The organism is Micromonospora sp. NPDC005203, assembly GCF_042872705.1.
Classification (GTDB): domain Bacteria; phylum Actinomycetota; class Actinomycetes; order Mycobacteriales; family Micromonosporaceae; genus Micromonospora.
In genome coordinates, this window is the sequence record NZ_JBIAKV010000008.1 from 30,243 (window position 1) to 85,432 (window position 55,190).

Annotated in this window: 57 protein-coding genes and 1 pseudogene (1 of these 58 only partly in view); 27 read left to right on the top strand and 31 right to left on the bottom strand. The window is 72.8% G+C overall.

Features of this window, described 5'->3' with window-relative positions:
• Positions 1-219: 219 nt before the first annotated feature.
• The 4 genes from ACFYPM_RS18760 to ACFYPM_RS18775 are packed head-to-tail and all read left to right on the top strand — an operon-like array spanning position 220 to position 2,819.
• Positions 220-633: a DUF6069 family protein gene (locus tag ACFYPM_RS18760; protein WP_387198152.1), complete on the top strand. Its 414-nt coding sequence runs from the start codon at positions 220-222 to the stop codon at positions 631-633.
• Between the two features lie 37 nt (positions 634-670).
• Positions 671-1,024: a YciI family protein gene (locus ACFYPM_RS18765; RefSeq protein WP_387198155.1), complete on the top strand. Its 354-nt coding sequence runs from the start codon at positions 671-673 to the stop codon at positions 1,022-1,024.
• Positions 1,025-1,044: 20 nt separating this feature from the next.
• On the top strand, positions 1,045-2,244 hold the full coding sequence (locus ACFYPM_RS18770) for an RNA polymerase sigma factor (RefSeq protein ID WP_387198158.1): 1,200 nt from the start codon (positions 1,045-1,047) through the stop codon (positions 2,242-2,244).
• Entirely contained in the window at positions 2,241-2,819 is a 579-nt protein-coding gene (locus tag ACFYPM_RS18775) for a dihydrofolate reductase family protein (protein WP_387198161.1), read from the top strand. The genes ACFYPM_RS18770 and ACFYPM_RS18775 overlap by 4 nt, the downstream gene beginning before the upstream one ends.
• A gap of 45 nt (positions 2,820-2,864) precedes the next feature.
• Here ACFYPM_RS18775 and ACFYPM_RS18780 read toward each other — a convergent pair whose 3' ends face one another.
• Complete coding sequence (locus ACFYPM_RS18780; protein ID WP_387198164.1) at positions 2,865-4,127, bottom strand: MFS transporter; 1,263 nt, start codon at positions 4,125-4,127, stop codon at positions 2,865-2,867.
• Positions 4,128-4,200: 73 nt separating this feature from the next.
• Here ACFYPM_RS18780 and ACFYPM_RS18785 point away from each other — a divergent pair, with 73 nt between their 5' ends.
• Together ACFYPM_RS18785 and ACFYPM_RS18790 are read left to right on the top strand one after the other, a co-directional pair.
• Positions 4,201-5,184 (top strand): ArsR/SmtB family transcription factor, encoded by a 984-nt coding sequence (locus ACFYPM_RS18785; protein ID WP_387198167.1) that lies wholly within the window; start codon positions 4,201-4,203, stop codon positions 5,182-5,184.
• 149 nt (positions 5,185-5,333) lie between these two features.
• Positions 5,334-5,903, top strand: a pseudogene (locus tag ACFYPM_RS18790) (snapalysin family zinc-dependent metalloprotease); the annotation flags it as partial.
• An 86-nt stretch (positions 5,904-5,989) separates the two neighbouring features.
• On the opposite strand, the gene ACFYPM_RS18795 reads toward ACFYPM_RS18790, so the two are convergent.
• Positions 5,990-6,844 carry a DUF3152 domain-containing protein gene (locus tag ACFYPM_RS18795; RefSeq protein ID WP_387198170.1) on the bottom strand — a complete coding sequence of 285 codons (855 nt, stop codon included), beginning with the start codon at positions 6,842-6,844 and terminating at the stop codon, positions 5,990-5,992.
• Between the two features lie 134 nt (positions 6,845-6,978).
• Here ACFYPM_RS18795 and ACFYPM_RS18800 point away from each other — a divergent pair, with 134 nt between their 5' ends.
• Positions 6,979-7,479, top strand: a complete 501-nt coding sequence (locus ACFYPM_RS18800) for a SigE family RNA polymerase sigma factor (protein ID WP_357239389.1) — start codon at positions 6,979-6,981, stop codon at positions 7,477-7,479.
• Complete coding sequence (locus tag ACFYPM_RS18805; protein ID WP_387198173.1) at positions 7,476-8,234, top strand: hypothetical protein; 759 nt, start codon at positions 7,476-7,478, stop codon at positions 8,232-8,234. Before ACFYPM_RS18800 ends, ACFYPM_RS18805 begins: the two co-directional genes overlap by 4 nt.
• A gap of 34 nt (positions 8,235-8,268) precedes the next feature.
• On the opposite strand, the gene ACFYPM_RS18810 is transcribed toward ACFYPM_RS18805, so the two are convergent.
• Entirely contained in the window at positions 8,269-11,040 is a 2,772-nt protein-coding gene (locus ACFYPM_RS18810; protein ID WP_387198176.1) for an ATP-binding protein, read from the bottom strand.
• 203 nt (positions 11,041-11,243) lie between these two features.
• On the opposite strand from ACFYPM_RS18810, the gene ACFYPM_RS18815 reads away from it, so the two are divergent.
• Complete coding sequence (locus ACFYPM_RS18815; protein WP_387198179.1) at positions 11,244-12,692, top strand: M28 family peptidase; 1,449 nt, start codon at positions 11,244-11,246, stop codon at positions 12,690-12,692.
• Between the two features lie 61 nt (positions 12,693-12,753).
• Here the strand turns inward: ACFYPM_RS18815 and ACFYPM_RS18820 are convergent, their stop codons facing one another.
• Positions 12,754-13,452, bottom strand: a complete 699-nt coding sequence (locus ACFYPM_RS18820; protein ID WP_387198182.1) for an SDR family oxidoreductase — start codon at positions 13,450-13,452, stop codon at positions 12,754-12,756.
• Positions 13,453-13,614: 162 nt separating this feature from the next.
• Here ACFYPM_RS18820 and htpG point away from each other — a divergent pair, with 162 nt between their 5' ends.
• Positions 13,615-15,531 (top strand): molecular chaperone HtpG, encoded by a 1,917-nt coding sequence (gene htpG, locus ACFYPM_RS18825; RefSeq protein ID WP_387198185.1) that lies wholly within the window; start codon positions 13,615-13,617, stop codon positions 15,529-15,531.
• A gap of 58 nt (positions 15,532-15,589) precedes the next feature.
• On the opposite strand, the gene ACFYPM_RS18830 is transcribed toward htpG, so the two are convergent.
• Both ACFYPM_RS18830 and ACFYPM_RS18835 read right to left on the bottom strand, forming a co-directional pair.
• The gene (locus ACFYPM_RS18830) at positions 15,590-16,243 is read right to left on the bottom strand and encodes a response regulator (protein ID WP_387198188.1); all 654 of its coding nucleotides are present in this window, start codon (positions 16,241-16,243) and stop codon (positions 15,590-15,592) included.
• A 46-nt stretch (positions 16,244-16,289) separates the two neighbouring features.
• Positions 16,290-17,450 carry a sensor histidine kinase gene (locus tag ACFYPM_RS18835; protein WP_387198191.1) on the bottom strand — a complete coding sequence of 387 codons (1,161 nt, stop codon included), beginning with the start codon at positions 17,448-17,450 and terminating at the stop codon, positions 16,290-16,292.
• Positions 17,451-17,559: 109 nt separating this feature from the next.
• Here ACFYPM_RS18835 and ACFYPM_RS18840 point away from each other — a divergent pair, with 109 nt between their 5' ends.
• On the top strand, positions 17,560-19,218 hold the full coding sequence (locus ACFYPM_RS18840; protein ID WP_387198194.1) for a nitrilase-related carbon-nitrogen hydrolase: 1,659 nt from the start codon (positions 17,560-17,562) through the stop codon (positions 19,216-19,218).
• 106 nt (positions 19,219-19,324) lie between these two features.
• On the opposite strand, the gene ACFYPM_RS18845 is transcribed toward ACFYPM_RS18840, so the two are convergent.
• From ACFYPM_RS18845 to ACFYPM_RS18855, 3 genes are all read right to left on the bottom strand, one after another.
• Entirely contained in the window at positions 19,325-19,687 is a 363-nt protein-coding gene (locus ACFYPM_RS18845; protein ID WP_387198197.1) for a hypothetical protein, read from the bottom strand.
• A gap of 123 nt (positions 19,688-19,810) precedes the next feature.
• The gene (dinB, locus tag ACFYPM_RS18850; protein WP_387198200.1) at positions 19,811-20,998 is read right to left on the bottom strand and encodes a DNA polymerase IV; all 1,188 of its coding nucleotides are present in this window, start codon (positions 20,996-20,998) and stop codon (positions 19,811-19,813) included.
• Between the two features lie 58 nt (positions 20,999-21,056).
• On the bottom strand, positions 21,057-21,494 hold the full coding sequence (locus ACFYPM_RS18855) for a VOC family protein (protein ID WP_387198202.1): 438 nt from the start codon (positions 21,492-21,494) through the stop codon (positions 21,057-21,059).
• 95 nt (positions 21,495-21,589) lie between these two features.
• On the opposite strand from ACFYPM_RS18855, the gene ACFYPM_RS18860 reads away from it, so the two are divergent.
• Positions 21,590-22,564 (top strand): helix-turn-helix transcriptional regulator, encoded by a 975-nt coding sequence (locus ACFYPM_RS18860; RefSeq protein WP_387198205.1) that lies wholly within the window; start codon positions 21,590-21,592, stop codon positions 22,562-22,564.
• Here ACFYPM_RS18860 and ACFYPM_RS18865 read toward each other — a convergent pair.
• From ACFYPM_RS18865 to ACFYPM_RS18880, 4 genes are all read right to left on the bottom strand, one after another.
• A complete protein-coding gene (locus ACFYPM_RS18865; RefSeq protein ID WP_387198208.1) occupies positions 22,459-23,103 on the bottom strand; it encodes a GNAT family N-acetyltransferase in 645 nt (214 codons plus the stop codon). The genes ACFYPM_RS18860 and ACFYPM_RS18865 overlap by 106 nt on opposite strands.
• Complete coding sequence (locus ACFYPM_RS18870; RefSeq protein WP_387198212.1) at positions 23,100-23,711, bottom strand: GNAT family N-acetyltransferase; 612 nt, start codon at positions 23,709-23,711, stop codon at positions 23,100-23,102. The genes ACFYPM_RS18865 and ACFYPM_RS18870 overlap by 4 nt, the downstream gene beginning before the upstream one ends.
• 241 nt (positions 23,712-23,952) lie before the next feature.
• Positions 23,953-25,527, bottom strand: coding sequence for an FMN-binding glutamate synthase family protein (locus ACFYPM_RS18875; protein WP_387198214.1), 1,575 nt, complete (start codon positions 25,525-25,527; stop codon positions 23,953-23,955).
• 107 nt (positions 25,528-25,634) lie between these two features.
• Positions 25,635-26,765, bottom strand: a complete 1,131-nt coding sequence (locus tag ACFYPM_RS18880; protein ID WP_387198217.1) for a peptidoglycan-binding protein — start codon at positions 26,763-26,765, stop codon at positions 25,635-25,637.
• A gap of 211 nt (positions 26,766-26,976) precedes the next feature.
• Here ACFYPM_RS18880 and ACFYPM_RS18885 point away from each other — a divergent pair, with 211 nt between their 5' ends.
• Positions 26,977-28,185 carry a hypothetical protein gene (locus ACFYPM_RS18885; RefSeq protein ID WP_387198220.1) on the top strand — a complete coding sequence of 403 codons (1,209 nt, stop codon included), beginning with the start codon at positions 26,977-26,979 and terminating at the stop codon, positions 28,183-28,185.
• Between the two features lie 211 nt (positions 28,186-28,396).
• Positions 28,397-29,665: an MFS transporter gene (locus ACFYPM_RS18890; protein WP_387198223.1), complete on the top strand. Its 1,269-nt coding sequence runs from the start codon at positions 28,397-28,399 to the stop codon at positions 29,663-29,665.
• Between the two features lie 17 nt (positions 29,666-29,682).
• Here the strand turns inward: ACFYPM_RS18890 and ACFYPM_RS18895 are convergent, their stop codons facing one another.
• From ACFYPM_RS18895 to ACFYPM_RS18920, 6 genes are all read right to left on the bottom strand, one after another.
• Positions 29,683-30,069 (bottom strand): VOC family protein, encoded by a 387-nt coding sequence (locus tag ACFYPM_RS18895; RefSeq protein WP_387198226.1) that lies wholly within the window; start codon positions 30,067-30,069, stop codon positions 29,683-29,685.
• A complete protein-coding gene (locus ACFYPM_RS18900; RefSeq protein ID WP_387198230.1) occupies positions 30,066-30,317 on the bottom strand; it encodes a hypothetical protein in 252 nt (83 codons plus the stop codon). The genes ACFYPM_RS18895 and ACFYPM_RS18900 overlap by 4 nt, the downstream gene beginning before the upstream one ends.
• 188 nt (positions 30,318-30,505) lie before the next feature.
• On the bottom strand, positions 30,506-30,925 hold the full coding sequence (locus ACFYPM_RS18905) for a YchJ family protein (protein WP_387198233.1): 420 nt from the start codon (positions 30,923-30,925) through the stop codon (positions 30,506-30,508).
• A gap of 157 nt (positions 30,926-31,082) precedes the next feature.
• Entirely contained in the window at positions 31,083-32,183 is a 1,101-nt protein-coding gene (locus tag ACFYPM_RS18910; protein WP_387198236.1) for a magnesium and cobalt transport protein CorA, read from the bottom strand.
• Positions 32,184-32,292: 109 nt separating this feature from the next.
• Positions 32,293-32,904, bottom strand: coding sequence for a class F sortase (locus tag ACFYPM_RS18915; protein WP_387198239.1), 612 nt, complete (start codon positions 32,902-32,904; stop codon positions 32,293-32,295).
• Between the two features lie 89 nt (positions 32,905-32,993).
• Positions 32,994-33,479 carry a hypothetical protein gene (locus ACFYPM_RS18920; RefSeq protein WP_387198242.1) on the bottom strand — a complete coding sequence of 162 codons (486 nt, stop codon included), beginning with the start codon at positions 33,477-33,479 and terminating at the stop codon, positions 32,994-32,996.
• 236 nt (positions 33,480-33,715) lie between these two features.
• On the opposite strand from ACFYPM_RS18920, the gene ACFYPM_RS18925 reads away from it, so the two are divergent.
• Both ACFYPM_RS18925 and rnhA read left to right on the top strand, forming a co-directional pair.
• Entirely contained in the window at positions 33,716-34,996 is a 1,281-nt protein-coding gene (locus tag ACFYPM_RS18925; protein WP_387198245.1) for a lycopene cyclase family protein, read from the top strand.
• A 10-nt stretch (positions 34,997-35,006) separates the two neighbouring features.
• Positions 35,007-35,480 (top strand): ribonuclease HI, encoded by a 474-nt coding sequence (gene rnhA / locus ACFYPM_RS18930; RefSeq protein ID WP_030491933.1) that lies wholly within the window; start codon positions 35,007-35,009, stop codon positions 35,478-35,480.
• A 7-nt stretch (positions 35,481-35,487) separates the two neighbouring features.
• Here rnhA and ACFYPM_RS18935 read toward each other — a convergent pair whose 3' ends face one another.
• From ACFYPM_RS18935 to ACFYPM_RS18945, 3 genes are all read right to left on the bottom strand, one after another.
• Positions 35,488-35,724: a preprotein translocase YidC gene (locus ACFYPM_RS18935; protein WP_238648548.1), complete on the bottom strand. Its 237-nt coding sequence runs from the start codon at positions 35,722-35,724 to the stop codon at positions 35,488-35,490.
• A gap of 72 nt (positions 35,725-35,796) precedes the next feature.
• A complete protein-coding gene (locus tag ACFYPM_RS18940; RefSeq protein ID WP_387198249.1) occupies positions 35,797-36,684 on the bottom strand; it encodes a pentapeptide repeat-containing protein in 888 nt (295 codons plus the stop codon).
• Between the two features lie 73 nt (positions 36,685-36,757).
• Positions 36,758-37,855 (bottom strand): DUF5919 domain-containing protein, encoded by a 1,098-nt coding sequence (locus ACFYPM_RS18945; protein ID WP_387198252.1) that lies wholly within the window; start codon positions 37,853-37,855, stop codon positions 36,758-36,760.
• 180 nt (positions 37,856-38,035) lie between these two features.
• On the opposite strand from ACFYPM_RS18945, the gene ACFYPM_RS18950 reads away from it, so the two are divergent.
• Positions 38,036-38,644, top strand: a complete 609-nt coding sequence (locus tag ACFYPM_RS18950) for a hypothetical protein (protein ID WP_387198255.1) — start codon at positions 38,036-38,038, stop codon at positions 38,642-38,644.
• A 125-nt stretch (positions 38,645-38,769) separates the two neighbouring features.
• Positions 38,770-39,372, top strand: coding sequence for an MBL fold metallo-hydrolase (locus ACFYPM_RS18955; RefSeq protein WP_387198258.1), 603 nt, complete (start codon positions 38,770-38,772; stop codon positions 39,370-39,372).
• Here ACFYPM_RS18955 and ACFYPM_RS18960 read toward each other — a convergent pair.
• The gene (locus ACFYPM_RS18960) at positions 39,345-40,091 is read right to left on the bottom strand and encodes a B3/4 domain-containing protein (protein ID WP_387198261.1); all 747 of its coding nucleotides are present in this window, start codon (positions 40,089-40,091) and stop codon (positions 39,345-39,347) included. The two genes, ACFYPM_RS18955 and ACFYPM_RS18960, sit on opposite strands and share 28 nt — an antisense overlap.
• A 7-nt stretch (positions 40,092-40,098) precedes the next feature.
• The gene (locus ACFYPM_RS18965) at positions 40,099-40,710 is read right to left on the bottom strand and encodes a LysE family translocator (RefSeq protein WP_387198264.1); all 612 of its coding nucleotides are present in this window, start codon (positions 40,708-40,710) and stop codon (positions 40,099-40,101) included.
• Positions 40,711-40,773: 63 nt separating this feature from the next.
• Here ACFYPM_RS18965 and ACFYPM_RS18970 point away from each other — a divergent pair, with 63 nt between their 5' ends.
• A complete protein-coding gene (locus tag ACFYPM_RS18970) occupies positions 40,774-42,258 on the top strand; it encodes a PLP-dependent aminotransferase family protein (RefSeq protein WP_387198267.1) in 1,485 nt (494 codons plus the stop codon).
• Positions 42,259-42,282: 24 nt separating this feature from the next.
• Here the strand turns inward: ACFYPM_RS18970 and ACFYPM_RS18975 are convergent, their stop codons facing one another.
• From ACFYPM_RS18975 to ACFYPM_RS18985, 3 genes are read right to left on the bottom strand one after another with little or no spacing between them, the layout of a single operon-like run.
• Positions 42,283-43,704 carry a DUF6297 family protein gene (locus tag ACFYPM_RS18975; RefSeq protein WP_387198270.1) on the bottom strand — a complete coding sequence of 474 codons (1,422 nt, stop codon included), beginning with the start codon at positions 43,702-43,704 and terminating at the stop codon, positions 42,283-42,285.
• The gene (locus ACFYPM_RS18980; RefSeq protein ID WP_387198273.1) at positions 43,701-44,318 is read right to left on the bottom strand and encodes an ATP-binding cassette domain-containing protein; all 618 of its coding nucleotides are present in this window, start codon (positions 44,316-44,318) and stop codon (positions 43,701-43,703) included. The genes ACFYPM_RS18975 and ACFYPM_RS18980 overlap by 4 nt, the downstream gene beginning before the upstream one ends.
• A gap of 46 nt (positions 44,319-44,364) precedes the next feature.
• Positions 44,365-45,372 carry a helix-turn-helix transcriptional regulator gene (locus tag ACFYPM_RS18985; protein WP_387198275.1) on the bottom strand — a complete coding sequence of 336 codons (1,008 nt, stop codon included), beginning with the start codon at positions 45,370-45,372 and terminating at the stop codon, positions 44,365-44,367.
• A 44-nt stretch (positions 45,373-45,416) separates the two neighbouring features.
• Between ACFYPM_RS18985 and ACFYPM_RS18990 the strand changes: the two genes are divergently transcribed.
• From ACFYPM_RS18990 to ACFYPM_RS19005, 4 genes are all read left to right on the top strand, one after another.
• A complete protein-coding gene (locus ACFYPM_RS18990) occupies positions 45,417-45,896 on the top strand; it encodes a hypothetical protein (RefSeq protein ID WP_387198278.1) in 480 nt (159 codons plus the stop codon).
• Positions 45,896-46,354 (top strand): hypothetical protein, encoded by a 459-nt coding sequence (locus ACFYPM_RS18995; protein WP_387198281.1) that lies wholly within the window; start codon positions 45,896-45,898, stop codon positions 46,352-46,354. The genes ACFYPM_RS18990 and ACFYPM_RS18995 overlap by 1 nt, the downstream gene beginning before the upstream one ends.
• Positions 46,355-46,427: 73 nt before the next feature.
• Positions 46,428-47,930, top strand: a complete 1,503-nt coding sequence (locus tag ACFYPM_RS19000) for a flavin-containing monooxygenase (protein ID WP_387198284.1) — start codon at positions 46,428-46,430, stop codon at positions 47,928-47,930.
• A 23-nt stretch (positions 47,931-47,953) separates the two neighbouring features.
• Positions 47,954-48,859, top strand: a complete 906-nt coding sequence (locus ACFYPM_RS19005) for an SDR family NAD(P)-dependent oxidoreductase (RefSeq protein ID WP_387198287.1) — start codon at positions 47,954-47,956, stop codon at positions 48,857-48,859.
• Between the two features lie 12 nt (positions 48,860-48,871).
• Here ACFYPM_RS19005 and ACFYPM_RS19010 read toward each other — a convergent pair whose 3' ends face one another.
• From ACFYPM_RS19010 to ACFYPM_RS19020, 3 genes are all read right to left on the bottom strand, one after another.
• Entirely contained in the window at positions 48,872-50,314 is a 1,443-nt protein-coding gene (locus ACFYPM_RS19010; RefSeq protein ID WP_387198290.1) for a cryptochrome/photolyase family protein, read from the bottom strand.
• 78 nt (positions 50,315-50,392) lie between these two features.
• Positions 50,393-51,571 carry a low temperature requirement protein A gene (locus tag ACFYPM_RS19015; RefSeq protein ID WP_387198293.1) on the bottom strand — a complete coding sequence of 393 codons (1,179 nt, stop codon included), beginning with the start codon at positions 51,569-51,571 and terminating at the stop codon, positions 50,393-50,395.
• A gap of 19 nt (positions 51,572-51,590) precedes the next feature.
• Positions 51,591-52,010 carry a hypothetical protein gene (locus tag ACFYPM_RS19020; protein ID WP_387198295.1) on the bottom strand — a complete coding sequence of 140 codons (420 nt, stop codon included), beginning with the start codon at positions 52,008-52,010 and terminating at the stop codon, positions 51,591-51,593.
• Between the two features lie 185 nt (positions 52,011-52,195).
• Between ACFYPM_RS19020 and ACFYPM_RS19025 the strand changes: the two genes are divergently transcribed.
• Both ACFYPM_RS19025 and ACFYPM_RS19030 read left to right on the top strand, forming a co-directional pair.
• Complete coding sequence (locus ACFYPM_RS19025; RefSeq protein WP_387198298.1) at positions 52,196-53,281, top strand: S-(hydroxymethyl)mycothiol dehydrogenase; 1,086 nt, start codon at positions 52,196-52,198, stop codon at positions 53,279-53,281.
• Positions 53,281-53,910 carry an MBL fold metallo-hydrolase gene (locus ACFYPM_RS19030; protein WP_387198300.1) on the top strand — a complete coding sequence of 210 codons (630 nt, stop codon included), beginning with the start codon at positions 53,281-53,283 and terminating at the stop codon, positions 53,908-53,910. Before ACFYPM_RS19025 ends, ACFYPM_RS19030 begins: the two co-directional genes overlap by 1 nt.
• 27 nt (positions 53,911-53,937) lie before the next feature.
• Here ACFYPM_RS19030 and tsaA read toward each other — a convergent pair whose 3' ends face one another.
• A complete protein-coding gene (gene tsaA, locus ACFYPM_RS19035) occupies positions 53,938-54,366 on the bottom strand; it encodes a tRNA (N6-threonylcarbamoyladenosine(37)-N6)-methyltransferase TrmO (protein WP_387198303.1) in 429 nt (142 codons plus the stop codon).
• A 58-nt stretch (positions 54,367-54,424) separates the two neighbouring features.
• On the opposite strand from tsaA, the gene ACFYPM_RS19040 reads away from it, so the two are divergent.
• Both ACFYPM_RS19040 and ACFYPM_RS19045 read left to right on the top strand, forming a co-directional pair.
• Positions 54,425-54,880 (top strand): VOC family protein, encoded by a 456-nt coding sequence (locus ACFYPM_RS19040; RefSeq protein ID WP_387198306.1) that lies wholly within the window; start codon positions 54,425-54,427, stop codon positions 54,878-54,880.
• A protein-coding gene (locus ACFYPM_RS19045; RefSeq protein ID WP_387198309.1) for a DUF3626 domain-containing protein crosses the window boundary here: on the top strand, positions 54,864-55,190 show its 5' portion. It continues 786 nt past the right edge of the window; only the first 327 of its 1,113 coding nucleotides appear in the window; its start codon is at positions 54,864-54,866; the stop codon falls past the right edge of the window. Before ACFYPM_RS19040 ends, ACFYPM_RS19045 begins: the two co-directional genes overlap by 17 nt.

The following is a 55,190-nucleotide window of genomic DNA, read 5'->3' on the forward strand; positions in this document are numbered from 1 at the left end:
GTACCCCGCCCCCCCCCCCCCCCCCCCCCCCCCCCCCCCCCCCCCCCCCCCCCCCCCCCCGCCGGGGGCGGCCCCCCCCCCCCCCCCCCGAGTGTTCTTACCACCGAGGCAAAAATCTTCGACAAACTGTCGACGTGCTTGTCGATCGGGACCGGTTCAATTCGTAGCCCTGCTGAGAGCCCGCCACCGCGGCGGGCCGCACACCAGCTGGAGGGCGCGATGACCGCCACTGCGAACATGACCCACGCCACCACCTCGACCGTCGGTGCGGTGATCCGGACCGGTCTCGCCGTCACGCTCGCCGCGAGCGCCGCCACCATGGCCCTCGCCGCCGCCGGCCGCGCGGCGGGGATCAGCCTCGACGTGGCCGACGCGCCGATTCCGGTGACCGGCTTCGGTGTGCTGACCGCCGTATTCTCGCTGATCGGGGTGGTCCTCGCCGCGGTGCTGTCCCGTTTCGCCAGGCGCCCCCGGCGCGCGTTCATCCGTACCACGGTGGTGTTGACGGTCCTGTCGCTGGTGCCGGGTGTGATCGTCGACGCGGGGGCGGCCACCAAGGCGCTGCTGATGCTCACTCACCTGGTCGCCGCCGCGATCGTCGTCCCTGCTGTCGCACGCCGCCTGGCCGCCTGACCTGTCCAGCTCACCATCGAACGGTTGGAGGATCGTCATGAAGCACTACCTGCTGTCCGTGCATTTCGTCGAGGGGGAGCCGGACCCGTCCGACGAGGAGATGCAGACCATGTTCCGGGAGACCGATCGGATCAACGACGAGATGCAGGCCGCGGGCGCCTGGGTCTTCGCCGGAGGGCTCCGGTCGCCGGACAGCGCCACCGTCGTGCGGATCGAGAACGGCGCCACCACCATGAGCGACGGGCCGTTCGCCGAGACGAAGGAGCACATCGCCGGCTTCTGGGTCATCAAGTGCGCGGACCTGGACCAGGCGCTGGCCTGGGCCGAGAAGTGCGCGGCGGCCTGCGGCCCGGTCGAGGTGCGCCCCTTCGACGACCTGTCCCAGGCCTGACCGGGAGCCGGCCGGCTGACATGGACCTCGGCAGCATCTACCGCGCGGAGTACGGCCGCTGCGTCGCCACCCTGGCCCGCATCCTCGGCGACATCAACCTCGCCGAGGATGCGGTTCAGGACGCCTTCACCACGGCGCTGCGGAAGTGGCAGACCCCGCCGCCCAACCCGGGCGCCTGGATCGTGACCACCGCCCGCAACCGGGCCGTGGACCGGCTCCGCCGGGAGTCGACCCGCGAGGCGCGGCACGCCCAGGCCCTGCTGCTGCACCACCAGGACGAGCCCCGAGAGGTGGGACCGGTGAAAGACGACCAGCTGCGCCTCATCTTCACCTGCTGCCACCCGGCGCTCGCTCCGGACGCGCGGACCGCCCTCACGCTCCGCCTGCTCGGCGGTCTCGACGTACCCGAGATCGCCCGGGCCTACCTGATCCAGGAGTCGACAGTCGCGCAGCGCATCGTCCGCGCGAAGAAGAAGATCCGGGACGCCGGCATCCCCTACCGAGTGCCCGCCGAACACGAGCTGCCGGACCGACTGCCGTACGTGCTCACCGTGCTCTACCTGATGTTCAACGAGGGCTACGCGTCCACCGCCGGACCGTTGATCAGAACGGACCTGTGCGCCGAGGCGATCCGGCTCACTCGCGAGCTTGCCGCCCTGATGCCCGACGAGCCCGAGGCGCTTGGCCTGCTCGCCCTGCTGCTGCTGACCGAGGCGCGCCGCCCGGCCCGGCTCGACCCGTCCGGCGAGCTGGTGCTGCTGGCCGACCAGGACCGGTCACTGTGGAACCGGGCGCTCATCACCGAGGGGCACGACCTGGTCCGGCGCTGCCTGCGGCGCAACCAGCCCGGCCCGTACCAGATCCAGGCCGCGATCGGCGCGGTCCACACCGACGGCGCGGCCACCGACTGGCCGCAGGTCCTGGCACTGTACGACCAGCTCCTCGCGCTCAGGGCGAGCCCGATCGTCGCGCTCAACCGCGCGGTCGCCGTCGCCGAGGTGCACGGACCGGCGCAGGCCCTCGCCGGGTTGGCAGAGCTCGACCTCCCGGGCTACCACCGGCTGCCGGCCACCCGCGCCGAGCTGCTGGTCCGGCTCGGCCGCGACGGGGAGGCCCGAGCCGCCTACGACCAGGCCATGGCACTGGCCATCAACGAGACCGAGCGGGCCCACCTGCGGGCCCGTCGTACCGCACTCACCCGTGAACGGAGCACCTCATGACCACCACCTACACCGTCGACGTCTTCTCCAGCCTGGACGGCTTCGGCAGCACCAGCGGCAACTGGGGCGGCTACTGGGGCAAACAGGGCCCCGAGCTGCTCGCGCACCGCCTGGCCGTCTACGACGAGGAGCAGCGGATGGTCTTCGGGGCCCACACGTACCAGATGTTCGCGCAGATGCTGGCCGCGAGCACCGAGAAATCCGAGGTACGCGACGCCTGGGTCACCCGGATGAGAAGCCTTCCCGCGACCGTGGTGTCGAACACGCTGGAAGGCCCACTCGACTGGCCGGACGCCACAGTCGTACCCGGTGATGCCGTGGACGTCGTCGCCCGACTCAGGGAGGAGTCCGACGTGCCCCTGCGATCGCACGGGTGTCTGTCGATGAACCGGGCGCTGATGGCCGCTGGTCTGGTCGATTTCGTCCAGGTGACGGTCTTCCCGGTCATCACCGGTCAGACCGGAAGGGATCCGCTCTTCGCGGGAGCCGCCGACTTCGACCTGGAGCTGGTGGAGAGCCGGACACTCGACGGTCGCTCCCAGGAACTCGTCTACCGCCCCACCTTGCACGTCTGAGTCGTCCGGGCATCCTCCCGGTCGCCGGGTGACGGTGGCGGGGAGTCAGTCGATCGTGGCCGGCCGGTCGAGCGTGCGCAGCGGGGAGCAGAAGACCGGAAGCCAGGTCACGGCGTTCGCGACCGCGCCGACCACCAGCGCGGTGTGGACGCTGACGAGCTGTCCGAGCACGCCGGCGAGTAGCGCGCCGATGGTGAGCGCCCCGGTGAGCAGAAACCGGAAGGTGGCGTTCATCCGTCCGAGCAACGCGTCCGGGGTGGCGGCCTGGCGCAGGCTGACCCCGATCACGTTGCCCACTCCCGTCCGCCAGGCCAGCGCCAGCCAACCGACTGCCGCCACCCAGAGCATCGGCCCGCAGTCGACAAGCGTGACCAGGCCGCCGAACGGCGCGGCGAGCAGGCCGGGCAGCCACAGCGCGCGACCGTGACCGATCCGCTCGGCGAGCGGGCGGGCCGTCACCGCGCCGAGCAGGGCACCGATCCCGCCCACGCCGAGGAACAGGCCGAGGGTGGCGGCACCCAGTCCCAGCTCGCGCAGGAACACCACCGGCAGCAGGGTGGTGGACAGTTGCATGGTCAGGTTGATGCTCGCGGTCGAGAGGGCGAGTGGGCGGAGCAGGGAGTTGCCTGTCACGTGCCGGACGCCCGCGCCGAGCTGCTGGGCGAAGCCGCCCGGCATCCGCGGTGCACGTCGGCGTGGTGCTTCGGCACGCGTGGCGGCCAGGATCATCCCGGACACCACGAAGGTCACCGCGTCCAACACGATCGCGACAGGTGCCGTGAGCGCCTGTACGAGCAGCCCACCCAGCCCTCGACCGGCGATCTGCATGGTCGCACTGGTGCTCATCATCAGTGCGTTCGCCGCCACCAACCGGCTCCGGCCGACCAGTTCCGGCAGATAGCTCTGCGCGGCGACGTCGGCGAAGACGGTGCCGACTCCGGTCAGCAGTACCACCAGGTACAGCTGCGGCACGGTCAGCCACCCGGCCCACCATGCCAACGGCACGGATGCCACAAGCGCCGCCCGGGCGAGGTCGGCGGTGACCAGGACCGCGCGGTGTGGCAGCCGGTCGACCCAGACTCCGGCCGGCAGACCGATCAGCAGGAACGCGGCGGTGCTCGACGCACCGAGCAGCCCCACCTGGACCGGGCTTGCCGACAGCAGGGACACCGCCAGGACCGGCACGGCCAACTGGCCGACGTAAAAGCCGATGCCATCGATGAGGGCGGCGGCGTAGAGCAGCCGGAAGGAGCGCGGCCAAGGGCTGGCCTGGCCCTTCGATCCGGTCGTCGTGGAGGCGGTGGTCATGCCGCCCACCGTGTCGGCGGCAGCGTGGCGAACCGATAGATTTGACTCTCGCCGAATCCGCCGGGGGCAGTCCATGATGCTTGTCGGTCTGAACGCGCACGACCTGGCGACGACCCGATTCGCGATCTCACCGCTCTGGGAAGCTGTGGCGAGCGTGCGGATCATCAAGCGGCCGCGCCAGTTTCCGGAGCACCTGGCCTGGTACGAGCGGATCCACCCCCGCCTGGCCGGCGTGCGATGGCAGCTCCTTGCCGACCTGGTGCGGATGCCGACGCCACTCATCCCGACCTTCGTCTGCCCGCCGCCGACCACCTCGCAGCCCACAATCGACCTCGAGTTGGCGTCCCTCGTCGCCACCCCAGCCGAAACGGTTCGGGCCAGCCTCGATGCGTTGCCGGGGCCGCGGTCGTCGCTCCTCGAGGCGCTCTACGCCGACCCGCCGCCGCACCTGACCCGCCTGGCCGAAGCCATCCGGGCGTACACCGACGCGGTCATCGCACCCTACTGGCCCCGGATGCGCACCCTGCTGGAACGGGAAGTGCTGCTCGGCGCGAGGCGCACGGCCACCGACGGCATTCACGGCCTGCTCAATCACCTCGATCCCTCCGTCCGGCTGAAGGACGACACGCTGTCGGTGCAGCACCTCACCTCCCATGGCGCGGTGCGACTCGACGGGCGGGGTCTGCTGCTCGTACCGTCGGTGTTCATCGGCCGCCGGGTGTGGTCGAATTTTGGCTCTCCGGGCCAACCGGTGCTGCGCTTCCCGGCGCGGGCGGTGGCCACACTCTGGGAACGGGAGCGGACACCGCACGGGCGCGCGCTCGCCGGGGTGCTGGGTCGGACCCGGGCGGCGCTGCTGTACGAGCTGGCCGTGCCGACCTCGACGCTGGAACTCGCCGAGCGGTGCCGGCTCACCTCGGGCACCGTGTCCCAGCACCTGGGCGCGCTGCGCGACGCCGGCCTGGTCGGCACCCACCGGGTCGGGCGTTTCGTCCTCTATGCCCGCACCACCGCTGCCGAGGCGCTGATCGCCGCCAACGGTACGACTGTCACCTGAGACCGGTCGCCGAGGCCCGCCAGGGCGCTGGCGCGACTCGGCGGTATGACGCTTCCGCTATGTCGGACATCGACCTTCGCCGTTCTAGCATTCACGAATATCGATGACCGGTGGCCGATGGTCGCCGGACGACCGCAGGGGAGTGCGTGATGTTCCGACGACAAGTGCGACATACGGCGATGGCCATGCTGGTGGCCGTACTGGCGGCAACCGGGGTGCAGCTCGCCACCGGCGCTCCGGCCGCCGCCGTGCGGACCGTCTACTACGACGCGAGCCGGACCGGCGAGTTCCGGACGAACTTCGACCAGGCGGCACAGATGTGGAACAGCCGGGTCAGCAATGTCCGGCTCCTGGCCGGGACCCCGGCCAGCATCACCATCTACGTCGACGACGGCTGGCCGCGGGCGCAGCCGACCGGGCTCGGCTCGGGACGGGTCTGGATGGGCCGCACAGCCGTCAACCAGGGCTACGACCGCAACCGGATCGCCACCCACGAGCTCGGCCACATCCTGGGCCTGCCGGACCGGCGTACCGGGCTCTGCTCCGATCTGATGTCCGGCAGCAGCGCCCCGGTCTCCTGCCGCAACGCGAACCCCAGCTCGGCCGAGGTGAGCCGGGTGAACTCGCTCTTCGCCGGCAGCCTGGTCGCACCGGCCAGCACGACGTACACCTGGAACGGCGTCTCGGACCCGGGGCCGACAGTGGTCGGCAGCCGACCCGTCTGACCAGCGAGGGCACCGAAGCGGGGGCGCGCGCGGGACGCGTCCCCGCTTCTCGCCTGGTGGCGTGAGGCCTGGCCGCGGCCTCACGGCGCCGGGTACGCGCCCTCGCGCCTCGGGATGTCGTCGTCGTACGCCCCGACCGGCCCGCGGTAGCGGTCCGTGCCGGTCGGGTACGGCCAGGCGTTCGCGGTGCAGCCGTGCAGGCCCAACGTCTGCTGCTGCATCACCGGCGCCGCCCGGCCCCGCCGGGGGCACCGCTCGTGACCGAACCCGAGTTTGTGCCCCACCTCGTGATTGACCATGTACTCGCGGTAGGTGGTCAGACTCGCACCGTAGCCGGGCACCCCCTTGACCCAGCGCGCCACGTTGAGCACCACCCGGGCGCCGTTGCGGCAGGAGGTGTAGGCGTCGGGCACGTCCTGGCAGAGCGTGTCGCGGGTGCCGGGGGTCGCCAGGTAGATGGTGAGGTCGGCCGGTTCGCCGGCACCCACCCGGCGCAGCCGCCACGTCCCGCCGGCCGTCCACCCGCGGGGGTCGTTCAGCGTCGCGGAGATGGCCGTCGCGACGTCGCCCACCGGCAGGCCCCGGATATCGCGTTCCACGGCGATCCGGTAGCGCAGCAACCGACCGTCGGTCGCTCCCGTTAGCGTCGCCTCGGCTGGTGCCGTCGTCCAGCGGTTGCCGCCGGTGGCGGGGTAGGTGATGTCGGCGGCCGGCGTGGAACCGGTTGGGACACCGGCGACTCCGGTCGGCCGACCGGCGGCGGTGACCGTGGCCGGCCCGCTGGGCTGCGGCTCAGCGGCGACGGGAGGCTCAGCGGTGACGGGACCGGTGCCCGGTTGCCCTCCGGCCGGCAGCCCGCACCCGGTGAGCAGCGCCACCACCAGCAGTAACGCCGCTGAGGCGGTACGCCACCGGCGGGTAACCTTCGTCGACATGTCTCTCCCTCGCGCGCCGATCGGCGGCGCGGAGGAGAAGACGGGCGACCACTGGGAAAAGTTGCTGTGACGTGGACTCAACCTTTTCCCGGCCTCGCCCGTCCCTAGCGGTGTCGCACGGGGGAGGTTTCGGGGTGGCGCGGGGTGACGCGGAGTTCGTCGAGTTCGCGAAGGCGGCGTCCGCGCGACTGGTGCATGCGGCGTTCCTCATGACCGGCGACCACCACCAGGCCGAGGACGCCGCGCAGACCGCCCTGGTCCGCACCTATGCGTCCTGGTCCCGGGTCCACGACGACGACGCCTACGGCTACGCCCGCCGCACCCTGGTCAACCACCTGGTCGACGGGTGGCGACGACCGATGCGGGAGTATCCGACCGACGAGGTGCCGGAGCAGCGGCGTGACGACGTGGCCGACGACGTGGCCACCCGACGCTGGTTGATCACCATCCTCGGCGCGCTCAGTCCTCGTGAGCGGGCCATCGTCGTGCTGCGCTACTACTTCGACCTTCCAGAGGCGCAGGTCGCTCGGGAACTCGCCGTATCCGTGGGCACGGTCAAGAGCACCAGCTCGCGAGCCCTGGAGAAGCTGCGTACCGCCGCGCCCCACACAGCCGACGAGAGGGCGCGCCGATGAGCGAGCTGGAACGGCTCCGCCAGGCCATGCGGGCGACCGAGCGTCCCGACGCCGTGCTCGATCTGGACAGCGTGCTGCGCCAGGGACGTCGGTTGCGTACCCGTCGGCGCGTCGCGGGAGCCGGGGCGGCGACGCTCGCGACCGGCCTGGCCGCCGTGGTCGTGGTGGCGGTCGGCGCGTCCGGGCCGGGCGATCCGGCGCCGACCGAACACCCGCCGCCGGTCGCCGTCGCTCCACCGTCGGTCGGTGCCTCGCCGTTGGCGCGGAAGTCGCCGGACTCCACGCCACCGCCGACGTCGGGCCGCGACGAGCCGCCACCGAAGCCCCTCGGCCAGTTCGTGGACAGCGGGGTACGGCACGGCGCCGACCGGCGGATCTACTACTTCGTCCCGGTGACCCTGCCCGGTGCGCCCAAGGTGACCATCGGGCTGGCCGCCGGTCGCCAGTCTCCGGACGGCGCACTGACCACGGACATCCTGGTCAACGACGTCGAGGGGTCCGATCGCAGGCCCGGGTTCCACCAGATCGGATATGACGAGAGCTCGTCGACCGCGCCGGCGCCGACCTTCGGTTACTTCGTCGGCCCCGCCCAACGGATCATCGGCACGGTGGACGGCCGGCAGGTCGACGCCCGACTGGCCCGCTGGAGTCTCGACAAACAGGTGATGATCTTCTGGTTCGAGCCGGACCGGTTGACGCCGGGGGAACGGCTCGACGGCATCATCGCCCGCGACGCCACCGGCCGCCGACTCTGACGCGCCGGCCGGTCGGCCGGGTCAACGAGACTGCTCAGGCCGGGTCGGCCAGTCGGCGCTCGATCGTCACCGTCGTCCCCTCGGCGGTGGAGACCAGCCGCACGTCGCCGTAGGCGTTCATCAGCAACGCGCCGCGTCCCCGGTCCATCGCCGGCCGACGGTCCCGCCAGGTGCCGAAGTCCCGCACCGAGATCCGGATCAGCCCGCCGCCGACCTGGAGCCGGACCCGCACCTCCGGACGGCTGGGCCGCTGCGCGTGCTCGACCGCGTTGTTCATCGCCTCGGACGCGGCGAGCAGGAGATCCTCCAACACGTCCGGGTCGACGTCGAGGTCGTCGAGCGTCAGCCGGACGTCGCGACGCATGGCCGCGGCCGAGGTGGGCGCGGACGGGTAGGTCCAGCCGGCATCCAGGGTGTCGCCCAGCCCGCTCGGGTCGGTCGGGCCCTGCGCCAGCCCTGGCGCGTCGAGCCCGGCTGCGACAGTCCGGGGTGGCGCGACGACGGTGACCAGGTCGGGCCGCGTCGGCGCCGCCTCGACAGTCGGTGCGGTGGCGTCGCCGGTCGGGTGGCTGCGGGCCCGCCGGATCCCGGCCCGGACCCGGGCGATCAGCTCAGCCGCGGCGAACGGCTTCACCAGGTAGTCGTCGGCGCCCAGGTTGAGGCCCTCCACGCTGGCCCGCCCGCCGGCCCGGGCGGAGAGCACCAGCACCGGCAGGGACCGGGTCGCCGGGTCCGCGCGGAGCCGCCGGACCAGGTCGAAGCCGTCGAGCACCGGCATCATCACGTCGGTGAGGACCAGGTCGGGCGGTTCGCGGTGGACCTCGTCGAGGGCCTGCCGGCCGTCGGTGACGGCCCGCACCCGCCAGCCCTGCCCGGTGAGCAGCCGGCTGAGGTACGCCCGCATGTCGGCGTTGTCGTCGGCGATGAGGATCCGTGCGCCGGCCAGCTCGTCCACGGCCGGACCGGACACGTTGCCGGGCTCCGTCGGATCGCCGCCCGACTCGGTGAGCCAACCCATCGCCTCCTCGACGGTGGCCCGGGCCGCGTCGCCCCGTCGAGGAGGCGACGGCCCCGTCCCCGGCGTGCGACCCGCCGTCGACCAGGGCAGCGCCACGGTGAACGTGCTGCCGACACCGACGCTGCTCGTCACCCGGATCGCGCCGCCTTCCAGCCGGGCCAGCTCGTACGCCAGGGCCAGGCCGATGCCCGTGCCCTCGTGGCTGCGGGCGCGGGCGCCCCGGACCCGGTGGAAGCGTTCGAAGAGTTTCGGCAGGTCCGCTTCGGCGATCCCGATGCCGGTGTCCGCGACGGTGAGGCGGACCTCCTCGTCGTCGGCTTCCAGGGTTACCCGGATCCGGCCGATGAACGTGTACTTCAAGGCGTTGGACAGCAGGTTCGTGACGATGCGTTCCCAGTTGACCGGGTCGACGGTGACCGGCCGGGGCAGCGGCGGGCAGACCACCTCGAGCGTGAGCCCGGCCCGCTCGACGGCGGCCCGGAACACGCCGGCCAGCTCGGCGGTCAGCGCCGACAGGTCGACCACGCGGGCGTCGCTGCGGGCCCGCCCGGCCTCCAGGCTGGAGAAGGTGAGCAGACTGTTGACGAGCGTCAACAGTCGGGTGGCGTTACGCCAGGAGGTTTCCACCCGCTCCCGTTGCACCACGGGCAACGGCGCGGCGGCGTCGGTGAGGGCGTCGGCGAGCGGGCCGAGGATCAGGGTCAGGGGAGTGCGGAACTCGTGGCTGACGTTGGCGAAGAAGTCGGTCTTCACCCGGTCCAGTTCGGCGAGCGCCTCGACCCGGCGTCGCTCCTGCTCGTACTCCTGGGCGTTGCGCAGCGCCACGGCGATCTGCTGGGCCAGGAGTTGGTAGAAGGACCGGTACGCCTCGTCCAGCCCTCGGCTGGGGCTGACCCCGGCCAGCAGGACGCCGAGCGGCTGATCCTCGCCGCCCGAGGGCAGCGGCAGTGCCAGCGCGGTCCGGACCGGGTCGCCCCACGGGCCGCCGGGCAGGGGCAGCCGGTCGGCGACGTCGGGCACCACGGTCGGTCGGCCCTGCGCGGCGTCCGCCAGCCCCCAGGCGTTCGCGGCCGGGTCGGGTTCGGCCAGCTCGACGGTGTCCGGTAGTGCTCGCGCGTACCCCTGGTCGCCGCCGGTGCAGGCGACGCGCCGCAGGATCGTGCCGTCGCGCAGGTAGATGGCGGTGAACGGCACGTCCAGCGGGTGGCCCTGGATCGCGTCGGTCAGCCGGGCGCTGGTGGCGTGCGCGTCGACGGTGCGTCCGTCGCCGAGAACGGACAGGTCGCGCAGCAGCCGCAGCCGGCGTTCGCCGACCACCTGCTCGGTGACCTCGCTGCACACGGTGAGGACGCCGACGGTGCGGCCGTCGTCGTCGCGGACCGGGGCGTGCGAGACGCTGAAGTACGCCTCCTCGCGGTAGCCGGCCCGCTCCAGCAGCAGCCGCAGGGCGGGGACCCAACTGGCGACTCCGGTGGCCGTGGCCCGGTCGATGAGCGGGGCGAGGACGTCCCAGCCCTCGGCGAGGGTCACCCGGACGTCGTCGCCGAGCGCGGCCGGGTGTTTGTCGCCGATCAGCCTGGAGTACGCGTCGTTGTAGAGCTGGGAGAAGTCCTCTCCCCAGAGCAGCAGCATGGGGTACCGGGACGAGAGCACCGTCCGGACCGCGGCGCGCAGGCTCTGCGGCCATCCGGTCACCGGGCCGAGTGGGGTGCGGGTCCAGTTCAGCTCCGCCATCAACCGGCCGGTGTCACCACCGCCGCTGAACAGGTCGGTGTCGGGTCCTGTCACGCTTGATCCGGCCCCATCGCAAGCCCCCGTTCCGGGCCCGACGACCCCTGCTGGCGTTACCTACCCATCCTGGCACCTCTACTCACCTGTGCCGACGCCGGTACCTACCGTCGAAGCGGTGGCGGTTCGACACGAACGACCGATGCTTGCGACATCGACATCTGTAAGTGTCTTGGGTATCTCTCCAACCCCGAGGAGCCCCCATGAGAGGCAGAACGCTGAGCGCGGGTGTCGCGCTCGCCGTGTTCGCCGGGATGACGGTGACGCTGGCCACCCAGCCGGCGACCGCGTCACCTTCGACCGCGACAGTGACCCGGCCGATCGCCGCGGCCGCCGCCGCGTTGGCCGCACCGGACATCTCCGTCAGCAACGTCCAGGCGCACCTGACCCAGTTCAACGCCATCGCCACCAGCAACGGCGGCAACCGACGGGCCGGCTCGGCCGGTTACACCGCCTCGCTCAGCTACGTCAAGACCAGGCTCCAGTCGGCCGGCTACACCGTCAGCGAGCAGTACTGCTCCAGCTGCCGGTACCCCTCGAACAACCTGATCGCGGAGTGGCCCGGCGGCCCGGCCGACCAGGTGGTCATGTTCGGCGCGCACCTGGACGGCGTCTCGGCCGGCCCGGGCATCAACGACAACGCCACCGGCTCGGCGACCCTGCTGGAGAACGCGCTGGTTCTGGCCGCGCAGAACCCGACCATGACCAAGCGGGTCCGGTTCGCCTGGTGGACCGACGAGGAGCAGGGACTCAACGGCTCCCGGTTCTACGTCAACTCGCTCAGCGCCACCCAGCGCGGCTACCTCAAGGGCTACTACAACTTCGACATGGTCGGCTCGGTCAACGGCGGCTACTTCATCAACCGGGTCAGCTCGACCACAGCGGCGCCGCTGAAGGCGTACTGGGACTCGTTGGGCCTTCAGCCGGAGGAGAACGTCGAGGGTCAGGGCCGCTCCGACGACTACTACTTCCAGCAGGCCGGCATCCCCACCTCGGGTTACGCCGCCGGCGCCAGCGCCCGCAAGACCAGCGCCCAGGCGGCCAAGTGGGGCGGCACCGCCAACTCCGCGTACGACCCCTGCTACCACCGGTCCTGCGACACCACCGCGAACGTCAGCGCCACCGTGCTGAACCGGGCGGCCGACGGTGTCGCGTACGCGCTGTGGCAGCTCGCCGTGAGCGGCGGCACCCCGACCTGCACCGGCGGTCAGGTGGTCGGCAATGGTGGCTTCGAGAACGGCAGCTCGCCGTGGACCGCGTCGTCCGGCGTGATCACCAACGCCAGCGGCCAGCCGGCCCGGACCGGGTCGTACAAGGCGTGGCTCAACGGGTACGGCAGCACCCGCACGGAGAGCCTGTACCAGTCGGTGACCCTGCCGGCCGGCTGCGCCACGTACACGCTGTCGTTCTGGCTGCACATCGACACCGCCGAGACCACCGGCTCCACGGCGTACGACCGGCTCGCCGTGCAGGTGGGTTCGACAACGCTGGCGACGTACTCGAATCTCAACGCCGCGACCGGTTACGTGCAGCGAAGCCTCAACGTGGCCGGGTTCGCCGGGCAGACGGTGACGCTGCGGTTCACCGGCACCGAGGACTCGTCGTTGCAGACCACGTTCGTGATCGACGACGTGACGTTGCAGGCGGGCTGACCGCGTACCCGAGAGAAGGCCGCCACCGGTCGTTTCCGGTGGCGGCCCGTCGCGTCGTGGGTCAGGGGAGCTGCGGGTAGAGCGCGGCGACGCCGCCGGCCAGCCCGGCCTGCACCTGGCGGCTGAGGTCGTCGGCGAGGATCTCGTACGAGTCGGCCTCGATGCCGTCCACGCCGATCCGGGCGACTGCCGCCGGATCGGACTTCGGGCCGGTGATGTCCGCGGCCATGTCGGTGTCCAGGTAGCCGACGTGCAGGCCGGCGACCCGGACGCCCCGCTCGGCCAGTTGGACGCGCAGCACGTTTGTCATCGCCCACTCGGCGGACTTTGCGGCGCTGTAGGCCGCGTGGGTCGGGGAGCCGAACCAGGACAGCACGGAGAGCACGTTCAGGACCGTTCCGCCGCCGTTGCCGGCGATGACCGGCGCGAACGCCCGGATCGTCGACAGGGTGCCGAGGTAGTGGGTCTCCAACTCCAGCCGGACGAGGTTCAGGTCGCCGTCGAGGAGGTCGGTCCGGGTGTCGATGCCGGCGTTGTTGATCAGCAGGTTCACGCCGCCGGCCAGCTCGGCGGCGGCGGCCACCGAGGCGGGATCGGTGATGTCGAGGCGCACCGGCGTCACGCCGGGCAGGTCGACGCTGTCGGGGTTGCGGGCGCCGGCGTAGACGGTGGCGCCCCGGGCGAGGAGTTCGGCGGCCAGGTGTCGGCCGAGGCCACGGTTGGCGCCGGTGACGAGGGCGGTGCTTCCTGCGATCTTCATGGTGGTGACGCTATCCCACCTGACTTCTGTGTGCCAAAGTCAGCGATGTCACGACGATGGTTCGTCCCGATCGGGAATACGACCGGGATGCGGTCAGCACGCGCCCGGTGATGGCTCGTATCCTTTCCGCGAACCTGCGCACGAGCCGAGAAGGGAGACGGTGTGAGCAATCAGGCCGAGACGTTGGAGTTCCAAGCCGAGGCGCGTCAGCTGCTTCAGTTGGTGGTCCACTCGATCTACTCGAACAAGGACGTCTTCCTGCGGGAACTCATCTCGAACGCGTCCGACGCGCTGGACAAGCTGAGGCTGGCCACGCTCGTCGACAAGGACCTCGTCGCCGACACCGACGACCTGCACGTCGCCCTGGAGATCGACCGGGACGCCCGTACCCTCACCGTGCGGGACAACGGCATCGGGATGACCCGCGACGAGGTGGTCGCGCTGATCGGCACCATCGCCAAGTCCGGCACCGCCGAGCTGCTGCGCCAGCTGCGCGAGTCCGCCGACGCCCACGCCAAGCAGGACCTCATCGGCCAGTTCGGCGTCGGCTTCTATGCCGCGTTCATGGTCGCCGACCGGGTCACCCTGCTGACCCGCAAGGCCGGCGAGACCGGCGGCACCCGCTGGGAGTCCACCGGCGAGGGCACCTACTCGATCGAGGGAGTCGACGAGGCGCCGCAGGGCACCACGGTGACCCTGCACCTCAAGCCGGTCGACACCGAGGACAACCTGCACGACTACACCGCCGAGTGGACGATCCGGGAGATCGTCAAGCGCTACTCCGACTTCATCGCCTGGCCGATCCGGATGCGCGTCGAGCGCCCCGGCGGCGACGGTGAGGCCGCCACCAGCGAGGAGCAGACGCTCAACTCGATGAAGGCGCTCTGGGCGCGGCCCCGCGACGAGGTCGACGCCGCCGAGTACAACGAGTTCTACAAGCACGTCAGCCACGACTGGGCCGACCCGCTCGAGGTCGTGCACATGAAGGGCGAGGGCACCTTCGAGTACGAGGCGCTGCTGTTCCTGCCCAGCCACGCACCGCTCGACCTGTTCTCCCCGCAGGGCCGCCGGGGCGTCCAGCTCTACGTCAAGCGCGTGTTCATCATGGACGACTGCGAGGCGTTGATCCCCACCTACCTGCGCTTCGTCAAGGGTGTGGTCGACGCGCACGACCTGTCGCTGAACATCTCCCGGGAGATCCTGCAGCAGGACCGGCAGATCCAGATCGTCCGTCGCCGCCTGGTCAAGAAGATCCTCTCCACGGTCAAGGACCTGAAGGCCAACCACGCCGAGCGCTACCGCACCTTCTGGACCGAGTTCGGCGCGGTGGTCAAGGAAGGGCTGATCGACGACACCGACAACCGGGACACGCTGCTGGACATCCTGTCGGTGGCCTCCACCCACGACCCGGCCGAGCCCACCGACCTGGCCGGCTACGTGTCGCGGATGAGAGACGGCCAGAGCGACATCTGGTACGCCACCGGCGAGTCGCGGGCCGCCATCGAGAACTCCCCGCACCTGGAGGCGTTCCGGGCCAAGGGCCACGAGGTGCTGCTGCTCACCGACCAGGTCGACGAGGTGTGGGTCGAGCGGGTCGGCACGTACGACGGCCGGACGCTGCGCTCGATCGCCAAGGGCGAGATCGACCTGGACACCGACGAGGAGAAGCAGCAGGCCGAGGCCGAGCGCGAGCAGCAGCGACAGGAGTTCGCCGCACTGCTCGACTGGCTGGGCACCACCCTGACCGACAGTGTCCGGGAGGTCCGCCTGTCGTCCCGGCTGACTACCTCACCGGCCTGCGTCGTCGGCGACGCCCACGACCTCACCCCGACCCTGGAGAAGATGTACCGGGCGATGGGGCACGAGATCCCGGCGACCAAGCGGATCCTGGAGATCAACCCTGGCCATCCGCTCGTCTCCGGGCTGCGCAAGGCACACGAGCAGGGCACCGATTCCGCCGCCCTGACCGAGACCGCCGAGCTGCTCTACGGCCTGGCGGTGCTCGCCGAGGGCGGCGAGCTGACCGACCCGGCCCGCTTCACCCGGACGCTCGCCGACCGGCTGGCGCGCACCCTGTAAGCCTTCCACCCCTCCGGCCGGCGGGCCTCCCGCACAGCGGACCCGCCGGCCGGTCACGTCAGTGGCCGGGAATGACCAGGCCGGACTCGTAGGCGACCATCACCGCCTGGGCGCGGTCACGCAGGTTCAGTTTGGCGAACAGGTTGCCGACGTGCGTCTTCACCGTGTGCTCGCTCAGGTGGTGGTGAGCGGCGATCTCGGCGTTGGACAGGCCGGCCGCGATCAGGCGCAGGACGTCCGTCTCGCGTGCTGTCAGGGCGGTCACCGCCGCCGCCCGAGCCGGATCCGGGTGACCGCGCCGGTGCAGTTCGCCGATCACCCGAGCGGTGACGCCGGGGGCGAGCAACGCCTCGCCGGCGGCGACCACGCGGACCGCGTTCACCAGCTCGGCTCGGGGAGCGTCCTTCAGCAGGAAGCCGCTGGCGCCGGCCCGCAGCGCCGCGTACAGGTAGTCGTCGGTGTCGAACATGGTCAGGGCGAGGACCCGGCTCGGCGTACGGGCGCAGACCTGGCGGGTCGCGGCGACGCCGTCGAGAACGGGCATCCGCATGTCCATCAGGACGACGTCGGGTCGGTGGTCGAGGGCGGCACGCACGGCGCCCGCACCGTCGGCGGCCTCGGCGACCACCTCGATGTCCGGCTCGGCCCCGAGGATCGTCGCGAACCCGCCGCGGAACAGGTCCTGGTCGTCGGCGAGCACGACACGCAGCATCAGCACCACCCCGGCGTCGGGTGTCGGGCGGCGACGGCTGTCCCCATCAGGCCACCGCCGGTGCGGGCAGGGGCAGGGTGGCGGTGACGGTGAAGCCGTGGCCGTCCGCGGCGGGACCGGCACGCAGGGTTCCGCCGCAGGCCTGGGCGCGCTCGCGCATGCCGAGGATCCCGTAGCCCGGCCGGTCCGCGCCGGAGGCCCGGTCGCCGTGGCCGTCATCGATGATCGACACGGTCAACTCCTGCGCGGTCCAGGCCAGCACGACGCGGACCGATGCTGCGCCGGCATGGCGCACCACATTGGTCAGGGACTCCTGCACGATCCGGTAGGCGGCGACCCCGACGTCCGCGGGCGGTTCGACGAGCACCTCATCGGCCTGCCCGGCCGGCGGCGCGGGCCGCGCTCCAGCGACGGACGCCGCCGGTCCGGTCGCGACGGTGAGGACGGCGTCCAGCCCGGTGGCGCGCACGCGTGCGACGAGGGCGGTGAGGTGCGCCAGGCCCGGCTGGTCGAGTGGGTGGTCGGCGGGTTCGCGCAGGCCGCCGACCGCACGGCGGAGTTGGACGACCGCGTCCCGGCCGGTGGCGGCGATCGTGGCGAACGTGGCGTCGGCGCGGTCCGGGTGCGGGCGGACCAGCAGCGGCCCCGCCTCCGCCTGGACGATCATGACACCGACCGCGTGGGTGAGAATGTCGTGCAGGTCGTGGGCGATACGGGCGCGTTCGCGCAGCACGGCAGCCGTCCGCTCACCAGCGACACGACGGTCGCGTTCGGCGAGGGCGGTGGCCTGGGTCCGGCGGGCGCGGGTGCTGGTGCCCAGGGCGTACGAGAAGACGTAGGCGACCGACAGGTACCGCAGCACCTCCACGTCCGGGTGTGGATGGAGCAGCGACACCACCAGCCCGGCCGCGGTGAGCACGAGGCCGAGCAGGCGGATCGGCAGCGAGGACCGCGCCGCGAACGTGTAGAGGCAGACGAGCGGGCCGACCGGCAGCAGCGGGGGTGCGCCGAGCGCGGCCGAGACGGTCGTGGCGACGCCCACGACGACGGCGACAGCAACCAGCGCGCGGTCGCGCCACAGCACCGGGACGGACGACAGGACCGCGAGCGGCAGCACCCACCAGGCGCGTGGTCCGCCGGCCAGCGCGGGCAGCACGGTCGCGGCGACGGCGGCCACGGTGACGGTGAGATTGACGTACCGCTTCACGTCGGCAGTATCGTCCGGCCCGGCGCTCCCGCGCCTCCCTCCACGGGACCAGATCGCACCCGGTCCGTACGGCGATCCGCCCCCGCCGCTCCGGCCGCACGATCGACGCATGATGACGATCGTCGCCGCGCTGCTCAGCGGCCTGCTCTGGCTCGGTGGTACCGGGCTGCACCCCGTCGCCGCGCTGACCTGGCTCGCCCCGATTCCGCTGCTCCTCGCCTCGCTGCGGGTGGGCCCGAGGACCGCGCTCGGCGCGACGATCCTCGCCTGGTCGATCGGCCAGCTCGCCATGGTGGGGTACTACCTCGACACCCTGCGCCTACCGGTTGCCGGGGTGGCCGGTGTGCTCGGCCTCGGTCTCGGCCTGGCGGGCGGCACGGTCCTGCTCGCCCGGGAGGTGCTGCTGCGCGGGCGGACCGTGACCGCCGTCCTCTCCGTGCCGTCCCTCTGGGTGCTGGGCGAGTACGCCGCGTCCCACCTGTTCCCGCACGGCGCGTGGTGGAGCCTCGCCTACACCCAGGCCGACGTCCGTCCGGTCATCCAGGTGACCGCCCTCACCGGCGTCTGGGGCGTCACCTACCTGCTGCTCGCCGTCCCGATCGCCCTCGCCGCACTGCTCGGCGGCGCACGACCGACCCGCGGCGGCCGGCTCGACAGTCCAGGCCCCGCCCTCGCCTGCCGGCTCGACAGTCCACGCCCCGCCCCCGCCTGCCGGCTCGACAGTCCACGCCCCGCCCTCGCCTGCCTGCTCGCCCTTCTGGTCGGCGTCGGCACATGGTCGGCCTGGTCGCTGAACCGGTCACCGGAGCTGGCCGCGCCGCTGACCGTCGGCCTGGTCGCCCTGCGGCAGCCCGAGGACGGGCTCCCGATCGACGAGCCGGTCGGCCGGGACCTGCTCGCCCGCTACGGTGCGCGGGTCGCGGGTCTAGTCGATCGGGGGGCACGCGTCGTCGTGCTGCCGGAGAAGGTGTTCGCCGTGACGGACACGACGTTGCCCCTGCTCGTGGACGCGCTGCGGCAGAGCGGGGCTCAGGTCGTCGTCGGCGCGGTGCTGCGGCGGGCCGGCACGGCGAGCAACGTCGCGCTGGTGCTGGACCCGTCCGGAGCGATCACCACGTACGACAAACAGCACCTGATCCCCGGCCTGGAGGAGTGGCTGACGCCTGGTGACGACGAGGTGATCGTGCAGGGCCGGTTCGGCGTCGCGATCTGCAAGGACCTCGACTACCCCGACCTGGTCCGGCGGTATCGGGCGGCCGGCGCGTCGGTGCTGCTCGTTCCCGCCCTGGACTTCACCTCCGACGGCTGGCTGCACAGCCGCATCGCCCTGGTCCGGGGTGTGGAGAACGGGCTCACCGTGGTCCGCGCCGCCGTGTCCGGCCGGCTGACGGTCTCCGACGCCGGTGGCAGGCTGTGGGGCGAGGACCGGGCCGGTGACGCGGAGTTGCTGGTCGCCAGCGCTCCGACCAGGGGATTGGGCACGGTCTATTCGCGTACCGGAGACTGGTTCCCGTTGCTGTCCGTGGCCCTGTTGGTCGTCGCTGTCGGTGGCGTCCGGCGGCGTTCCGCTACCAGCGGTTCCAGTGGGCGAACCCGTCCGCGTCGGCCCGCGGACCAGGGCGCCACCCACCCACTGGTCTGGGCGCGCACGGTCGGGCGCAGCCGGATCGTCTACGACGCCCTCGGTCACGACGCCCGGTCGTACGAGTCGCCCGGGCACGTGGAGCTGCTGCGCCGCATCACGGCGTGGCTGCGCCACGAGAGTTGAACGCCGTGGCTGCGCTGTCACTGCCGAACGCTCGGCCGGGTCACCGGCCGAGCGTTCGTGCGTATGGTGTGCCCAGCCCGAGCGTCGTACCCCTTGGGTGCTGCGGTCACGCAGCGGAGGCGGACGCCTTCGGCCCGCGGTGCGACGCGGCCAGGCCGGCACTCCAACCCCATCGGAGGGCCGGTGCGGCGCTCTCCCCGGACCAGCCCGTGCCGCCCTCGTCGCCGTCGATGGTCATCTCGACCGCGTTCGGGGTGCTGCGGGCCAGTCGCAGCGACTGCTCGGCGCCGTTGCGGGCCGCGCACGGCCAGGACTGCCCGGCGCACTGGAGGTTGCGGCAGTGACCCTCGTCGTCCGGCTCGTGGGCGCTCAGCACGTCGATCGCCAGCTGCCACAGCAGAGGATCGGTCACGTCGTGCGGGCGCTCGGCGCGGCGACTCGGTCGGTTGCTGGTGTCGTTGTCGGACATTGTGGGTCCCCCCTTGTCAGGCTGTACCCCACAAGGGTCACCCGTCAGCCGTGGGTTAAACCGCCGACCTGCTGTGATGTGTCTCCGGTCGCAGCGGCCGCCGGGACGCGGCACGCAGATCGGTCAATCCGGCAGCAGTGGCATCTCCACTCCCGGGTCCCGGCCGAGCAGCACCGCGCGGGTGAGCGCCGCCGATCCGAACCGGTCGCGGACCGCGTCCACCGCGGCATCCAGCTCGGCGCCCGGGTCGCGGTGGAACGGCAGCTCCGGCTGCACCGGACTGTCGTCCAGATTGCCCACCGAGACACCGATCAATGTCACACCGCGGCGATCGATCTCGGTCAGTGCGGCCCGTAGCAGTGCCCGCGCGGCCGCGAGCAGCGGCGTCGTGTCGGCGGTCGCCTTACGCACGGTGTGCGAGCGGGTCGCCCGGGTGTAGTCGCCGAAACGTAGCCGCAGCATCACCGTGCGTCCGGCCCGCCCCGCCGCCCGCATCCGCTGGGAGACCCGATCGACCAGGCCGGCGAGGATGGCATCCAACTCCGCCGGGGCGTGCGGGGTACGGCTCAGCGCGTGCTGCGCGCCCATCGAACCGCGTCGGCGCCCGACCTGCACCGAGCGGGGGTCGCGGTTGTGCGCCAACGCGTGCAGGTGCCGCCCCGCGCCCGACCCGAGCAGGGACACCAACGCGGCCTCGCCCAGCCGGGCCACCTCGCCGACGGTACGGATCCGGTGCTCCCGCAACTTCGCCGAGGTGACCGGGCCGACGCCCCACAGTCGCTCGACCGGCAGCGGGTGCAGAAACGCCAACTCGGCGTCCGGTGCGACCACCAGCAGCCCGTCCGGTTTCGCCACCCCGCTGGCCACCTTCGCCAGGAACTTCGTGCGGGCCACCCCCACGCTGATCGGCAGGCGGACTCGTGCCCGGACCTCCTGGCGCAGCCGCTCGGCGATCTCGGCCGGTGGCCCGACCAGCCGCCACAGGCCACCCACGTCCAGGAACGCCTCGTCGATGGAGAGCCCCTCGACCAGTGGGGTGGTCTGTCGGAAGATCTCGAAGACCGTGCGGCTTGCCTCCGTGTAGGCCGACATCCGGGGCGGCACCACGATCGCGTCGGGACACAGCCGGCGCGCCTGCTGGCCGCCCATCGCGCTGCGTACGCCCCGCGCCTTCGCCTCGTAGCTGGCCGCGAGGACCACGCCTGCGCCGACGATGACCGGCCGCCCGCGCAGGCGCGGGTCGTCACGCTGCTCGACCGACGCGTAGAACGCGTCCAGGTCGGCATGCAGGATGTGGGCGCCGGACGACACGTACACATGTTCGCACGGTGTCCGGCGGCGACGGCGGTGAGCTGGGTGAACGCCCGGGTCAGTCCAGGCAGAACTCGTTGCCCTCGGGGTCGGCCATGATGAGGTGACCGGCGCCCAGCGGGGGAGCGGGCTCGTGCCGATCGAGCCGGGTGGCGCCGTGCCCGACGAGCCGATCCGCCTCCGCCTCCAGGGCCGCCATCCGCTCGTCGCCCGCCAGGCCGGGCGCGGCCCGCACATCGATGTGTACGCGGTTCTTGACCTGCTTGGGCTCCGGCACCTTCTGGAAGAACAGCCGAGGCCCCGAGCCGCCGGGGTCGACCACCGCGGACGCGTCGTTGCGGTGCTCCGGCGGCACTCCCATCGCGTCCAGCGCCTGGTCCCACGTCTCGAAGTCTCCGGGTGGCGCCTGCACCTGGTAGCGGAGCGCCTCGGCCCAGAACGTCGCCAGCGTCGCCGGATCGGCACAGTCAAAGGTGATCTGTATGTCGCGGGCCATGTCAGCTCCTTGAGTCCTGGTCTGCTCGGTCATGATCTGCAGCCTCTCGCGGATAGCGGACAGGATCGTTCCGCTATCCGTGCAACGATCGGCGCATGCGTGTCGAGGCGACCACCGAGCGGGTCCTTCGGCTGTTGGCGCTGCTGCCACGGCGGCCATCCTGGACGGCCGCCGAACTCGCCGCCGAGCTGGGGGTCACCAGCCGTTGTGTGCGCCGTGACGTGCAGCGTCTGCGGGTGCTGGGCTACCCCGTGTACGCGACGGCGGGCGTCGGCGGCGGCTACCAACTCGGCGCGGGCACCCGGCTGCCGCCGCTGCTCCTCGACGACGAGGAGGCGATCGCGACTGCGGTCTCCCTGCGGCTGGCCTCGGGCGGCACGGTCGCCGGGGCGGGCGAGGCGGCGTTGCGGGCGCTCGCGAAGCTCGACCAGGTGATGCCGTCGCGGCTGCGCGCCGAGGTACGCGCCGTGCACGGTGCCACGGCGACACTTATCGGTCCGGTGGCCGCGATCGACGCGGAGTTACTGGTGACTCTCGCACGGGCCTGTCGTGACGCCGTGCGGGTCCGGTTCAGCTACACCGCCCGTGACGGCGGGCAGGAGGAGCGGACGGTCGAGCCGGTCCGGATGGTCACGACGGGTCGCCGCTGGTATCTGATGGCCTGGGACGTCGAGCGCGACGACTGGCGTACGTTCCGCCTGGACCGGATGGGCGCCGCGGTGGCGACAACCTGGCGGTCCCGGGCGCGCGAACACCCGGATCCGGTCGCCTTCGTGCAACGGTCGGTGACCGGGGCGCCGTACCGGTACGTGGCCCGGGCACGGGTGCACGCCCCGCCCGACCGGGTGCGGGCGTTGGTGCCGCCCCAGGTGGGGCGTGTCGAGGACGACCGCGACGGGTGGTGTGTGCTGGTCGTGGGCGGCGAGAGCCTGGACTGGCTGGCCGCGCACCTGGCACGCCTGGACTACGAGGTGGAGGTGTTGGAGCCGCCGGAGCTGCGCGAGGCCGCCGGCCTGCTCGCCCGCCGCCTCGCGGCGATCGCCGGGACGGTATCGGAGCGCAGCGCGTAGTGGCGCAGCGACACCGGGCTGCCGTCCGGGGCGGTCCACGATGCGACGCTGACGCCGGTGCACCGCCATCCGGTGCGCTCGTAGAGGGCGGTGGCCGCGTCGTCGCCGCAGGTCACGTCGAGCACCAGATCGATGCCGCGGGCGCTCGCCCACTGGCGTGCCCGCGCCAGTAGTGCGCTGCCCAGCGCCAGCCCTCGGGCGGCCGGCACCACGAAGAGCCGCGCGACCTCGGCCGTCGGTCGGGCTGGCGGCCCGGTCGCCGGGCCGGGCAGCCGGCGTACCGAGACGTGCCCGACAATTGCGGCGTCGGCGTCGGCGTCGGCGTCTTCGGCGTCGGCGTCTTCGGCGTCGGCGTCTTCGGCGTCGGCGTCAGCCGCGATGGCGACCCAGGCGCGCGCCGGGTGTGGTTCGCGCAGCCAGCGGTACGGGTCGGTGGGCCAGTTCAGCGGATACCTGTCGACCCGGTGGACCTCGGTGAGCGCAGCGACACATCCGTCGAGGTCGGTGGCGCGCCGCCGGCGGATACGCGGTGGGATCACAGGTCGTCGAACGGGGACGCGTAGCGGAACTCGCCCCGGATCGACTCGCGCCAGGCGTTCATCGGTCGGGCCATGAAGTACCGCGGCCCCCATGGTTGCGGCGGGATGACGCCCACCTCGACGGCCGGCCGGAACCCGAAGCGTGGGTAGTAGTCGGGGTGCCCGAGCAGCACGACGAGCGGCTCGTCACGGGCGTCGGCCGCGCCGAGCACCGCGTGCATCAACGCGCTGCCGACGCCGCGCCGCTGCCATTCCGGCAGCACCCCGAGCGGCCCCAGGCCCAACGCGACCGGCTCAGCGGCCACCCGGCCGCGGGTGGCCACCACGTGCCCCACCACCCGGCCGTCCGAATCGGTCGCCACCAGGGAGTACGCGGGCAACCAGCCCTCGTCGGCGCGCAGCGCGTCGACAAGCGTCGCCTCGACGGGCGTGGCCTCGACGGGCGTCGCCTCGACGGGCGTGGCCTCGACAAGCGTCGCCTCGACGGGCGTGGCCTGGTCGGGCGTTGCCTCGACCGCCGCGCCGTCGCCCGTGGCCCTGGCAAAGGCGGCGGCATGTACCGCCCGGATGGCATCGATGTCGGCGGACGTTTCGCGTCTGATCAGCACCGCGCCACAATACGGGCACACCAGACGATGACTCCACGCCTTTACCCCCACCCCCACCCCCACCCCCACCCCACCCCACCCCACCCCACCCCACCCCACCCCACCCCACCCCACCCCACCCCCCCACCCCACCCCGCCCCGCCCGCGCCGATCTTGCAGTTTCGGTCGCCGATATGCCCAAAGTGCTGCTGTTTGTCGCGACGGCAAGTGCAAGATCGCGAAGCCCGGGGGTGGGCTCGGCTCAGCCGACGGCGGTGGCCGAGGGCGGGGCGCTGCCGCCCCGGGGCACCTCCGGGGTCATCAGCCGAATGATCTCCGCCTGGTCGGTCGGCGAGGGCATTCCCCAGTCCGGCTGGTAGCCGTACACCTCGTGCAGTGGGGTGGAGCCGGTGCGGCCGTCCAGGATCTCCACGGCGTCCGTGCCGATCAGGCCGGGGTGTTCCACGCCGCAGGCCTCGGCGACCTTGGTGAGGTCGCGGCGCAACGTCCGCAGGTAGTTTGCCGCCCGGACCGACTTCAACGTCGGGTCCAGGCCTCGGGTCAGCCAGGCGTTCTGCGTCGCCACGCCGGTGGGGCAGGTGTCGGTGTGGCACTTCTGGGCCTGGATGCAGCCGATCGACAGCATTGCCTCCCGACCCACGTTGACCATGTCGCAGCCGAGCGCGAACGCCACGACGGCGTTGTCCGGCAGGCCGAGTTTGCCGGCGCCGACGAAGACCACCCGCTCGTGCAGATCGTGTTCGGCGAAGACCTTGTAGACCCGGGAGAAGCCCTGCTGGAACGGGAGCGACACGGAGTCGCTGAAGATCAGCGGCGCGGCACCGGTGCCGCCCTCGCCGCCGTCGATCGTCACGAAATCGACGCCCCGGCCGGTATCGCGCATCAGGGTGGCCAGCTCCTGCCAGAAGCCGAGGTCGCCGACCGCCGACTTGATGCCGACCGGGAGGCCCGTCTCGGTGGCCAACAGCTCCACCCAGTCGAGCAGGCTGTCACAGTCGGAGAACTCGGCGTGCCGGGATGGGCTGACGCAGTCCTCACCAGCCGGGATGCCCCGGGTGGCGGCGATCTCGGCGGACACCTTCGCCCCGGGCAGCAGCCCACCGAGGCTCGGCTTGGCGCCCTGGCTCAGCTTGATCTCCAAGGCCCGCACGGGCGCGCCGGCGGCCAGGTCCTTCAGTCGGTTCAGGCTGAACCGGCCGTGCTCGTCGCGGCAGCCGAAGTACGCCGTGCCGAGTTGGAAGACCAACTCCCCACCGTTGCGGTGGTACGGCGACAGGCCGCCCTCGCCGGTGTTCTGTAGGCAACCGGCGAGCGCGGCCCCCTTGTTCAGCGCGGTGATGGCGTTGCCGGAGAGCGATCCGAAGCTCATCCCGGAGATGTTGACCACCGACTCCGGGCGGAAGGCGCGGGCTCGCCCCCGGGCCGCGCCGAGCACCTTCGCGCAGGGCAACCGCACGTCGTGCCCGGCGGTCGGGGTGGACGGCGGCACCGCCCGGCCGAACGTGCGGTGCTTGATGATCGGGTATCCGCGGGTGTGTTCGATGTCGTTGTCCGTGCCGAAGCCGAAGTAGTTGTTCTCCTGCTTCGCCGACGCGTACACCCAGCGGCGCTGGTCACGGGTGAACGGCCGCTCCTCGTCGTTGCCGGCCACGATGTACTGCCGAAGCTCCGGCCCGATCGCCTCCAACAGGTAACGGGCGCGGCCGAGCACCGGAAAGTTGCGCAGCAGCGCGTGGTCGCGCTGGATCAGATCCCGCGCGGCGAGCGCCGCGACGGCGGTGGCGACGGCGGGTACGGCTCGACGGGCCCATCTCATACCGGCAGTCTTTCCGGCCACGCCGTGCGCCAAACCGTCCCGGCCGCACCAACGCGCTGGTGGCAGCCCGGGTGGCGGTGCGGGAGGACCCGCACCGCCACCACCGCTCAGCGGTGCTGGAACGACTGGCGGACCGACCCGCCGACGACCGCGCACCACGTGCTCGTGCTGAGCTTGCCGTTGCGGGGCAGCCCGTGCAGCGCCTGTAGGTCCTGCACGGCTGCCCGGGTGGCGTGGTCGTACGCCCCGGTCGCGGTGACCGCGTACCCCTTGGTGGCGAGGATTTCCTGCACCGCAGTGACCGGCGCGCCGGTGGCGTGCTGGTTGAGCTCCGGAGCGAGGGTCTCCCAGGTCGGCGTGGTGAGGGTGGCGTCCACGTCCACCGCAATGCCGTTTCGGGCCTGCCAGTCCTGCACGGCCGCCACGGTCGCGGCGTCGAACGTGCCGCTGACCGTCACCGCGTAGCCCCGATGGGCGAGCAGGTGCTGCACCACCCGGACCGAGGGGGAGTTGACGAAGCGCCACAGGTCCGGCCAGCGGCGCGCCGGCACGTCACCGAGCTTGGTGCCCAGGGCGGCGTGGACGCGTCGCCGCAGCTCGGGGAACTGCCGGTAGAACGCCGCCCCCGGGCACTCGGTGGTGCGGAAGTCCCAGTGGCCGAAGATGTCGTACGCGTGCAGCCCGTACTGCCGGCAGATGGCGACGCAGAGTTTGACCAGCGAGTCGGTCAGCGCCTTCGGCGGCGTCTCGGTGACGTACGTGCCCTCGTTCTCGATGCCGATGGCCCGGCCGTTCTCGCCCGGGCAGTGGGCGGAGACCATCTGCCGGTCGCCGGCTTCGAGGCGCTCCAGGCTGCCCCGGCGGCCCTCCAGCACGTAGCCACCGCGGCTCACCGTGAAGTGCTGGCCGGTGTCCGACCAGCCGTTGCCGTCCATGTGCAGGTCCTGGCAGTCGTGGGCCAGCTTGACCGCCTGCTCGCGGGAGTAGTCCGTGACGTTCGGGAACGCCATGTGATGCACGATGATCTTGTTGGTGGCGATGGCGCTCACCGACAGCGGGTCCTTCGGCGGGCGGGCGGCCCACTCGTCACAGCTGATGATCCAGTCCAGGTCGGTGCCGGGCGTGGCCTGTGCCGTGGCGGGGAAGGCGAGTTCGCTCCCGACGACGGCGACCGTGGCGGCGCCGAGACCGGCCCGCAGCAGTGTCCGGCGGTCCACTTCGGAATGGTCGACGTGCATGACATCTCCTCCTGCGGCCGACGGCGGGGGATGAAAAGTAGCTCCAATGGCCGCACGCACTCCGGAGAATATTGCCAGGACTTGCCCGCGCGCTAGGGGGCCGGGCCCATGATCCAGCCGGTCGGGCCGTCGGTGGCCGGCGTTTCCCCACGTCGGGTCGAGGGTAGGTCGGTGACCGACCATCCCCGGCTGCCCGTAGAGGAATGACCAGATGAGTGACAACGTCAGCGACGCGGTGGGCGACGCCCTCCGCTCGGTGATGCTCTTCCTGCCCAAGGCCGTCGCCTTCCTGGCGATCCTGGTGGCCGGTTGGCTGATCGCCAAGGCCGTGTTGAAGATCGTGGAGAAGGTCCTGGAGCGGGTCGGCTTCGACCGCGCCGTCGAACGCGGCGGCATCCGTCGGGCGCTGAGTCGCTCCCGGTACGACGCCAGCGACATCGTCGCGAAGCTCGTCTACTACGCGGTGCTGCTGTTCACCCTCCAGCTCGCCTTCGGCATCTGGGGGCCGAACCCGATCTCCGACCTGCTCGCCGCGGTGATCTCGTGGTTGCCCCGGGCCTTCGTCGCGATCGTCATCGTCGTGGTCGCCGCCGCCATCGCCAACGCGGTCAAGGACATCATCAGCGGCGCGCTCGGCGGGCTGTCGTACGGCCGGGTGCTGGCCAACATCGCCTCGGTGTTCATTCTCGGTCTCGGCGTCATCGCCGCGCTGAACCAGATCGGGGTGGCCACCGCGGTCACCACGCCCGTGCTGATCGCCGTGCTGGCCACCGTCGGCGGGATCCTCGTCGTGGGTGTCGGTGGTGGCCTGATCCGTCCGATGCAGAGCCGCTGGGAGGGGTGGCTGAGCCGTGCGGAGCAGGAGTCGCAGGTGATCGCCTCGCACACCCGGGCCTACCGGGCTGGTCGCCGCGACGCCGAGGCCGAGCTGGCCCGGCGGTCGACCTCCACCGCCGACCCGGTCCGCCCGTCGAAGGCGGTCAGCGATCCGGAGGCCACCCAGGTGGTGACCGTGCCGGCCGATCCGCAGGTGGTGACCCGTCCGGCCGACCCGGAGGCGACGCAGATCGTGACCCGTCCGGCCGACCCGGAGGCGACGCAGATCGTGACCCGTCCGGCCGACCCGGAGGCCACGCAGGTGGTGACCCGTCCGGCCGACCTGGACACCGAGCGGCTGCCGGCCGTGCGGGCCGACGCCGACACCACCCAGGTGGTCAGCCGTGACGCCGACACCACCCAGGTGGTCGGCCGCGGTGGTGGCGACGCCGACACCACCCAGGTGGTCGGCCGCGGTGGTGGCGACGCCGACACGACCCAGGTGGTCGGCCCCGGCGCCGCCGGACCGGTGCCCGCACAGCGGGCCGGCGACGACAGCGAGACCACCACGGTCATCCCGCCGGTCGACCCGAACCGCCGCTGATTCGCCGCGACGCCAGCGGGGTGGGGTCCGGAGGCGACCCCACCCCGCGGCGTCTCGCCCGGCACGCCGAAAGCGCTCGCCGACGCGGCGGGACGCGGCTAGCATCGCCGGCATGACCTGGCGACATTGATCCCGCACCCTAGGCCGAAACCGTGGGCCGCCACGGGCACCGCACGTCCGGTGTCCGTCTCCACTCCCACGGGAAGGCCTCATGATCCACATCGCTTCGCGCGTGTCCGACCCGGCGGTCCGTCGGCTGACGACCACCCTCTACGGGTACGCGTTCCTCAGTGACCTCGTGCTGCTCTATCCGCTGTACGTGGTGTTCTTCGCCGACACCGGGCTGTCGGTGGGGCAGATCTCGTCGCTCTTCGTCGTCTGGTCGGCGGCGGGCATCCTGTTCGAGGTGCCCTCCGGCGCGTGGGCTGACGTGGTGTCCCGACGGCTGCTGCTGTGCCTCGCGCCGCTGGTGGCCGCCGCCGGTTTCGCGCTCTGGGTGTCGCTGCCGTCGTACCCGGCGTTCGCGGTCGGGTTCCTGCTCTGGGGCGCCGGCGGGGCGTTGGTCTCCGGTGCGCTGGAAGCGTTGGTCTGGACCGAGTTGGACCGGCTCGGCGCGGTCGACCGGTACGCCCGGGTGCTCGGTCGCGCGCGAACGGCCGGCGTGCTGGGCGTGGTGCTCTCCGGAGTGCTCGCCGGCCCGGTGCTCGCCGCCGGCGGGTATCCGGCCATCGGTGCGGCCAGCGTGCTCGCCTGCCTGCTCGCCGCGGTGGTCGCCGCCCGGCTGCCGGAGCATCGCCTACCGGCCGCCGGGTCACCCCGGTCACCGTCCGAGCTGGACGACGACGGTGACCTGGGTTGGTGGGAGACGCTGCGGGCCGGGCTGACGCAGGTCCGCACACGACCGCCGGTACGGGCGGCGGTGCTGCTGGTCGCCGTGGTCGCCGCCGACTGGGGTGCCCTGGACGAGTACACCCCGCTGCTGGCCCTGGACACCGGCGTCGGAGCGAAGGTGGTGCCGCTGCTGCTCCTGCTGCTCTGGGCGGGGGTGACCATCGGCGGGCTGCTCGCCCCGGTGGGGGAACGGCTGGGCCGCCGGGGCTACGCCGCGCTGCTGGGCGTGGTCGGCGTCGCGCTGGGCGGGGGCGCCCTGCTCCGGCACCCGGGCGGTTTCGGGCTGCTCGCGGTGGCGTTCGGCGCCGCGCAACTGGCCACCGTGCTGGCCGACGCGCGACTCCAGGCGCGCATCGTCGGCAACAGCCGAGCCACCGTCACGTCGATGGCCGGGATGGCCACCGACCTGCTGATCATCGGAACGTACGCCGGCTATGGGCTCATCGCGACGGCGGCCGGCAACGCGGTGGCGTTCGCGGTGACGGCCGGGCCGTACCTCGTCCTGGGGTTGGTGCTGCTGACGCGCCGCCGGCGCGGCACGGGCGTGCCCACCGGCGGCACCGCGAGCGTGGTGCGCGGCCCCGACTGACCGGGCCGGCCCCGGTCTCAGCCGGCCAGGTGCAGGAACGACCACTGGTGGCCGTCGAGGTCCCGGAAGCCGCGCATGTACATCGGCCCGTTGGCCGTCCCCGGCCCGAGCGACTCCCCACCGGCGACCGCGGCCCGGTCGACCAGCTCGTCGACCTGCTCCCTGCTCTGCGCCGACAGGCCGATGATGACCTCCCGGCTGGTTGCCGTGTCCGTGGTGGGGACCCCGGTGTACGCCTCGAAGGTCGAGCGGAGGTGCAGCATCAGCCGGGTGCTGTCGGAGATGGTGAGCGCCATGCTGTCGCCGTCCGGCTCGGCCTGGTCGCTGGTGAAGCCGAGTGCCTGGTAGAACTCGGCGGCGGTGGTCAGGTCGCGCACCGGCAGGTTGATGAACGTCATGGTCATCGGTGGTCTCCGTTCGACTCGAGCAGTGCCTTCAACGCGGTGAGCCGCTCCCGCCAGTACGCCGTCAGCTCGGCGGCCTGCTCGGCTGCGGTCAGCTTCTCGTGCAGGACGGCGACCCGGGCCTTCGACTCGCCGACCGCGTCGACGCCGACCACGATCCGGGTGGGACCACCGGCCCAGTCGGCCCGGAAACTGTGCGGCGCGGTGGCGGTGCGGACCCGGGTCTTGAACGATTTCTGTCTGGTCATCACATGCTCCCGGTCAACGGCACGGTCACCGGGACTCACGCTCCCGCCGACCCCGCCGGAGTGGGGCATGTGGCACCACGTCCCGAGGGCTCCAGGCCCCCTTTGCCTCCGCGTGGCCGGCGGCGTGAGCGCCGGGAGGGAGGTGCGGCGTAGGACGACGCCACCGTCATCCTACGGCACCACAGCCCTCAGGGCTGGTCACCGTCGAGGTAGACCCATCGGCCGTCCTCGCGGACGAACCGGCTGTGTTCGGTCACCGTGCCCGGCCGGCCCGCAGCCCGGTAGTGGGCGTGGAACGTCACGGTGCCGGCCGCGTCGAGCAGGCCGCCCCGCTCGGTCTCGACGATCTCCAGTCGGGTCCACCGTTGCCCCGGGTCGAGCTCCAGCGAGGCGGGCCGGGTCGAGGAGTGCCAGCTGCGCAGCAGGTAGCCGGTGTCGCCGAGAGCGAAGGCACTGAACCGGGAACGCATCAGCGCGTCGGCCGTTGCCGCCGGGCTGTCGCCGCCGTGCGCCGGGGCGCAGCAGTCCGCGTACGCCCGGCCGGAGCCGCACGGGCAGGCCCGTCCCGTCGTCGTGTGCGCCCGTCGGCGTCCCGCACCCTTACCCACATCGTCATCCTGCCCCATCACCGGGCAACGGCTCCCGCCGGTCGCTGGGGCGCGCGGCCCTTGCCTGATCCACTCGACTTCCTAAAAGTCGCGGTATCCGAGAGGGTCAGACACCCCGACTTCAAGGAACCCGAGTCGAGCAAGCCGCCCGGGGTGTTCAGAGCCAGCCGGAGCGGCGGAACAGGCGGTACAGGAACAGGGCCGCTGCCGCCATCAGGGCCAGGGCTGCGGCGTAGCCGTACCGCCAGGCCAGCTCGGGCATGTGGTCGAAGTTCATGCCGTAGATGCCGGCGATGCCGGTCTGGGTGGCCGCGATGGCCGCCCACGCCGCGATCTTGCGCATGTCGTTGTTCTGTTCGACGGCGAGCTGCGCCAGCCGGGACTGCACGATCGAGGTGAGCAGATCGTCGTACGCGGCGACCCGGTCGACGGCCCGGCTCAACCGGCCGTCCACGTCGACGAACCAGCGGTGCAGGGCGCGGGGCGGCCCGTCGGGGTCGAGCAGCGTCCGCATCGGCGCCTGCAACGGCAGCACCGCCCGTTTGAACTCCACCACCTCCCGTTTGAGCTGGTAGATGTGCTGGATGTCGGCGCTGCGATCGCGGGCGAACACCTCCTCCTCGACCCGCTCCAGGTCCCGCTCCACGTGCCCGGCCACCTCCAGGTAGGAGTCGACCATCCGGGCGCAGACCGCGTACGCCACCGCCCATGGGCCGGCGGCCAGCAGTGCGGGACGGCGCTCGATGTCGGCGCGGACGCTGCGCAGCGCCCCGGCGGCGCCGTGCCGCACGGTGATGGCGAACCGGTCTCCGAGCAGCACCATCACGTCCCCGGTGTCGATCACCTCGGAGGTGTCGGTCAGCTCGTCGTGTTCCACGTACCCGGCGGTGCGCAGCACCAGCAGGGTGACCGGCCCGTGCCGCTGCACGGTGGGCCGGTGCCCGTCAGCGAGGGCCTGCTCGACGGTCAGCTCGTCGAGGCCGAAGGTCCGGCCCACCGCGGCGAGCACGGCCGGCCCCGGGTCGTGCAGGCCCAGCCACACGAAGGCGTCGCGGCCGTGCCGTGCCCGGGAGTAGGCGTCGGCGTAGTGCTGCTGTCCCGGCTCGCGCCGGCCGTCGACGTAGACGGCGCAGTCGACGACCGCGTCCGGGTTGGACCGGCGCGGGGTGGGGGAGTCGTCCTCGACCCGGCCGAGCAGTCGACGGGCCAGGGCGCGTACGCCTCGACCGGCCCGGTCCCGTACCGGTCGCTGATCCACCGCGTGCCCCCCGTCGCCCGCGCACCACCCCGGTCACGGTGCCCGCTGGGGATGGTGCCACCGCATTCTGCCGAGCGGGGTCCGGCGTCCGACAGGCGGGCGGCCGTGCTCAGGCGGTGCGGGTGGCGAAGACGACGACGTTGTCGACGTAGTTGCCGGTCGTGGCGTCGAACCGGCCGCCGCAGGTGATCAGGCGGAGTCCGGCGGCGTCCGCCGGGCCGTAGACGAGCGTGGTGGGAAAGTGCTCCTTCGGGTACGCGCGGACGTCGTCCACGGTGAACGTGGCGACCCGCGCGTCGGCGCGGGTGATCTCGATCTGGGCGCCGCCGCGCAGCCGACCGAGGTCGAAGAAGACCGCCGGTCCGGCGGGGGAGTCGACGTGTCCCACCAGGACGGCGTTGCCGGTCTCGCCGGGGCTGACCCCGTGCCGGTACCAGCCGGCGAGGGTGGGCCTGTCCAGTGGTGGCACCTCCAGCACCCCGGCGGCGTCCGCGCCGACCGGGACGACCTCGGCGCGTACGTCGATGGTGGGGATCCGCACCCGGACCGGCGCGGCGCGGGGCAGCGGCGCCAGGTCCGGTGCGGGATGGGTGCGCCTCGGCGCGTCGGCCGGCGGTCGTGGTGGCCGCGTCGGGTCGGCGGTGAGGCCGACGGTGATCAGCCCGAGCCCGGCCACGCCGAGCAGGGCCACCACGGCCGGTAGGGTCCGCCGCCAGCACACGTGGGCACACCTCCGTAGGGCATCGTCGGGGTGCCCGCGCCGGTGTCACCGGTGCGGGCACCCGTCCTCAGGGATGGAGCAGTCGCCGATCAGGCGACAGTGGACACCGGACGTCGCCGGCGGATCAGGACCACCGCGCCGGCGAGGGCGGTGCCGAGCAGGGTGCCACCAGCGGCCAGAGCGCCGGTGTCGCGGTTGTCACCACCGGAACCGGCCGGTGCGCCGCCGATCGGGGTGACGGTGAACGTCGTGGTGCCGGCCGAGCTGCCGTCGCCGCAGGTCGCCGCCACCGTGTAGGTGCCCAGGGTGAATCCGGCGGTGAAGAGTTCGGCGCTCAGTCCGCCGCCGGCGGCGGCCGTGGTGGATCGGACGTTCTGGTCGCGGTTGGGGCCGGTGACCCGGAAGAGGGCGTCACCCGACTTCGGGTTGCAGGTCGTCGCGGTGAGCACGACGGTCCCACCGACCGGGGTGGTGGCCGGTGACACCGTGGTGTCGGCCAGTGCGGCGCCTGGCAGCAGGAGCGTGCCGAGGCCCACGCCGAGCGCCGCCGAGCAGAGTGCTGTTGAGACCTTCATACGCGTCTTCCCTCACTTTTCGTCCGCTGACTGCGTGGGACGTCGTTCGGGTGGCCAACTCCGACTAGCACCGGTGTGCCCAACACTAGGTGGGTTGGCCCCACGATCAGGTGAAAATGAGAATTCTTCGTTGCCGTCACGTGTCCACCCGAAGGCGGGGAGAGCTGCGCAAAGGCCCGGACGCGCCGATCCGCCTCACCGGTGGTGGCGGGCGGCGGTGTGGCAGCGTGGTGCGGGTGACCGATTCCGCGCCGCTCGACGTCGACCTCGCGCTGCTCGGCGGTGGTGGTGCGGCGTCGTTGCTGCTCGCCGCACTGGACCGGCACGGCGTCCGGGGCTTGCGCATCGCCGTCGTCGACCCGGTCCGCCGGCGCGGTCAGGACCGCACCTGGGCGTTCTGGGGCCACCCCGGCACCGACCTGGACCCGCTGCTCAGCGCGAGCTGGCAGCAGGTCGAGGTGGCCACGACGGTCCGGCGCCGCGTCCTGGACCTGACCCCGCTGCGGTACGCCATGCTCCGCTCCGGCCCGGTCTACGACCGGGCTGCCGCGGCCGAACGGAGGCTGGGCGCCATCCGGATCGTCGCGCCCGCCGAGACGGTGACCGACGACGGCACGCGGGTGCTGGTGCGCACCGGTGACGGGCAGACCGTACGAGCCGGCTGGGTGCTCGACTCCCGTCCCCGCCGGCCGGCGCGAGCGGGGCGGACCACCTGGTTGCAGCACTTCCGTGGCTGGTGGTTGGAGGCCGAGCGGCCCGTCTTCGACCCGGCCCGCGCGGTGCTGATGGATTTCCGCACCCCGCAGCCGCCCCGGGGCGTCTCGTTCGGGTACGTGCTGCCGGTGAGTGACAGGTACGCCCTGGTCGAGTACACCGAGTTCTCCCCCGACCTGCTCACCGACGCCGGGTACGACGCGGCGCTGGCCGGCTACCGGGACCTGCTCGGGCTCGATCCGGCCGGGCTGCGGGTGCGCGAGGTGGAGAACGGCGTGATCCCGATGACCGACGCGCCGTTCCCGGCCCGGCCCTCACCCCGGGTGGTCCGGCTCGGTACGGCCGGCGGTGCGACCAGACCCTCCACCGGCTTCACCTTCTCCGCCATGTACCGCCAGGCCGACCAGGTGGCCCGCGCCCTCGCGGCGGGACGGGCGCCGGTGCCGCAGGCGGCGTACCCGCGTCGGCACCGGTGGATGGACGCGGTGGCCCTGCGGGCGCTGGACCGGGGCGGGGTCGGCGGCCCGGACTTCTTCGACCGGCTCTTCGACCGCAACCCGGCTGCGCGGGTGTTGCGCTTCCTCGACGGGGTCAGCACCCCGGCCGAGGAGGTCGCGATCATGAACTCGACCCGGCTGCTGCCGATGATCGCCGCCACCGCCGGCGACGCGGCGCACCGCGTCCGTGACCGGCTGCGCCCCACGCGGCCCGCCCCGGCCGTCCCACCGGCGGTGGTGACTCCGGCGCCGACGGCTCGGCGCGCCGGCCCCCCGAGCGGGGAGGACGACGCGCGCTGCCGGTAGGTTGCCGGGCATGGTGGACGCGGCGGCCGGCAGGGGCGTGCAGATCTGGACCGATGGGGCGTGCAGTGGCAACCCCGGGCCGGGCGGTTGGGGCGCCCTGTTGCGCTACGGCGACCACGAGCGGGAGCTGTGCGGGGGCGAGGCCACGCCGACCACCAACAACCGGATGGAGCTGATGGCGGCCATCCAGGCGTTGGAGAGCCTGAACCGGCCGGTCACCGTCGAGCTGCACACCGACAGCACGTACGTGCGCAACGGCATCACCAGTTGGCTGGCGTCCTGGAAGCGCAACGGTTGGCGGACGGCGGCGAAGCAGCCGGTGAAGAACGCCGACCTGTGGCAGCGGCTGGAGGCGGCCTGTGAACGGCACGAGGTCACCTGGCTGTGGGTCAAGGGGCACAACGGTCACCCGGAGAACGAGCGGGCCGACGGGCTGGCCAACAAGGGCATGACCGAGGCGCGGGCCGCGCTGACCAGTCGCTGAGTCGGGGTCAGCGGGTCGCGTCGGGGTGCCCGGGCATGCTCGACCCGCCGCCGCTGCTGCCGGACGAGCCGCCGGCGACACCTGAGTTGTCCGGCTCGGTCACGATGTCCGGTCGGACGTCGGTGTCGGCCGGCGCGGGCACCTCGGTGTCCGCCTCTACCTGCACCAGCGGCACCTGGCCGGCCTCGTCCTCGCTGTGCTGCGGGTCGCCCGGCAACTCACCGTCGCGCTTTCGGTAGCCCACGCCGTGCCCCCCGTCGATGCCGGTCCGCGTCGGCGCTGGCTACCCGGCGTCGTCCCGGCCGAAACCTCGCGCTCAGCGCCGTCGGCGGCGACCGGTGGAGGCGGTGGACGGGGACGGCCGGCGGACCGGGGTGAGCGGCAGCGCCGTCCAGTGCGCCGGTCGGGTGCGGGCCGCTGGCAGGCGGGTGCGGACGTCGCCCCGGGCGGCGTCGAGCTGGGACTGGTGCAGGAAGAGGATGCTCCGCAGGTCGGCGCCGCGCAGGTCGGCCCCGCGCAGGTCCGCGCCGGTGACGTCGGCCAGGCTCAGGTCGACGCCGCGCAGGTCGGCGCCGATCAGCAGCGCCCCGCGCAGGTTGGCCCGGCGCAGGTCGGCCCGGCGCAGGTCGACGCCGGGCAGGTGCGCTCCCCGGTGGTCCGCGCCCCCGGGGGAGCGGACCGCGTCGCTGGCCCGGGACAGCAGCGGGTTGACCCGGTCCCGGTGCGCGGCGACGTCCACCGTCCGCAGGCGTGTGGGGTCACCCTCGGTGAGCGCTGTCGTCTCGGCGCGAGCGCGGGTCAGCTCGTCGCGCAGGTCGGCCGGCGGGTGCAGCGCCAGCGCCTCGGTGACGTACCAGAGCAGTTCGTGCAGCGGGCGCAGCACGGCGAACGCCTCCGCCATCGCCGGCAGCGTCTCCGGCGCGTCCCGCCAGTCCCGCCCGCCGAAGGTGATCTGGGCGACCTGCTGCCCGGCCCCGAAGCAGTCGAACACGGTGCAGCCGGGAAACCCGCGTTGCCGCAGCTCGGTGTGGATGCCGCAGCGGTGGTCCGGACCCAGGTTGGGGCAGGCCCGCCCGGCCGGTTTGTCGATGGCGAAGTCCGCCGACCGGGCGAACGCGGGCACCACGCAGCACAGGCCGAAGCAGCGTCCGCAGTCGGCGCGAAGCTGCGCCGACCCGGGCGGCGGTGCGGTGCTGGGCGACACGTGGCGGGTCCTCCGGGCGTTCGGGGCGAGGCCACAAGTGTCTCGCGCCCCGAGCCGACCGGTCGGGCCGGGGTCACCGTCCGTGCGTGTCGCCGGCTGCCGCCGCGCGGGGCGTCGGGGGACGGGAGGCGCCCGGTGGCGGCACCAACCGGTAGATCGCCCGATCCCCGACGTCGTGCCCGTACTTCTGGTCGAAGTGCCGTTTCACGGTGTCGGCCGGTGTGTGGTCCCCGTCGGCGGGCTCCGCCAGCGAGAACACCGCGGGGGACGCCCCGGGTGCCCGGGGCGGCAGCATGGCGCGCGCGGTCAGCTGCCCGGTCACCCGGAACCCACGGCAGTCGACGTAGTGCTGCCCGTCCACCGTCACGTACGGCACGCGCACCTCGACCACGTCCGAGTCGTCGTGGCGCAGCGTGACCATGACCGACCAGTACCGCTCCAGGTCGAGGGTGGCCTGTTCGTGCTCCCACAACTCCTCGAAGCGGGCGTGCACGAACCCGCCCCACGGGCTGTCCATGTCCACCTCGAGCTGGGGGACGTTGAACGACAGCTTCCCGATCGGGAAGAACGAGATCAACGCCCGCCCGTCCCACTGGTAGAGCTGGATCGACGGGGACGCGTCGTAGAGGCGGACCTGCAGGCGCTGCCGTAGCCGGCCGTCGAGGGCGTCGGTGAAGGCGGCCAGGTGGCGCAGGTTGGTGCGGATCTGGCGGGGCACGTCCACCCGCTGCCGCTCCAACTCCTCGGAGCGTTGCTGCGCGGCGGTGCAGTCCGGGTCGAGCAGGAGCAACTGCACCTGGGCGCCGTTGGCGAGCGCCGCCCGGACCGCGCTCAGCGTCTCCTCGCGGTGCCGCTGCTCCAGCAGGATCGTCCAGGTGTCGAGGATGCGCACCCGGCGGCCGGAGCGGTGCAGCCGGGCCACGAACGCCTGCTGGTCGAAGCTCAGGTGCTCCTGCACCCGCGCCTTGCGGGCCTCCTCGAACAGCGGGTCGAAGATGACGTACGAGATGGCCGCGAGCACGACGCTGGCACCGAGGTTGAGCAGCAGGTCGCTCAGGAATCCGGTGCTGCGCCAGGCGCCCACCAGCATGACGACGGCGACACCGAGCAGTGCCCCACCGACGACGAAGGCGCGTCGTTGCCGCCCGCCCCGACCAGCCCACTCGGGCATCCGGTCCCCTTCCGCCGTCGGTCGGCCCCACTACCGCTTGCTGATCACCGGAATTCGGAGGATACGTGCCCGCTGTGCTGGGCGCTGGCCCGTTCGTCGAGCGGTCGGTTCGCCGCTCGGACCCGGCTCGCCGCTCATAGGGTGACGGTAACGGAGTCGTGCGACCACGGAGGGTGGCGGGTGGACGAGAGCGAACGCGAGCAGGCGCTTCTCACCGTCCTGACCACCGAGCACTACGCGTTGCAGACGTCCCGCGCCGGCACCATCGCCGAGGCCACCGGCCGCGCCACCATCTTCCTGTCCGTCCTGTCGGCGGCGCTGATCGGCCTCGGCTTCGTCGCCAGCAACGACAAGCTGGTCCGGCCGTACCTGGCCGCGGTGCTGCCGACCCTGGTCATCATCGGGGTGCTGACGTTCCTGCGGCTGGTGGAGACCACCGTGGAGAACTCGCTGGACCTGCGGCGGATCCAACGCATCCGGGCCTACTACCAGCACAAGCTCGCCGGCGAGCACGACTTCTTCGCCGACGCGGTGGTGGCCGGCGATGCCATGAGCACAGCCTGGAACCTGGTCGGCACGCGACCGGGGCGGTGGGAGTTCCTGCTGACCACCGCCGCACTCGTGGGCGCGGTCAACGCCGTGTTGGGCGGGCTCGGCATCGCGCTGGCGGCCACGACCGTCGGGGCCGGGGGCGAGGTGACGGTCCTGGTCGGGGTGCTGGTCGCGGTGGTGGCGTTCGGTGTGCAGTTCGTGTACATCGTCCGGGCGTCGGCCGCGCCGATGCGCTGACGACGCCCGCGGTGGTCAGACCGACCGCCAGTCGTCGTTCGGCAACGCCGCCGCCTGGGGCCCATCAGCAACATGCCCCCGTCGACCGGCCAGGACGCGCCGGTGCCGTGGCGTACCGTCGCCGGGTGCGGATCACGCGATTCACCCACTCGTGCGTACGGGTGGAACACGACGGCGGGGTGCTCGTCGTCGACCCGGGGACGTGGAGCGAGCCGCGTGCCCTGGTCGGCGCGGACGCCGTCCTGGTCACCCACGAACACACCGACCACGTGGACGTGCTGCGCCTGGCCGGCCTGGGCGTCCCCGTGTACGCCCCGCAGGGCGCCCGACTGCCGGACCTCGTCCCGCTGCCGGTGACCCGGGTCCGCGCCGGGCAACGCTTCACGGCGGCCGGCATCGAGGTCAGCGCCCACGGTGGCCGGCACGCCGCCATCCACGGGGGTAAACCGGACTGCCCCAACCTCGGCTACCTGATCGGCGACGGGCTCTACCATCCCGGCGACGCGCTGCACGTGCCCGACGAGCCGGTGCGCACCCTGCTCGTTCCGGCCCAGGGGTCCTGGTTGCGCCTCGACGAGGCGATCCGGTTCGCCGGCGCGGTGGGCGCCGCCGCCGCGTACCCGATCCACGACGCGCAGCTCAACGAGCGCGGCCTGGCAAGCGTCGCCGGCTGGTTCGGCGAGACGATCCCCGGCTACCGTCACCTCGTCCCCGGCGACACCGCCTGACCGATTTCGCCACCGGAGGGCGTGGCGGTGGCGGTGAAGCGGGGCGCGGCGGCGGTCAGCACCGCACTGGCCGTCGGGGCGGACCACCCGTCGGTCAGGTCCGTCACGAGGTCGGCGACCAGCCGGGTCACGGCCGGCCCGCCACCCGGGTGCAGCGCCTCGGCGACGATCAGCGCCGACGAGGTGCCCGCCCGCACTGCCGACCAGCCGCTCTGCCGGTTCGTCCACCGTCGGGCGTGTGCCCGCCCGGCGGAGTCGACGAAGCTCACCTCGCCCGGCTCGGGACGCTCGGTGTCGCCCGCGAAACTCAGGTACGCCTCGTCGCCGTGTGCCGGCCGGACCACCAGGTCACCGTCGACCCGGTCCAGGTCGAGCGCCGCGACCGGGATGGCGTACGCGGCCGAGACGGCGTTGCAGAGATCGACAAGCGGGTGGAGCCGGGGCAACTCGCCGTCCAGGCGCAGCCGACGCAGCAGCGCCTCGGCGGCGCACCGGTACTTGGTGGGTCGCAGCCCCATCGCCGCGTACGCCCGCCGCCACGCCTGGATCTCCGGGAACCCGCTCTCCGGTCCGCCGGCCAGCCGACTGCGGGCGACGGCCAGGTAGCCGGCCGTCCGCCGCGCCACGTCGGCGGTGGCGGTGATGCCGGTGGCGTGGACCACGCCGGCGACCAGGTCGGGGTACGTGTCACGAAGCTGCGGAGCATGCTCGAACCGCACGGCACTCCTATCGTCGGGTGAGGGCGAGCGTCACGCCGAGCGCGACGAACGTGCCGGCGACGGATCGGCGCAGCCAGTCGGTGACGCGGGGGCGGGTGAGCACCCGGTCGCGTACCCGGGCCGCGAAGATGCCGTAGCCGCTGAACACCACGAAGGTGAACAGCATGAACACCGCGCCGCAGGCGAGCATCGCCCGGGTCGAGCCGACGGTGGCGGTGTCGACGAACTGGGGCAGGAACGCGACGAAGAACAACGTCGGCTTCGGGTTGAGCAGGTTGACCACCACGCCGGAGATGATCACGCGGGTCGCCGAGCGGGGCGCGGCGTCGGTCGTCGCCGTGAAGGCGTCGCGGTCGCGTGCGGTGGACCAGGCCAGATAGAGCAGGTACCCGACGCCGAGGTACCGGACGACGTCGAACGCCACGGCGCTGGTCTGCATCAGCGCGGCCAGCCCGGTCATCGCCGCGAGCAGGTGCGGCAGGGTGCCCAGCGTGCAGGCGAACGCGGCAAGCACGCCGGCTCGGGCGCCCCGGGACAGCCCGGCGGAGAGGGTGAAGAACACCCCGGTGCCGGGGGTGACCACCACGATCAGCGTGGCGACCAGGAACGGGATGGTCACGATCGTCCTCCGATGGGTTCGGTGGGGCGGGTCCCTGCTCCACTCTGCTGCCAAGATGGCCCGGTGAGCAGAGCCAAACCGAGGGCATCCGATAGGTCCATAACGGCGGGGTCGGACTTTCTGCACCTGGCCATCGCCGACGCGCCGCCGGGCGGGCGGGCCGACTGGCTGACCCACCGGTTGCGTCAGGCCATCGCCGACGGGCGGGTGCCGACCGGTGCGCGGCTGCCCCCGACCCGGGTGCTCGCCGCCGACCTCGGCGTCTCCCGGGGTGTGGTCACCGAGGCGTACCAGCGGTTGACCGAGGAGGGTCACGTGGTCGGCCGGGGCCGGGCCGGCACGGTCGTCGTCGCCGCGCCCGCCGCGCCGGTGACCGCCCCGGCCGCCGTGCCGCCCCCGCCCGCACTGTTCCCGCCGGCGCCGGGCAGCGACATCTTCGAGGCGGTACGCGCGGCGAGCGCGACGATCGACCTGACGCCCGGCGTACCCGACCTGACCGCCTTTCCCCGCACCGACTGGCTACGCGCCGAGCGGACCGTGCTGCGCCGCCTCGCCGCGTCCGACCTCGGCTACGGCGACCCGTGCGGCGCGCCGACACTGCGACAGGCCGTCGCCGCCTGGTTGGCCCGCAATCGCGGCATCAGCGTCGACCCCACCGAGGTGATCATCGTGGCCGGCGTCTCCCAGGCGCTCGGGCTCCTCGCCCAGGCACTCACCGCAGCCGGCGTCGACCGGATCGCGGTCGAGGACCCGGGTTCGCTCGGCGTACGTCAGCACCTGAACAACTGGCGGATGGGCACTCCGCCGATCACCGTCGACGACGCCGGGCTGTGTGTCGACGAGTTGGCCGCCAGTGGTGTGCCGGCCGTGCTGCTCACCCCCGCACACCAGTTCCCGACCGGCGTCGTGCTCGACGGTGACCGCCGCCGCCACCTCGTCGCCTGGGCGCGGGCCGGCGGTCTGATCATCGAGGACGACTACGACGCCGAGCACCGCTACGACCGTTCACCGGTGCCGGCGCTGCGGGGCCTGCTGCCCGAGCAGGTCTGCTATACCGGCAGCGTCTCCAAGCTGCTCGCCCCCGCCCTGCGGGTCGGTTGGCTGCTCGTGCCGCCGCGACTGCGTGCGGCGGTGGTGACCGCCAAACGCAACGCCGACCTGGGCAACGCCGTACTCCCGCAACTGGTGTTGGCGGAGCTGCTGACCTCTGGCGCCTTCGAGCGGCACCTGCGGCTGCTGCGCCGCCGGCACATCCGCCGACGGGATGCCATGATCGCCGCGCTGGCCCGCGAGTTGCCATCGGCGACGGTGCACGGCGCGGCCGCCGGCCTGCACCTGATGATCACGCTCGACGACGACGTGGTCGACACGGATTTGGCGGCCGCGACGCTGGCGCGGGGAGTGAAGGTGCAACCCCTGTCCTGGCACTGTCAGCGTCCCTACCGGCCGGGCCTCGTGCTGGGCTACGCGGCCCGCACGACGACCGAGATCGAGGAGGGCGTCGCCGAGATCGCCGCCGTGCTCAGCCGCCGCGGGCGACCCGGCTGACCCCGGGACCCGAACGACAGGTGGTCAGCCCAGGAAGAGCTGCACCAGCACCAGCACGGCGAGCAGCGCAGGCCCGCGTGAGCCCTGGCGCATCAGGTCGACCGGGATCATGCCGAACGGCGTGTTGACGGTCGCGCCACCGTAGTTGATCGGCGGGCGGGTGCCGGCCCGGAACGCGGCGGCCACCACTCCCAGCGCCAGCGTCGGTGCCAGCCAGGACGGCCCCGGCTCGACTGTCGGCAGGGTCAGCAACCACCACAGGCCCGCGCCGACGGCCGGCACCACCAGGTGGACCCCACGCAGCAGGGCGTCGCTGCCGCCCAGTGCCCGGCGCAGTCCGGGTGACCGGCTGATCGAGCGCAGGCCACCGGTCAACCGGTTGGCGGCGAGGTAGGCGAACACCACCTGCGCGGCCCCGGCCAACCCGGGCAGGGCGAGCGCGGCAGCGTACTGCACTCCGATCAGCGTCGCCCAGATCAGCAGGGCGCTCGGGTGGCGGCGCAACCGGCGCACATCAGCCTGCAGGAACGCCCACCAGCCGGGGCCGGGCAGGAACCGGCGGCTGCGGACCCGGCCGATCCGACGCCACCGCCGGCTCTCCACCAGGCCGGTGAGCAGGCTCGGATCGAGAAGGATCGTCGCCGTTGCGGCGGCGTTGGCGAACTGCGCGCCGGTGGTCAGGGTGGCCCGGTCGACCCGGGGCAGCGCGCGGACCGCGCGGATCGTGCCCAGCCCGGCGAGGGGCAGCGCGAGGGCGAACAGCGCGACGGTCGGCGTCGCCGCCGGCCGGGGCAGCCCGTCGCCGAGGTGACCGAGGAGCACCACCGCGGCGGTGAGGACGGCAGCCGCCACCATCGGCGCCGCGCCGGCCACCGCCGGCCACCGCCGACCCGCCCGGCTGCTCTGGGCGACGACGCTGAGCGCCAGCGCCGCCGCGCCCCAGCCCGCGCCGGCCCCGGCCGCCCCGCCCAGCGCCGCCGGATCGCTGACCCCGCCGAGCGCCGCCACGGCCAACCCGAGCGCCGCCGTGCCCACCGCGGCGCCGACCAGCAGGAGGAAGAACCGCGGCGCCAGCCACGCCCGCCGGTCGACCGGCGCGCTCGTCGCCCAGCTCTGCGTGGCCGGGGTGACCAGCAGCGGGCCGAGCGCGCGCAGGCCACGCCAGGCCAGGCCGGTGCCGGCCAGCAGCGCGGCGAGCGCCAGCCACCAGCGCACCCCCGGCTCCGACTGCCCCACCGTCGGGGAATCCAGCAGGTCGCGGCTGGCGCTGATCGCGAACCAGCCGTACATGCCGGTGAACAGGACGATGACGTACGCGTCGCCCAGCACGTCGCCGAAGGAGTGATCGTGGTGTCGGCTGCGCGCCCGGCGCAGGTGGGTCCGCAGTTGCCGGGCGGTGGGCACCCCGGTCGGCGTGTCGGCGATGGTGGCCGGTGGGGCGCTCACCGGCCGATCTCGATGCGCTCGTCGACCACCGCGTCGATCAACTCCGGGTCGTGCGAGGCCAGCAGCACGGCGGTGCCGGCCGCCCGTTCCCTGAGCAGGCGCTCGGCGAGCCACTGTCGCCCGCGTACGTCGAGGCGCTGCTCCGGCTCGTCGAGGATCAGCACCCGACGCGGCCGGACGAAACAGGACGCCAGCGCCAACCGGCGGCGCTGCCCGCTGGACAGGGTCACCGGCAGCTGGTCGCGGGCCGGCTCCAGACCCAACTCGGCCAGGACCTCCTCGACCGGCTCGGCGTTGCTCCCGTGGGCGTACGCGACCAGCTCCAGGTGCTCGACCACGGACAGGTCGGGGAAGAAGTCGATGTCGTCCAGGGCGGCCGCCACCAGCGCCCGCACCTGCGGATCGGTCTCGTCGGCCCGGCGGCCCTGCACCAGCACCTCGCCCGCGTCCGGCCGGTCCGCGCCCACCACACAGCGCAGCAGGGTGGTCTTGCCGCTGCCGTTGGGGCCCAGCACCACCGCGATCCGGCCCGCCGGGAGCGTGAAGCTCACGTCGTCGAGCACGACCAGGTCGCCGAAGTTGCGGCTAAGTCCCCGTACCGAGAGCGCATCCACAACCCCAGAGTCTCCCAGACCGGTGCCACCGACCAACGCGAGCGACCTACGTCACGCCGTTGGCGGGGTCGTGCTGTCGGTGAGTCTCGTAGAGGGCGGCGAGCCCGGCGGCGGTGGCCGCCAAGCGTTCACGCAGCGCGACCGGGGTCAGCACCTCGACGTCGGCGCCGAGGCGGAGCAACTCGCCGTGGGCGTGGGTGAGCGACTCGATCGGCAGCACCGCGGTCAGCCAACCCCGCGCGTCCGGCGGCTGGGCGCTGGCGTCCATCGCGGTCACCACCGGATCGCTGCCGATCTCGCGCAGTCGTTGCCGGCCGGCGGGGGAGAGCCGGACGGTGGCCTCGTCGCGGTGCAGGCGGGCCCGGAACTGCACCACGTGCGCCTGCCACCAGGCCGGCAGGTCGAAGTCGGCCGGTCGGACGAATTCCTGCGGCAGCGGGGTCAGCGCGAGGATCTGGTTGACCCGGTAGGTCGCCGGAGCGCCTCGGCCGGGCTGGTCGGCCACCACATACCAGCGGCCGCCCTTGAGCACCAGGCCGTACGGCTCCAGCACCCGGGTCACCTCGCCGTTCCACCCGCGGTAGCGCACCTCGACGCGGTGCTGCTGCCAGACCGCCTCGGCCGTGCGGGTCAGCTCGGGGGAGGCGTCGCCGTCGGCGTACCAGCCGGGCGTGTCCAGGTGGAAGCGTTGCTGGAGCTGGGTCGCCCGGTCGCGCAGGGGAGCGGGAAGCGCGGCGTGCAGCTTCAGTCGCAGCGCGTCCACCACGTCGCCGTAGCCCAGCTCGTCGGCCGGACCGGGCAACCCGGCCAGGAACAACCGGTCGGCCTCCCCGGCGGTGAGCCCGGTCAGCCGGGTCCGCCAGCCGTCGACCAGCTGGTAGCCGCCGGCGTGCCCGGCCTCTCCATAGAGCGGGATGCCGGCGGCGTGCAGCGAGTCCACGTCCCGGTAGATCGTGCGGGGAGAGACGGTCAGCCGCTCGGCGAGCTGTGCGGCGGTCAATCGGCCGTGCTGCTGGAGCAGCAGGAGCAACGAGAGAAGTCGAGAAGCCCGCACTTCACTGACACTAGTTGTCAGGGGACCGGTTATACCGTCCCGGCATGGCATTTCGCGACAAGGAACTTCGCACGCCCGGACCGATAACCGTGGGCGGCAGACAATTCAAGCGCTACCACATCGACCAGCCGGAGCAGCCGATCGAACCGGAGGTGGAGAAGGCCGCGTACGAGCACCTGCCGTTGCTGCTCGTCGACCTCGTCGACGACGGCACCCCGGCCGCCGGGTGGGTGGTGCTGCACCGGGGCGCGGACAGCGGCGCCTACCTGCTGGCGTACTCCTGGGTGTGGGACAACGCGGTGGAGGTCCGGGTCGCCGCGGCCGGGCAACCGGCGCTGGACTGCCCGGACGAGGACCCGACCCACTTCGTGCAGGTCCGTCAGCCCGCGGTCGGGTGCGTGTGGGAGTTGGCGGTGCTGGAACACGAGCGGGCCGCCTGGGTTCGGCACGTGCTTGCGCCGGAGACCCCCGACCTGACTGGATATCTCAACGACACGCGAGCGGAAGGGCCGGTGGGCCGCTGATGGGCGACTTCGACTTCTTTGTGGGCACCTGGAACGTGGTGAACCGGCGGCTGCGCAAGCGGCTGGTGGGCTCCGACGAGTGGGAGGAGTTTCCCGGGGTGTCCGTCGCGCACGGCTTCTTCGGCGGCGGCGGCCACTTCGACGAGATCACCTTCCCGACGAAGGGCTCCGCGGGCGCCACCGTCCGGGTCTTCAACCCGGCCCGGCAGGAGTGGTCGATCTACTGGGTGAGCAGTGTCGACGGGGTGCTGGGGCTGCCGCCGATGGTGGGCCGCTTCGTCGACGGCGTGGGGCACTTCTACGCCGACGACCAGCACGAGGGCCGGCCGGTGCGGTGCCGGTTCATCTGGTCGGACATCAGCGCGACCACGGCCCGTTGGGAGCAGGCGTTCTCCGTCGACGGCGAGCAGACCTGGGAGACCAACTGGATCATGATCTTCAGCAAGGCGTCCGACTAGGGCTGTCGCGACGGTTTCCGGCCATCCGGGCGCGGTGTTAGTGTCCGACCACCGCCCCGGATGGAGGAACTCGATGGCCTCCGACCACGTCGACGTGCTGATCATCGGCGCCGGCCTGTCCGGCATCGGCGCCGCCTGCCACCTGGGCCGGGACTGCCCCGACAAGACGTACGCGGTGCTGGAGGCGCGCGACGCCGTCGGCGGCACCTGGGACCTGTTCCGCTACCCGGGCATCCGCTCCGACTCGGACATGTTCACCCTCGGCTACTCGTTCAAGCCGTGGACCGCCCCGAAGGCCATCGCCGACGGCGCCACCATCCGAGAGTACGTGCGGGAGACCGCCCGCGAGTACGACGTGCGGCGGCACATCCGCTTCCGACACCGGGTGGTGCGCGCCGACTGGGACAGCGGCGCCGCCCGCTGGACGGTGCACGCGCAACGCACCGACACCGCCGAAACCGTCGTGCTGACCTGCTCTCTCCTGTTCGCCTGCACCGGCTACTACCGCTACGACGAGGGATACACCCCGGCCCTGCCCGGCGTCGACGCGTACACCGGGCGGCTGGTTCACCCGCAGCACTGGCCCGACGACCTCGACCACACCGGCGCTCGGGTGGTGGTGATCGGCAGCGGCGCCACCGCGGTCACCCTGGTGCCGGCCCTGGCGGAGCGGGCCGCCCACGTGACCATGCTCCAGCGCTCACCGACGTACGTCCTGGCCCGGCCCTCGCGCGACCGGCTGGCCGACGCGTTACGGCGGCGGCTGCCGGCGACCGTCGCGTACCCGGTGGTGCGCTGGAAGAACGTGCTGCTGTCCACCGCCGCCTTCCAGCTCAGCCGGCGCGCCCCCGGTCTGGTGAAGCGGGCGCTGCGGCGGACCGCGACCCGCCTGCTGCCGGTGGGGTACGACGTCGACCGGCACTTCTCGCCCCGGTACGACCCGTGGGACCAGCGGCTCTGCGTGGCGCCCGACGGCGACCTGTTCACGGCCGTGCGTGACGGCAGGGCGTCGGTGGTGACCGACACCATCGACACGTTCACCGCGCACGGTGTCCGGTTGACCTCCGGTGCGGAACTGCCCGCCGACATCGTGGTCACCGCGACCGGGCTCAACCTGCTCGCCCTGGGTGGCCTGACCCTGCGCGTGGACGGCACCGGGGTCGACCTTGCGAGCACCGTGGCCTACAAGGGCATGATGCTGTCCGGGGTGCCGAACTTCGCGCTGACCCTCGGCTACACCAACGCGTCGTGGACGCTCAAGGCCGACCTGGTCGCCGGGTACGTCTGCCGGTTGCTGCGCCACCTGGACCGCACCGACCAGCAGGTCGTCACGCCGCTGCCACCCACCGACGACGGGCGCGTGCCGCTGATCGACCTGCGCTCCTCCTACGTGCTGCGCGGTGTCGACGCGCTGCCCCGCCAGGGTGTGCGCGCACCCTGGCGGCTGCACCAGAACTACGCACGCGACGTGCTGCTGATGCGCCACGGTCGGCTCACCGACGAGGGGGTGCGGTTCTCCCGCGCCACCGCGCCCACCCGGCGTCCCGTCCCGTCCCGTCCGGCGGCTCGCCGGTGACCGTCAGCGGAGGAGCACCGACCGTGCGGAGATTCGACTTCACCGGCGCGACAGCCGTGGTCACCGGGGCGGCCAGCGGCATCGGCGCGGCGTTGGCGCACGCGCTGGCCGAGCGGGGCACCGACCTGGTCCTGGTGGACCGCGACGCCGAGCGGCTGGACACCGTCGCCGCCGTGATCCGCGCCGACCACCCGGACCGGCAGGTGCACACGTACCTGGTGGACCTCGCCGACGTGGGCGCCACCGCCCGGGTGGCCGTCGAGATCGCCGGGCGGCACCCGCGCGTACGGCTGCTGGTGAACAATGCCGGCGTCGGCCTGGGCGGCCGGTTCGACCAGGTGACGTTCGACGAGTTCAACTGGGTGATCGACGTCAACTTCCGGGCCGTGGTGCAGCTGACCCACGCACTGCTGCCGACGCTGAAGGCGGAGCCGGGCGCGCACCTGGTCAACGTCTCCAGCCTGTTCGGGCTGATCGCGCCGGCCGGGCAGACCGCGTATTCGGCGAGCAAGTTCGCGGTGCGCGGCTTCACCGAGGCGCTGCGCCACGAGCTGGTCGACGACGGCATCGGGGTGACCTCGGTGCACCCCGGCGGGATCCGCACCCGGATCACGGCGAACGCCCGGATCGGCAGCGGCGTCTCACCCGAGGAGTACGCGGCCGGCCGGGCGCAGTTCGAGAAGCTGCTCAGCATCGCGCCGAGCCGGGCCGCCGAGGTGATCCTGCGCGGCGTCGAGCGGCGGCGGGGCCGGGTGCTGATCGGCTGGTCGGCGAAGCTGCCGGACCTGCTGGCCCGCGTCCTGCCGGGCTCGTACAACCGGCTGCTGGTCGCAGGTCTGAACCGGGGCGTCGTCCGCCGGCCGGCCGCCACCCCCGGGGTGCCTGGGCAACGCCCCGGCGACGCCGACGCGGCCCGCGAGGTGGCCTGACCGGTGGCGCGGTCACGGTGGCGTGCTGCCCCGCTTCTCCTCCTGGGCCAGCACCGCCTCGCGGTGCTCCGGCTCGTCGCGACGGCCCAGCTCGGCGGCGAGGCGCGCATCGAACGCCAGCCGCACCCGGTTGCGGTGCAGGAAACTCTCGAAACCCCCGGTGTACGGGCAGGCCAGGTCGCCGAGCGCCCGCTCCGGGAGGTAGCGGCAGCCGGCGCAGTAGTCGCTGATCTCGTCGATGTCGGTGCCGTCCACCGCGTACGGGTGGGTGTCCACCCGGGCCAGGTCGGCATACTGGCTCATGCCGATCACCGTCGCGTTCATCACCCAGTCGGTGCCGTCGACGAAGCAGCGCTGGAACCAGTCCGCCACCTCGGTGGGACGCCAGCCGCGTTGCAACGCGTAGTTCGCCAGCACCAGCAGCCGGGGCGTGTGGTGTGTCCAGGCCCGATCCCGGACGGCGGCGAGGACGTCGGCCAGGCAGCGCGCCTCCACCGCGTCGGCGTCCAGCTCGGCGAACCACTGCGGTACCGGCTCGGTCGCGGCCAACCAGTTCGCCCCCCGGTGACGCGGATCGACGTACCAGTAGAGCTGCCAGAGGAACTCCCGCCAGCCGAGCAGCCCCCGGATGAACGGCTCCACCGCCGCACGGGGGGCCGTGCCGTCCCGCCACGCCCGCTCGGCGGCGCGTACCGCCGGCTCCGGGTGCAGCAACCCCAGGTTGAACGAGGACGAGAGCGTCGAGTGCGCGAGCAGCGGGTCCGCACCGCTCATCACGTCGGCGTAGTGGCCGTACGCGGGTAACCGGTGGGTCAGGAAGTGCGTGAGTCGGGCCTGCGCCTCGGTGTGGGTGGCCGGGTGCCGCCGGGGGCCGTCCCGGCCGACGAACCGCACCCCGTCGGCGGCCCACCGGTCCAGGTCGCGGCGGACCTGCGCGTCGATGTCATCTTCGACGATCGGCGGGGGTGCGACAGGCGCGGCGCGGCTCTCGGCGCGCGGTCGCCGTCCCGGTCCGGTCGCGGTGCTCAGCACGCCGTGGCGGCGGCGGGCGTCCCGGTAGAAGTCGGTCATCCGCAGCGGGCCGCGTCGCGTGCGATCCGCCCAGCCGGCGAAGTCGGTCTGGCTGGTGATGAAGCCGCGCGATGGCAGCACGGTCAGGCCCGGCACCGACCGGGCGAAGCGCAGCGCAGCCCGGGAGTGCGGATGGCACACCTCCAGTGGCTCACCGACCCGCCCGAGCGCCTGCCGGAACGTGTCGGTGCGCAGCAGCAGCGCCCGGTCACCCAGCTCGGCGGCACGGTGGCGCAGCGCGGACAGGATCAGGTGCGCCTTCTGTCGGTGCAGCGGTCGGCGGCGGAGGAGGTCCAGGGCCTCCACCAGCAACACCGGTTGGTCAGGGTCGTCGAGGAAGTGCGGCCCGAGCTGATCGGCCAGCAACCATCGGCGGCGAGGCATGCCGCAATTCTGCCTACCTTCGGGCTGTCACGCCCGGTGCCGCACCGGAATTCGGGCACCGAGATGTCCTTCGGCGAGTCAGGACGGGTGGACCCTGGCGCTCGGCCCGACGTCGCGGCCGCGCAACAGCACGGTCAGCGTCACGAGGGCGACGAGCAGCGCCGCGAGCACGTACACCGGGGCCGGGCCGAGCGGCGCGAGCAGTGCCAGCAGCGCGACGACGGGGAAGGCGACGACCACCGCGCCGTGCTGCTGCCGGCGTACGTGCAGCACCCAGACCGTGAGCAGGAAGACGGCGATCGGGATGGCCACCGCGTACCCGGCGGTGCTCCCGGAGACGTGCGCGAGGTGCCGCTCGACGTCCACCGACACTGCCAGGCCGGCGCCGATCGCGGCGATCGCGGCGAAGATCAGGTAGTGGCCGTAGCCCCAGATCAGGGAGTACGGCATCCGGTCGGGCGCCTCGCTGGGCCGGTCGAAGTAGAGCCACCAGAGCGCGAACACGATGACCGCGCCCGCCGCCGCGAGCGACCAGAGGTCGTGCTCGCCCGCGTCGAGCCCGGTCTGGATCGCGATCGAGATGGCCAGGATGGCCTCGCCGAGCACGATCAGGGTGAACAGTCCGTACCGTTCGGCGATGTGTCCGGGATGCCAGGGGGTCATCCCGGGGCGTTCGGCCACCGCCGGCACCAGCAGGTCGGCGAGTGCCAGCAGCACGAACGTCGCGATGCCCCACTCGCTGGGCAGCGTGAGCCGCAGCAGCCAGCCGATCTGCACCACGGTCACGCCGATCGCGTAGCGGGTCGCCGCCGCGCGGTGCCGTGGGTCTCCGGCGGCTGCTCGGGTCCAGTGCACGACGGCGGCCAGTCGCATCACCACGTACCCGTAGGTGATGACGGCGAAGTCGCCGTCGGCGAACGCGCGGGGCACGCCGGCCGCCAGGATCAGCGCTCCGGAGATCTGCACCAGGGTGGTGATCCGGTAGACGTCGTCGTCGGTGTCGTACGCCGAGGCGAACCAGGTGAAGTTCATCCACGACCACCAGATCGCGAAGAACACCATGGCGTAGCTGGCCGCGGCGTGGCCGAGGTGGCCCTCGGCGACGTCGTGGTGCAGGCTGCTGGCCGCCTGCGCGACGGCCACCACGAAACAGAGGTCGAAGAGGAGTTCCAGCGGGGTGGCCGCTCGGTGTGGCTCGTTGCGACGATGGGGCCGCATCGGCCGGTAGAACGGCCGCACCGAACGGGAATTCGTCACCGCGCTCCGCAGGCGGGGCTCACCGGCGTCGGCGGCCGTGGGTCAACCCCTCCAACACCAGGGTCAGCCCGGCGCCGACGAGCCAGACGTCCTTGGCGAGCCCGGCGCCCTGCTGGGTCGGTCGGATGCTGCCGGGCTCGCGCATCCCCGGCGTCTTCAGGTAGAGCTGCACCAGACCCGCGCCGAACGCGGTCAGGCCGAGGCCGACCAGGGGGGTCGGGACGAACGGCGCGAGCAACGCGGCCCCCAGGGCGATCTCCGAGTACGACAGCAGCTTCGCGAAGCGCGGTGGGTCGAACTGACCGAGTTGCGGCATGGCGGCGACCGCCATCCCGTGCATGCCCTCGGCGGCGGCGCCCTCCAGGTTCCGCTTGCCCAGACCCGAGTTGAGAAAGTACGCGCCGATGCTGACTCGAAGCGGCAGGTGCGCGAGCTTCATGATCACTCCCCGTTGGCCGTGGTCGAATGCGGCAGGCGTACCCGGCACCGCCCGCGATAACCCGTCCGGCCGGCTGGGCTGGCCGTGGTGGGCGCGGTAGGTTCGCCGGGGGCCCACCGCCGAGCCCGTGGCGCACCCGCCCACCCGGCGCCCGGCCCTGCCGTACACCACCAGCAGGAGGCGAAGTGAGCCAGGAAGTCCGGGGAGTCATCTCCCGCAGCAAGGGCGCGCCGGTCGAGGTGACCACCATCGTGGTGCCCGATCCCGGCCCCGGCGAGGCGATCGTCCGGATCCAGTCCTGCGGCGTCTGCCACACCGACCTGCACTACCGCGAGGGTGGCATCAACGACGACTACCCGTTCCTGCTCGGCCACGAGGCGGCGGGCATCGTCGAGCAGGTGGGCGACGGCGTCACCGACGTGGCCCCCGGTGATTTCGTGGTCCTCAACTGGCGTGCGGTCTGCGGGGTGTGCCGCGCCTGCCGCCGGGGCCGCCCCTGGTACTGCTTCAACACCCACAACGCGAAGCAGCGGATGACCCTGACCGACGGCACCGAGCTGGCCCCGGCGCTGGGCATCGGCGCGTTCGCCGAGAAGACCCTGGTGCACGCCGGGCAGTGCACGAAGGTCGACCCGGCCGCCCGTCCGGCCGCCGTGGGCCTGCTCGGCTGCGGGGTGATGGCCGGGCTGGGCGCGGCGATGAACACCGGCAACGTCACCCGGGGCGACTCGGTCGCGGTGATCGGCTGCGGCGGCGTCGGAGACGCGGCGGTCGCCGGTGCGGTCCTCGCCGGCGCCACGACGATCGTCGCGGTGGACACCGACAGCCGCAAACTGGACTGGGCCCGGAGGTTCGGCGCCACGCACACCGTCAACGCCTCCGAGGCCGACCCGGTCGAGGCGATCCGAGCCGCCACCGGCGGCTTCGGTGCCGACGTGGTGATCGACGCGGTGGGCCGACCGGAGACGTGGAAGCAGGCGTTCTACGCCCGGGACCTGGCCGGCACGGTGGTGCTGGTCGGCGTACCGACCCCGCAGATGCGCATCGAGCTTCCGCTGCTGGACGTCTTCGGGCGCGGCGGTGCGCTGAAGTCCAGCTGGTACGGCGACTGCCTGCCCAGTCGAGACTTCCCGATGCTCACCGAGCTGTACCTGCAGGGCCGCCTCGACCTGGACGCGTTCGTCACCGAGGAGATCGCGCTCGACCAGGTCGAGACCGCCTTCGCCCGGATGCACCAGGGCGACGTGCTGCGCTCGGTGGTGGTGTTCTGATGACCGCCCGCGTCGACCACGCGGTCACCGCCGGCACGTTCTCCCTGGACGGGCAGACGTTCGACGTGAACAACAACGTCTGGGTGATCGGTGACGACAGCGAGTGTGTCGTCCTGGACGCGCCGCACGACGTGGCCGCGATCCTCGCCCTGGTGGGTGAGCGGCGGGTACGGGCGATCCTGGCCACCCACGCTCACGACGACCACGTACGGGTGGCGCCCGAGCTGGCCGAGGCGACCGGTGCGCCGGTGCTGCTGCACGCCGCCGACCGGGTCCTCTGGGACATGGTCCACCCGCACCTGCCGCCGCACGGCGAGTTGCACGACGGGCAGGGCATCGAGGTGGCCGGCACCACGCTGCGGGTGCTGCACACCCCCGGGCACAGCCCCGGCGCGTGCAGCTTCCACGCCCCCGAGCTGGGTGCGGTGTTCACCGGAGACACGCTCTTCGCCGGCGGTCCGGGCGCGACCGGTCGCTCGTACAGCGACTTCAGCACCATCGTCGAGTCGATCCGGACCCGTCTGCTCACCCTGCCGGCGGAGACGGTCGTGCACACCGGCCACGGTGACGACACGACGATCGGCGCGGAGGCGCCACACCTTGACGAGTGGCTGGCCCGGGGCCACTGAGACCCGGTGTGCGGCGCGGTCGACGGCTCAGCGCTCGTCGACCGCGCCCAGCACCGGCTTGACGTCCAGGACCGGGGTCCCGTCGAGGGCCTCCAGGTCGGCCACCTGGACCCGCAGGCCGTCCACCGTCAGGACCCGCACCCGGTGCAGCCCGATCGGATTGGGTCGGTGCGGGGATCGGGTGCTGAACACGCCGGTCTCGGGTCGGGCATCGTCGCCCCGCGGGTGCACCGCCAGCACGTCGCGGCGGGCACGGTCCAACCAGGTCAGCACCACCAGGTCCGCGCCGGCGCGCAGGTCGCGCAGCGCCGGCGCGACGTGCGCGTCGAAGACCAGCCAGGCGGCCGGCGCACCCTCGTCGCCCTGCCGTGGCGCAATCGCCGCGTCGGTCAGCGGCGAGGCGACCCGCCCGACCGGGTGCAGCAGGTACGCGTCACCGCTCGCCGCCTCGACCACTGTCGCTCCCCTCTGGACGCTCCCAACCTAACCCCTGCCTGGCGCTAGGATCCCGGACATGGCCGCCGACCCGCCCGCCCCCGTTGTCCGCCAGCTGCGACTCGTGGTGGAGGCCGCCGACCACGACGTTGCCGTGGCGTTCTTCCGCGACGCGCTCGGCCTGCCGGAGGAGGCGTCGTTCAGCGGCGACGACGACGCCCGGGTGGTGATCCTGGACGCCGGCCGCGCCACCCTGGAGATCGCCAACCCGGCGCAGAAGCGCATGATCGACGAGGTCGAGGTGGGTCGACAGGTGGCGCCCCGCCTCCGGGTGGCCTTCGAGGTGGACGACGCCGAGGCGACCACGGCCCGGTTGGTCGCCGCCGGGGCGAGCGAGGTCGCTCCGCCCACCCGCACGCCGTGGCAGTCGCTCAACTCCCGCCTCGACGCCCCGGCCGATCTGCACATCACCATCTTCCAGGAGCTGCGCACCGGGTCGGACGACGATGGCCCTGGACGTGACGGCGACGTCTGAGCGGGACGGCCTGCGCGCCGCTGCTCTGACCTCCGCGCAGGCGGCTGCCGTCACGTACGTTCGGTCGGTGGCCGTGGTCGAGCGCCCCGCCGCGCTGGCCACCATCGTCGGGCACCTCGCCGCCGCGGACGTCGGCCGCCGACCGGAGCACCTGCAGGCGGCCATCCGGTCCGGGCAGCTGACCGTCAACTTCCACCCCGACCGGCTGTGTGCCGACGGCCGGACCGTCGCCGACGCCCTGGCCGAGGACGGGGCGTACCGCAGCCAGTTCGTCACCGGGATCTCCAACGGTGGGCTCACCGCGTACCCC

Excerpts from the sequence above, each read along its gene's own strand:
- ACFYPM_RS18995 (WP_387198281.1), top strand. The coding sequence starts at position 45,896 with ATGGGCGACTTCGACTTCTTTGTGGGCACCTGGAACGTGGTGAACCGG.
- ACFYPM_RS18840 (WP_387198194.1), top strand. The coding sequence starts at position 17,560 with ATGATGACGATCGTCGCCGCGCTGCTCAGCGGCCTGCTCTGGCTCGGT.
- ACFYPM_RS18775 (WP_387198161.1), top strand. The coding sequence starts at position 2,241 with ATGACCACCACCTACACCGTCGACGTCTTCTCCAGCCTGGACGGCTTC.
- ACFYPM_RS18920 (WP_387198242.1), bottom strand. The coding sequence starts at position 33,479 with ATGAAGGTCTCAACAGCACTCTGCTCGGCGGCGCTCGGCGTGGGCCTC.
- ACFYPM_RS18860 (WP_387198205.1), top strand. The coding sequence starts at position 21,590 with ATGCGTGTCGAGGCGACCACCGAGCGGGTCCTTCGGCTGTTGGCGCTG.
- ACFYPM_RS18890 (WP_387198223.1), top strand. The coding sequence starts at position 28,397 with ATGATCCACATCGCTTCGCGCGTGTCCGACCCGGCGGTCCGTCGGCTG.
- ACFYPM_RS18880 (WP_387198217.1), bottom strand. The coding sequence starts at position 26,765 with ATGCACGTCGACCATTCCGAAGTGGACCGCCGGACACTGCTGCGGGCC.
- ACFYPM_RS19000 (WP_387198284.1), top strand. The coding sequence starts at position 46,428 with ATGGCCTCCGACCACGTCGACGTGCTGATCATCGGCGCCGGCCTGTCC.
- ACFYPM_RS19040 (WP_387198306.1), top strand. The coding sequence starts at position 54,425 with ATGGCCGCCGACCCGCCCGCCCCCGTTGTCCGCCAGCTGCGACTCGTG.
- ACFYPM_RS18770 (WP_387198158.1), top strand. The coding sequence starts at position 1,045 with ATGGACCTCGGCAGCATCTACCGCGCGGAGTACGGCCGCTGCGTCGCC.
- ACFYPM_RS19010 (WP_387198290.1), bottom strand. The coding sequence starts at position 50,314 with ATGCCTCGCCGCCGATGGTTGCTGGCCGATCAGCTCGGGCCGCACTTC.
- ACFYPM_RS18765 (WP_387198155.1), top strand. The coding sequence starts at position 671 with ATGAAGCACTACCTGCTGTCCGTGCATTTCGTCGAGGGGGAGCCGGAC.
- ACFYPM_RS19030 (WP_387198300.1), top strand. The coding sequence starts at position 53,281 with ATGACCGCCCGCGTCGACCACGCGGTCACCGCCGGCACGTTCTCCCTG.
- ACFYPM_RS18780 (WP_387198164.1), bottom strand. The coding sequence starts at position 4,127 with ATGACCACCGCCTCCACGACGACCGGATCGAAGGGCCAGGCCAGCCCT.
- ACFYPM_RS18785 (WP_387198167.1), top strand. The coding sequence starts at position 4,201 with ATGATGCTTGTCGGTCTGAACGCGCACGACCTGGCGACGACCCGATTC.
- ACFYPM_RS19020 (WP_387198295.1), bottom strand. The coding sequence starts at position 52,010 with ATGAAGCTCGCGCACCTGCCGCTTCGAGTCAGCATCGGCGCGTACTTT.
- ACFYPM_RS18855 (WP_387198202.1), bottom strand. The coding sequence starts at position 21,494 with ATGGCCCGCGACATACAGATCACCTTTGACTGTGCCGATCCGGCGACG.
- ACFYPM_RS18900 (WP_387198230.1), bottom strand. The coding sequence starts at position 30,317 with ATGACCAGACAGAAATCGTTCAAGACCCGGGTCCGCACCGCCACCGCG.
- ACFYPM_RS18845 (WP_387198197.1), bottom strand. The coding sequence starts at position 19,687 with ATGTCCGACAACGACACCAGCAACCGACCGAGTCGCCGCGCCGAGCGC.
- ACFYPM_RS18945 (WP_387198252.1), bottom strand. The coding sequence starts at position 37,855 with ATGCCCGAGTGGGCTGGTCGGGGCGGGCGGCAACGACGCGCCTTCGTC.
- rnhA (WP_030491933.1), top strand. The coding sequence starts at position 35,007 with ATGGTGGACGCGGCGGCCGGCAGGGGCGTGCAGATCTGGACCGATGGG.
- ACFYPM_RS18830 (WP_387198188.1), bottom strand. The coding sequence starts at position 16,243 with ATGCTGCGTGTCGTGCTCGCCGACGACCAGGACCTGTTCCGCGGCGGG.
- ACFYPM_RS18805 (WP_387198173.1), top strand. The coding sequence starts at position 7,476 with ATGAGCGAGCTGGAACGGCTCCGCCAGGCCATGCGGGCGACCGAGCGT.
- ACFYPM_RS18875 (WP_387198214.1), bottom strand. The coding sequence starts at position 25,527 with ATGAGATGGGCCCGTCGAGCCGTACCCGCCGTCGCCACCGCCGTCGCG.
- ACFYPM_RS18990 (WP_387198278.1), top strand. The coding sequence starts at position 45,417 with ATGGCATTTCGCGACAAGGAACTTCGCACGCCCGGACCGATAACCGTG.
- ACFYPM_RS18795 (WP_387198170.1), bottom strand. The coding sequence starts at position 6,844 with ATGTCGACGAAGGTTACCCGCCGGTGGCGTACCGCCTCAGCGGCGTTA.
- ACFYPM_RS18815 (WP_387198179.1), top strand. The coding sequence starts at position 11,244 with ATGAGAGGCAGAACGCTGAGCGCGGGTGTCGCGCTCGCCGTGTTCGCC.
- ACFYPM_RS18820 (WP_387198182.1), bottom strand. The coding sequence starts at position 13,452 with ATGAAGATCGCAGGAAGCACCGCCCTCGTCACCGGCGCCAACCGTGGC.
- ACFYPM_RS18895 (WP_387198226.1), bottom strand. The coding sequence starts at position 30,069 with ATGACCATGACGTTCATCAACCTGCCGGTGCGCGACCTGACCACCGCC.
- ACFYPM_RS18885 (WP_387198220.1), top strand. The coding sequence starts at position 26,977 with ATGAGTGACAACGTCAGCGACGCGGTGGGCGACGCCCTCCGCTCGGTG.
- ACFYPM_RS18760 (WP_387198152.1), top strand. The coding sequence starts at position 220 with ATGACCGCCACTGCGAACATGACCCACGCCACCACCTCGACCGTCGGT.